Origin of the sequence: Lysinibacillus sp. SGAir0095, assembly GCF_005491425.1 — a bacterium.
In the GTDB taxonomy this organism is placed as follows: Bacteria; Bacillota; Bacilli; order Bacillales_A; family Planococcaceae; genus Ureibacillus.
On sequence record NZ_CP028083.1, the window covers coordinates 2,888,778 to 2,946,448 of the forward strand.

The 57,671-nt window shown below is 36.4% G+C and carries 50 protein-coding genes, 1 riboswitch and 1 other annotated feature (2 of these 52 cut by a window edge); of the genes, 12 read left to right on the forward strand and 38 right to left on the reverse strand.

The features are described from left to right. The 5 genes from C1N55_RS14245 to acsA form a co-directional block, all read right to left on the reverse strand. Window positions 1-611, reverse strand: the 5' portion of a protein-coding gene (locus C1N55_RS14245) for an acetylornithine transaminase (protein ID WP_137729460.1). Its footprint begins 541 nt before the window's first position; only the first 611 of its 1,152 coding nucleotides appear in the window; its start codon is at window positions 609-611; the stop codon falls past the left edge of the window. Window positions 612-650: 39 nt separating this feature from the next. After that, entirely contained in the window at window positions 651-1,442 is a 792-nt protein-coding gene (argB, locus tag C1N55_RS14250) for an acetylglutamate kinase (RefSeq protein ID WP_137729461.1), read from the reverse strand. After that, window positions 1,405-2,631, reverse strand: a complete 1,227-nt coding sequence (argJ, locus tag C1N55_RS14255; protein WP_137729462.1) for a bifunctional glutamate N-acetyltransferase/amino-acid acetyltransferase ArgJ — start codon at window positions 2,629-2,631, stop codon at window positions 1,405-1,407. The genes argB and argJ overlap by 38 nt, the downstream gene beginning before the upstream one ends. Window positions 2,632-2,641: 10 nt before the next feature. Then, on the reverse strand, window positions 2,642-3,676 hold the full coding sequence (argC, locus tag C1N55_RS14260; protein ID WP_168193868.1) for an N-acetyl-gamma-glutamyl-phosphate reductase: 1,035 nt from the start codon (window positions 3,674-3,676) through the stop codon (window positions 2,642-2,644). Window positions 3,677-4,034: 358 nt separating this feature from the next. Next, window positions 4,035-5,762 carry an acetate--CoA ligase gene (acsA, locus tag C1N55_RS14265; RefSeq protein WP_205758477.1) on the reverse strand — a complete coding sequence of 576 codons (1,728 nt, stop codon included), beginning with the start codon at window positions 5,760-5,762 and terminating at the stop codon, window positions 4,035-4,037. A gap of 297 nt (window positions 5,763-6,059) precedes the next feature. Here acsA and C1N55_RS14270 point away from each other — a divergent pair, with 297 nt between their 5' ends. The 3 genes from C1N55_RS14270 to C1N55_RS14280 are packed head-to-tail and all read left to right on the forward strand — an operon-like array spanning window position 6,060 to window position 8,524. Further along, on the forward strand, window positions 6,060-6,692 hold the full coding sequence (locus tag C1N55_RS14270; protein WP_137729464.1) for a GNAT family N-acetyltransferase: 633 nt from the start codon (window positions 6,060-6,062) through the stop codon (window positions 6,690-6,692). Window positions 6,693-6,719: 27 nt separating this feature from the next. After that, window positions 6,720-7,370: an acetoin utilization AcuB family protein gene (locus C1N55_RS14275; RefSeq protein ID WP_137730655.1), complete on the forward strand. Its 651-nt coding sequence runs from the start codon at window positions 6,720-6,722 to the stop codon at window positions 7,368-7,370. After that, complete coding sequence (locus C1N55_RS14280) at window positions 7,367-8,524, forward strand: acetoin utilization protein AcuC (RefSeq protein ID WP_137729465.1); 1,158 nt, start codon at window positions 7,367-7,369, stop codon at window positions 8,522-8,524. Before C1N55_RS14275 ends, C1N55_RS14280 begins: the two co-directional genes overlap by 4 nt. A gap of 119 nt (window positions 8,525-8,643) precedes the next feature. Here the strand turns inward: C1N55_RS14280 and ccpA are convergent, their stop codons facing one another. Both ccpA and C1N55_RS14290 read right to left on the reverse strand, forming a co-directional pair. Beyond that, entirely contained in the window at window positions 8,644-9,642 is a 999-nt protein-coding gene (gene ccpA, locus C1N55_RS14285) for a catabolite control protein A (RefSeq protein WP_137729466.1), read from the reverse strand. A 250-nt stretch (window positions 9,643-9,892) separates the two neighbouring features. Beyond that, window positions 9,893-10,978 carry a bifunctional 3-deoxy-7-phosphoheptulonate synthase/chorismate mutase gene (locus tag C1N55_RS14290; RefSeq protein ID WP_137729467.1) on the reverse strand — a complete coding sequence of 362 codons (1,086 nt, stop codon included), beginning with the start codon at window positions 10,976-10,978 and terminating at the stop codon, window positions 9,893-9,895. Between the two features lie 175 nt (window positions 10,979-11,153). On the opposite strand from C1N55_RS14290, the gene C1N55_RS14295 reads away from it, so the two are divergent. Next, complete coding sequence (locus C1N55_RS14295) at window positions 11,154-13,304, forward strand: cell division protein FtsA (protein ID WP_137729468.1); 2,151 nt, start codon at window positions 11,154-11,156, stop codon at window positions 13,302-13,304. An 82-nt stretch (window positions 13,305-13,386) separates the two neighbouring features. Here C1N55_RS14295 and C1N55_RS14300 read toward each other — a convergent pair whose 3' ends face one another. The 9 genes from C1N55_RS14300 to C1N55_RS14340 form a co-directional block, all read right to left on the reverse strand. Further along, the gene (locus C1N55_RS14300; RefSeq protein WP_137729469.1) at window positions 13,387-13,845 is read right to left on the reverse strand and encodes a YtxH domain-containing protein; all 459 of its coding nucleotides are present in this window, start codon (window positions 13,843-13,845) and stop codon (window positions 13,387-13,389) included. A gap of 20 nt (window positions 13,846-13,865) precedes the next feature. Then, window positions 13,866-14,351 carry a DUF948 domain-containing protein gene (locus tag C1N55_RS14305; protein ID WP_137729470.1) on the reverse strand — a complete coding sequence of 162 codons (486 nt, stop codon included), beginning with the start codon at window positions 14,349-14,351 and terminating at the stop codon, window positions 13,866-13,868. Window positions 14,352-14,441: 90 nt separating this feature from the next. Then, complete coding sequence (murC, locus tag C1N55_RS14310) at window positions 14,442-15,758, reverse strand: UDP-N-acetylmuramate--L-alanine ligase (protein ID WP_137729471.1); 1,317 nt, start codon at window positions 15,756-15,758, stop codon at window positions 14,442-14,444. 278 nt (window positions 15,759-16,036) lie between these two features. After that, on the reverse strand, window positions 16,037-19,363 hold the full coding sequence (locus tag C1N55_RS14315; protein ID WP_137729472.1) for a DNA translocase FtsK: 3,327 nt from the start codon (window positions 19,361-19,363) through the stop codon (window positions 16,037-16,039). 298 nt (window positions 19,364-19,661) lie between these two features. Beyond that, window positions 19,662-20,279, reverse strand: coding sequence for a YtpR family tRNA-binding protein (gene ytpR, locus C1N55_RS14320; RefSeq protein WP_137729473.1), 618 nt, complete (start codon window positions 20,277-20,279; stop codon window positions 19,662-19,664). After that, window positions 20,276-21,091, reverse strand: a complete 816-nt coding sequence (locus C1N55_RS14325) for a DUF1444 domain-containing protein (protein WP_137729474.1) — start codon at window positions 21,089-21,091, stop codon at window positions 20,276-20,278. The genes ytpR and C1N55_RS14325 overlap by 4 nt, the downstream gene beginning before the upstream one ends. A gap of 158 nt (window positions 21,092-21,249) precedes the next feature. Then, a complete protein-coding gene (locus C1N55_RS14330; protein WP_137729475.1) occupies window positions 21,250-21,777 on the reverse strand; it encodes a hypothetical protein in 528 nt (175 codons plus the stop codon). Between the two features lie 175 nt (window positions 21,778-21,952). Beyond that, complete coding sequence (locus C1N55_RS14335; protein WP_205758478.1) at window positions 21,953-22,474, reverse strand: DUF84 family protein; 522 nt, start codon at window positions 22,472-22,474, stop codon at window positions 21,953-21,955. Between the two features lie 73 nt (window positions 22,475-22,547). Next, the gene (locus C1N55_RS14340; protein ID WP_137729476.1) at window positions 22,548-23,624 is read right to left on the reverse strand and encodes a M42 family metallopeptidase; all 1,077 of its coding nucleotides are present in this window, start codon (window positions 23,622-23,624) and stop codon (window positions 22,548-22,550) included. A gap of 242 nt (window positions 23,625-23,866) precedes the next feature. On the opposite strand from C1N55_RS14340, the gene C1N55_RS14345 reads away from it, so the two are divergent. Continuing rightward, window positions 23,867-24,181 (forward strand): hypothetical protein, encoded by a 315-nt coding sequence (locus tag C1N55_RS14345; protein ID WP_137729477.1) that lies wholly within the window; start codon window positions 23,867-23,869, stop codon window positions 24,179-24,181. A 64-nt stretch (window positions 24,182-24,245) separates the two neighbouring features. Here C1N55_RS14345 and C1N55_RS14350 read toward each other — a convergent pair whose 3' ends face one another. The 6 genes from C1N55_RS14350 to pepV all read right to left on the reverse strand — a co-directional run bounded on the left by C1N55_RS14350 (window position 24,246) and on the right by pepV (window position 30,455). Further along, the gene (locus C1N55_RS14350) at window positions 24,246-25,109 is read right to left on the reverse strand and encodes a YtnP family quorum-quenching lactonase (RefSeq protein WP_137729478.1); all 864 of its coding nucleotides are present in this window, start codon (window positions 25,107-25,109) and stop codon (window positions 24,246-24,248) included. Between the two features lie 187 nt (window positions 25,110-25,296). After that, window positions 25,297-25,947: a tRNA (guanosine(46)-N7)-methyltransferase TrmB gene (trmB, locus tag C1N55_RS14355; protein WP_137729479.1), complete on the reverse strand. Its 651-nt coding sequence runs from the start codon at window positions 25,945-25,947 to the stop codon at window positions 25,297-25,299. A 98-nt stretch (window positions 25,948-26,045) separates the two neighbouring features. Then, window positions 26,046-26,981, reverse strand: coding sequence for a diacylglycerol/lipid kinase family protein (locus C1N55_RS14360; RefSeq protein WP_137729480.1), 936 nt, complete (start codon window positions 26,979-26,981; stop codon window positions 26,046-26,048). A gap of 8 nt (window positions 26,982-26,989) precedes the next feature. After that, window positions 26,990-27,982, reverse strand: a complete 993-nt coding sequence (locus C1N55_RS14365; protein ID WP_137729481.1) for a nuclease-related domain-containing protein — start codon at window positions 27,980-27,982, stop codon at window positions 26,990-26,992. Between the two features lie 203 nt (window positions 27,983-28,185). Further along, on the reverse strand, window positions 28,186-29,040 hold the full coding sequence (gene dat / locus C1N55_RS14370; RefSeq protein ID WP_137729482.1) for a D-amino-acid transaminase: 855 nt from the start codon (window positions 29,038-29,040) through the stop codon (window positions 28,186-28,188). Window positions 29,041-29,060: 20 nt separating this feature from the next. Continuing rightward, the gene (pepV, locus tag C1N55_RS14375) at window positions 29,061-30,455 is read right to left on the reverse strand and encodes a dipeptidase PepV (protein ID WP_137729483.1); all 1,395 of its coding nucleotides are present in this window, start codon (window positions 30,453-30,455) and stop codon (window positions 29,061-29,063) included. A gap of 316 nt (window positions 30,456-30,771) precedes the next feature. On the opposite strand from pepV, the gene C1N55_RS14380 reads away from it, so the two are divergent. Beyond that, the gene (locus C1N55_RS14380) at window positions 30,772-30,993 is read left to right on the forward strand and encodes a DeoR family transcriptional regulator (protein ID WP_036197405.1); all 222 of its coding nucleotides are present in this window, start codon (window positions 30,772-30,774) and stop codon (window positions 30,991-30,993) included. A gap of 263 nt (window positions 30,994-31,256) precedes the next feature. On the opposite strand, the gene C1N55_RS14385 is transcribed toward C1N55_RS14380, so the two are convergent. Then, window positions 31,257-31,964 carry a pseudouridine synthase gene (locus tag C1N55_RS14385; RefSeq protein WP_137729484.1) on the reverse strand — a complete coding sequence of 236 codons (708 nt, stop codon included), beginning with the start codon at window positions 31,962-31,964 and terminating at the stop codon, window positions 31,257-31,259. Window positions 31,965-31,979: 15 nt separating this feature from the next. Further along, window positions 31,980-33,590, reverse strand: a complete 1,611-nt coding sequence (locus C1N55_RS14390) for a putative polysaccharide biosynthesis protein (RefSeq protein ID WP_137729485.1) — start codon at window positions 33,588-33,590, stop codon at window positions 31,980-31,982. 295 nt (window positions 33,591-33,885) lie between these two features. Between C1N55_RS14390 and C1N55_RS14395 the strand changes: the two genes are divergently transcribed. Then, window positions 33,886-35,142 (forward strand): BaiN/RdsA family NAD(P)/FAD-dependent oxidoreductase, encoded by a 1,257-nt coding sequence (locus tag C1N55_RS14395; protein ID WP_137729486.1) that lies wholly within the window; start codon window positions 33,886-33,888, stop codon window positions 35,140-35,142. Window positions 35,143-35,263: 121 nt separating this feature from the next. Here the strand turns inward: C1N55_RS14395 and C1N55_RS14400 are convergent, their stop codons facing one another. The 11 genes from C1N55_RS14400 to C1N55_RS14450 form a co-directional block, all read right to left on the reverse strand. Then, window positions 35,264-35,863 (reverse strand): NAD(P)-binding protein, encoded by a 600-nt coding sequence (locus C1N55_RS14400; protein ID WP_168193869.1) that lies wholly within the window; start codon window positions 35,861-35,863, stop codon window positions 35,264-35,266. A 61-nt stretch (window positions 35,864-35,924) separates the two neighbouring features. Continuing rightward, window positions 35,925-37,646, reverse strand: coding sequence for an assimilatory sulfite reductase (NADPH) hemoprotein subunit (gene cysI / locus C1N55_RS14405; RefSeq protein WP_137729488.1), 1,722 nt, complete (start codon window positions 37,644-37,646; stop codon window positions 35,925-35,927). Between the two features lie 13 nt (window positions 37,647-37,659). Further along, window positions 37,660-39,489, reverse strand: a complete 1,830-nt coding sequence (locus tag C1N55_RS14410; RefSeq protein WP_137730657.1) for an assimilatory sulfite reductase (NADPH) flavoprotein subunit — start codon at window positions 39,487-39,489, stop codon at window positions 37,660-37,662. Between the two features lie 24 nt (window positions 39,490-39,513). Then, complete coding sequence (locus C1N55_RS14415; RefSeq protein ID WP_107935490.1) at window positions 39,514-39,660, reverse strand: YezD family protein; 147 nt, start codon at window positions 39,658-39,660, stop codon at window positions 39,514-39,516. After that, complete coding sequence (locus C1N55_RS14420) at window positions 39,653-40,411, reverse strand: sirohydrochlorin chelatase (protein WP_137729489.1); 759 nt, start codon at window positions 40,409-40,411, stop codon at window positions 39,653-39,655. The genes C1N55_RS14415 and C1N55_RS14420 overlap by 8 nt, the downstream gene beginning before the upstream one ends. Window positions 40,412-40,428: 17 nt before the next feature. Then, window positions 40,429-41,199, reverse strand: a complete 771-nt coding sequence (cobA, locus tag C1N55_RS14425) for a uroporphyrinogen-III C-methyltransferase (protein WP_137729490.1) — start codon at window positions 41,197-41,199, stop codon at window positions 40,429-40,431. Between the two features lie 410 nt (window positions 41,200-41,609). Beyond that, on the reverse strand, window positions 41,610-41,792 hold the full coding sequence (locus C1N55_RS14430; RefSeq protein ID WP_137729491.1) for a hypothetical protein: 183 nt from the start codon (window positions 41,790-41,792) through the stop codon (window positions 41,610-41,612). Window positions 41,793-41,805: 13 nt separating this feature from the next. After that, window positions 41,806-43,002, reverse strand: a complete 1,197-nt coding sequence (locus C1N55_RS14435; protein ID WP_168193870.1) for a class I SAM-dependent rRNA methyltransferase — start codon at window positions 43,000-43,002, stop codon at window positions 41,806-41,808. A gap of 271 nt (window positions 43,003-43,273) precedes the next feature. Then, window positions 43,274-44,473 (reverse strand): MFS transporter, encoded by a 1,200-nt coding sequence (locus C1N55_RS14440; RefSeq protein ID WP_137729493.1) that lies wholly within the window; start codon window positions 44,471-44,473, stop codon window positions 43,274-43,276. A gap of 173 nt (window positions 44,474-44,646) precedes the next feature. Continuing rightward, complete coding sequence (gene leuS, locus C1N55_RS14445; protein WP_137729494.1) at window positions 44,647-47,061, reverse strand: leucine--tRNA ligase; 2,415 nt, start codon at window positions 47,059-47,061, stop codon at window positions 44,647-44,649. 337 nt (window positions 47,062-47,398) lie between these two features. Next, window positions 47,399-47,612: a binding site (T-box leader), on the reverse strand. Window positions 47,613-47,724: 112 nt separating this feature from the next. Beyond that, window positions 47,725-48,891: an MDR family MFS transporter gene (locus C1N55_RS14450; protein ID WP_137729495.1), complete on the reverse strand. Its 1,167-nt coding sequence runs from the start codon at window positions 48,889-48,891 to the stop codon at window positions 47,725-47,727. A 308-nt stretch (window positions 48,892-49,199) separates the two neighbouring features. Here C1N55_RS14450 and C1N55_RS14455 point away from each other — a divergent pair, with 308 nt between their 5' ends. Together C1N55_RS14455 and C1N55_RS14460 are read left to right on the forward strand one after the other, a co-directional pair. Continuing rightward, window positions 49,200-50,162 carry a tRNA modification radical SAM protein MnmL/YtqA gene (locus tag C1N55_RS14455; protein WP_137729496.1) on the forward strand — a complete coding sequence of 321 codons (963 nt, stop codon included), beginning with the start codon at window positions 49,200-49,202 and terminating at the stop codon, window positions 50,160-50,162. A gap of 43 nt (window positions 50,163-50,205) precedes the next feature. Then, complete coding sequence (locus C1N55_RS14460) at window positions 50,206-50,778, forward strand: tRNA 5-(aminomethyl)-2-thiouridylate-methyltransferase MnmM (RefSeq protein ID WP_137729497.1); 573 nt, start codon at window positions 50,206-50,208, stop codon at window positions 50,776-50,778. A 45-nt stretch (window positions 50,779-50,823) separates the two neighbouring features. Here C1N55_RS14460 and C1N55_RS14465 read toward each other — a convergent pair whose 3' ends face one another. Then, window positions 50,824-52,323 carry an alanine/glycine:cation symporter family protein gene (locus tag C1N55_RS14465; protein WP_137729498.1) on the reverse strand — a complete coding sequence of 500 codons (1,500 nt, stop codon included), beginning with the start codon at window positions 52,321-52,323 and terminating at the stop codon, window positions 50,824-50,826. 166 nt (window positions 52,324-52,489) lie between these two features. Next, window positions 52,490-53,293, reverse strand: coding sequence for an alpha/beta hydrolase (locus C1N55_RS14470; protein WP_137729499.1), 804 nt, complete (start codon window positions 53,291-53,293; stop codon window positions 52,490-52,492). Window positions 53,294-53,403: 110 nt separating this feature from the next. On the opposite strand from C1N55_RS14470, the gene C1N55_RS14475 reads away from it, so the two are divergent. Both C1N55_RS14475 and C1N55_RS14480 read left to right on the forward strand, forming a co-directional pair. Continuing rightward, window positions 53,404-53,916, forward strand: a complete 513-nt coding sequence (locus C1N55_RS14475; protein ID WP_137729500.1) for a gamma carbonic anhydrase — start codon at window positions 53,404-53,406, stop codon at window positions 53,914-53,916. A 119-nt stretch (window positions 53,917-54,035) separates the two neighbouring features. Beyond that, a complete protein-coding gene (locus C1N55_RS14480; RefSeq protein WP_137729501.1) occupies window positions 54,036-54,605 on the forward strand; it encodes a hypothetical protein in 570 nt (189 codons plus the stop codon). A 52-nt stretch (window positions 54,606-54,657) separates the two neighbouring features. Here the strand turns inward: C1N55_RS14480 and metK are convergent, their stop codons facing one another. Further along, complete coding sequence (metK, locus tag C1N55_RS14485; protein WP_137729502.1) at window positions 54,658-55,854, reverse strand: methionine adenosyltransferase; 1,197 nt, start codon at window positions 55,852-55,854, stop codon at window positions 54,658-54,660. Window positions 55,855-56,297: 443 nt separating this feature from the next. After that, a riboswitch (SAM riboswitch) is annotated at window positions 56,298-56,411 on the reverse strand. Window positions 56,412-56,608: 197 nt separating this feature from the next. On the opposite strand from metK, the gene pckA reads away from it, so the two are divergent. Next, a protein-coding gene (pckA, locus tag C1N55_RS14490; RefSeq protein WP_137729503.1) for a phosphoenolpyruvate carboxykinase (ATP) crosses the window boundary here: on the forward strand, window positions 56,609-57,671 show its 5' portion. It continues 524 nt past the right edge of the window; only the first 1,063 of its 1,587 coding nucleotides appear in the window; it begins with the start codon at window positions 56,609-56,611; its stop codon lies beyond the right edge, outside the window.

A 57,671-nucleotide genomic window follows, 5' to 3' on the forward strand; every position in this document is an offset into this window, starting at 1 on the left:
AGCAAGATATCATTATTTTCACAGATTTCATTGATTGCTTGGGCAAATTCTTCTGTAACCTCATAGATGCCACCTTCACCTTGAATTATCTCAAGCATGATTGCACCGACAGTATGATCGACAGCTTCCTTAAGTGCCTCTACATCATTGAATGGAAGATAAGTAAATTGATCAACTAATGGTCCAAAGCCTTTTTGAATTTTTTCTTGGCCTGTGGCAGACATTGCGCCGAAAGTTCTTCCATGGAAGGAATTTTTAAAAGTGATAATATGATGTCTACCTGTATGTTTTCTAGCTAATTTAATTGCTGCTTCATTTGCTTCTGCTCCACTATTACAGAATAGTGCATGAGCTAAGTGATTATCCTTCACCAAACTTTCCGCTAAAGCAATTTGACCGGGACTTTCATACAAATTGCTTATATGCCATAGCTTTTCACTTTGTTCCTGTACTATTTTTACTAATGCTGGATGAGCATGGCCTAAACAACATACAGCAATACCACTTGTGAAATCGAGATATTGTTTCCCATTTGAGTCTTTTACAATCGTTCCTTTTCCCTCAACAATACTAATTGGTCTTCTAGAATAGTTGTTAAATAATGCATTCATTTGACCAGCTCCTTATCCATTTTTTTGTAAGATTCTCTTCTATCTTGGCGCTAGGTTCTCATTATAAGAAGGAACAATAAGAGTTCCCATTAATTGGTCGTTAACAATTTGTACACTAGGAATACCAGATTTCAGCACCTGAAGAGCCCCTTGAACCTTTGGAATCATACCTCCATAAATATGTCCATCCTCAATCCATTGGTTGATCAAGCTCGGCGTCGCTTCTTCTTGATATTCTCCATCGATACGAATGCCAGAAACATCTGTCACTAGTAATAAACTTTCTGCTCCAATGGCTAATGCTACCTCACTCGCAACAGTATCTCCATTAATATTCAGTGCTTGCCCGTCCCCAGTTGCCCCTACACAAGCAATAACAGGGACTATATGGTTCTCGCATAAAATATTAATTAGTTGGGTATTCACACTTGTTATTTTTCCTACATAGCCATAGGTTTCCTGGTCTAGAAAATCACTTTGTAATAATTGACCATCAAACCCATTTAAACCTATTGCCAAAATTCCGGCTTCATTTAGCTCGCCCACCAAAGAAGGATTTACAGTTCCTATTAAAGTTGATTGTACGATGTTAACCGCATCTCCATTCGTTACACGAATACCATTTAACACGGTCGAGCTCACATGTTGCTTTTCTAGTTCTCTATTAATTGCTGGCCCTCCACCATGTGTAATAATGATGTCATATCCATCTTGTTGCAGATTTTTGAAATTGGAAAAGAAGGCTTTATTTAAGCCTTCCAATGTACTGCCGCCAAGTTTAATGACGATTTTTCTACGAACGGTAGGAAGCGTTGATTTGAACATAGTCATATGTTAAATCGCACCCCCATGCTAATCCGTGTCCTTCTCCTTGACCTAAAGACACGTAAATTTTCACTTCGTTTGCTTTTAGGATTTTGATTAATTCTTCTTCTGAAAATGGTACTGGCTCCCCATCTTGCACCATTAATGCTTCCCCGATTTTAATAGAGATTTTTTCTGGGTCTACCGTAGCACCACTATACCCAACAGCAGCAATGATACGTCCCCAGTTTGCGTCATTTCCGAATACTGCCGTTTTCACAAGAGGTGATCCTACTACAGTTTTGGCGATTTTACGGGCTTCTACATCCGAAATGGCTCCGGTAACCTCTACTTCTATTAATTTAGTTGCCCCTTCTCCATCTCGAGCAATTGCTTTTGCTAAATCTTCTGCAACTAGTTGTAAAGTGCTATAAAAATTATTCCAATCAGGATGTGCTGGTGTTAATGTATCATTTCCTGCTAATCCATTTGCCATAACAATTACTGTATCATTGGTCGACGTATCCCCATCCACCGTAATTGCATTGAAAGTCACATTCGTTATATCAGAAAGTGCATTTTGTAATACATCCGATTCAATATTCGCATCCGTAGTAATGAATCCTAGCATCGTCGCCATATTGGGTTCTATCATTCCTGAGCCCTTAGCTGTACCAGAGATTACCACTTCTTTCCCATCGATAAGTGTACTGTAAGTAGTGTTTTTCATAACAGTATCTGTTGTAAGGATCGCTTGTGCAAAATCGATTCCATCCTCTAAAGAGCTCCCTAACTGTAACTTTTCAACACCTGTACGGATTGGTTCCATTTTCATGATTTCACCAATTACACCTGTTGAAGCAACTCCAACAAGAGAAGGTTCAATACCCAACTTCTCCGCTGCTAGACTTTGCATTTCATATGCATCAGCAAGCCCTTGCTTTCCAGTACAAGCATTCGCATTTCCAGAGTTTACGATTAGTGCCTGCATTTTACCTGTGTGATAAACAACCTCTTTTGTTACTTTTATTGGTGCAGCTTGAATTGCGTTCGTAGTAAATACACCAGCAACGCTTGCTGGAACTTCACTTACCAAGATAGCTAAATCTTTCTTCTTATGCTTAATGCCACAATGCATACCCGCAGCTGAAAATCCTTTTGGTGACAAAATATTCTTACTTGATATCTTTCTAATCTCATAGATTAAATTCAACATTTTCTCCCCCTTAAATAAATAATGGAATAACATCCAGACCTAATGTTTGTGGAAATTCGCACTGGACATTCATATTTTGGATTGCTTGCCCCGCAGCCCCTTTTACCAAATTATCTATCACACCAACTATAGTGGCTCTGTTTGTTCTTTCATCTAGCTGAACAAAAATATCACAATAGTTTGAACCTTTTACTCGATTTGTTCCAATTGTAGATATATCCTGTACTACACGGACAAATGGATGATTTTTATATGTTTCTTTTAAACAATCATTTAGTTGCTTGTTCGTAACACCTGGCAATACTGGTGCATAGGAAGTAGCTAAAATTCCCCGCGTCATTGGAACAATATGTGTATTGAAAGTAATAGCTGTTTCTGCGTCTGCAAACATTGTAATGGCCTGTTCAATCTCAGGTATATGTTGATGTTCATTTACTTTATATATTGAAAAATTTTCATTCATTTCACTATAGTGTGTTAATTGGGAGGGCTTATTACCTGCACCAGATACACCACTTTTGGCATCAATCACTAAGTAGCTCGGATCGATCAGTCGTTCTTTTATTAAAGGTAGCACTGAAAGTAAAACAGCAGTTGGATAACACCCCGGATTAGCTATTAAACTAGCTGATTTTATATTTGCCTCATTCCATTCAGTAAGTCCATATACACTTTCCTTTATAATAGATTCCGGTGCCGGTTCTTTCTTGTACCATTTTTCATAAGCACCTAAATCCTTTAAGCGATAGTCACCAGAAAGGTCTATCAGCTTTGGACCAATACCGACTAACGGAGGAAGTAGTTTACTCGTTACACCAGAAGGAGTACTTGTAAATACAACATCAAAACTAGCTAAAGTTTCTACATCAATTTTTTGTAATGGTGTATCGTGAATCGATAACAAATGACCGAATTTTGAAGAAAAAATTGCTCCTTCTTCCGAAGAAGTAAACAATTCGATTTTTTCAACCTCTGAATGATTGTGTAAGAAACGGATTAATTCTAATCCCCCATATCCTGTTGCCCCTATAATTCCAACTTTCAATTCATTCACCCCTAAATTAGAAAATCACTTCTTGCGTCAAATTCGTGTGAGATGTTCTATTAATTATGCATATAACGAACTTTTCCGCTTCCAAATCTACCAAGATAACGTAAGTATAATTCTGCATAATTATTTAGTCAACTGTATTTTTATATATTTTCAAAATTTTTAAACGGACAACAAAAAGGGTACTCTATCATATTTTATAATAGAGTACCCTCTCAAGATATTGTATAAATATTAATATTTTATTAAGTATTTGTTAATTATTACCAAATAAATTCTTGCCATACCATTGCTAATCCCAAAAGTACTATTCCCCATTTATAACCTTATATCTAGTATTATGTTGTGAAAATTAATCTTCCATTGTAGATAAATCTCCAGTTGGCAGTTTCAATTCCCATGCTTTTAAAACACGACGCATAATTTTTCCGCTTCTCGTTTTTGGAAGCTTTTCTTTGAATTCAATTTCTCTTGGTGCAGCGTGGGCAGCTAAACCCGTTTTAACAAAATTACGTATATTTTCTGCTAATTCATCGCTAGCTTCTATCCCTTCCCTTAGTGCTATAAAGGCTTTTATAATTTCTCCGCGTATCGGATCCGGCTTACCTATTACTCCTGCCTCTACGACATCAGGATGTTCAAGTAATTTACTCTCCACTTCAAATGGACCTACTCGTTCACCAGAAGTCATAATGACATCGTCGACACGGCCCTGGAACCAGAAATATCCATCATCATCAATATATGCTGAATCGCCTGTAATATACCATTCATCTCTAAGAAAATAGGAGTCAAATCGCTCAGGATTGCCCCAAATTTGACGCATCATAGACGGCCATCCTTTTCGAATCGCTAAGTTCCCCATCGTATATGGGGGAACTTCTTTTCCTTCATCATCCACAATGGTTGCATAGATACCCGGTACAGGTTTCCCCATTGAACCTGGCTTAATATCCATTGAGGGATAATTACAAATAATATGGCCACCTGTTTCAGTCATCCACCAAGTGTCATGGATTCTATGGTTAAGTACTTCCATACCCCACTTGATAACTTCTGGATTCAAAGGCTCTCCTACTGACAGTATATGGCGAAGAGTAGAAAGGTCAAACTGCTCTAACACACTTGCACCAGCACCCATTAGCATCCTGAATGCTGTAGGTGCACTATACCAAACTGTTACTCCGTATCGTTCGATTGCACCATACCAATTTTCTGGACTAAACCGTCCACCAACTATTAAGTTTGTTACACCATTTAGCCACGGACCAAACACACCATAAGCTGTCCCTGTAACCCATCCAGGATCTGCTGTACACCAAAAAATATCTTGTTCTTGTAAATCCAGAACCCATTGTGCAGTTTGATAATGCTGAATCATCGCATTATGAACATGTAGCACACCTTTTGGAGCTCCCGTTGAACCGGAAGTATAGTGAAGTAGCATGCCATCTTCACGGTCCACCCACTCTATATCAAATAAACTTGATGCTTTTTCCATTTCGCTTGCAAAGTCCACAATTTTCTCATTCTCTTCGATTTGTTCCCCAACAACGAAGATTTTTTCCAAATGTGGAAGCTTCTCTACTGGAACTCGATTTAATAGGCTAGGAGTAGTAACTAATGCTTTCGCTTCACTGTCCGACAATCGGTCATAAACGGCTCCTTCCATAAATGCCTCAAATAATGGACCTACTATTACGCCCATTTTAATTGCTCCTAATAGAGAAAAATACAATTCAGGTGACCGCGGCATAAAAATAAACAAACGATCACCCTTGTTTAAAGTAGTGTGTTGTTTAAACACATTTGCAGCTTTGTTCGAAAAACGTTTCATATCATAGAACGTATAGCTTTCTTTTCGATTCCCATCTTCGAAAAATAATGCTACTTTGTTTTTTCGAAAGCTTTCCGCATGACGATCAATGGCTTCATAAGCAGCATTGACCTTCCCAGTTGCATGCCAGCTAAAAGATGTTTCTGTCTCTTTCCAATCAAAAGATGCAGCCATTTCATCATATCTTTTCAAATGATAATCTCCACCTGAAACAGCTAGTCTGTCTGTAATTTTTATCCCCATAAAAATTACCCCTTTCAAATCAATTTTGCCTTAAACATGTCCACAATTATAAAATTATGGAATATAATTACAAAATCATTGTAAATCTCTTGCTGTAAAAGAATGTGAAAATATTCCTTCTTTTAATACTAAGAATCAGTATTATAGATTGAATAAATTTATTTTACAATATTCTGAACATTTTGAGTAAAATATTTTCAATAATGGTACAATTAAAGTATTTTTAACAAATAACAGCGATTTTACGCATAAATTATCATATAATGATGGTATCAAACTCAGGTGGAGCGAATTAGAATGGAACATATTAAAAGCTTTTATTCCCTAAGAATGGAAACAAGGCACGGGCTTGTAACAATCGAAGGACCCATTCCTTCAGAACAGCTGGAGAAATACACTTTTCATGAAGATTTAGTATCATTTAGACCAGCTGTGCAGCAGCAAAAGGCATTAGTTGAAATTGCTAAACTAGAAGAAGGACGAATACTTATTATTCGAAATGGAGAGACCGTTGTAGGCTATGTCACTTTTTTATATCCCGACCCATTAGAGAGATGGTCTGAGGATCAGATAGAAAATATGATAGAGCTTGGCGCGATTGAAGTAATCCCCTCCTATCGTGGTGGAGGTGTAGCCAAAAATTTATTACAAGTGTCTTTCATGGATGATGCAATGGAAGATTATTTAGTGATAACAACAGAATACTATTGGCACTGGGATTTAAAAGGGACAGGTCTAAATGTATGGGATTATCGTAGGATGATGGAACGGCTGATGAAGAGTGTCGATTTCGAATATTTCGCCACAGATGATCCAGAAATCACATCTCATCCTGCCAACTGCTTAATGGCGAGAGTAGGTAAGCGTGTGAATAATGATACAATGGAACGCTTTGACCAACTACGCTTTAAAAATCGTTTTATGTACTAACTGTAATTGAAAGGCGGAAACAACATGATGATTATTGAAGAAATTATGAATAGAGATATCCATTCTTTAGCTCCTTCTCATACCGTTAAAGATGCGATTGAAATGATGAGGGAGAAAAAAATTCGACATTTACCGATTATCGATGACTGTGAAAAATTAGTAGGCATCATAACAGCACATGATCTAAAAAACGTTTTACCATCTACTATAAAAAGTGAGTTAAATTTAACAACCTATGAGACGCCTCTTGAAGAGATTATGGTAAAAAATCCACTAATAGGGCATCCACTAGATTTTATTGAAGAGGTTGCCCTTACACTCTATGATTCTAAAATTAGTTGTCTTCCAATTGTGTCAGGTGGCAAATTAGTTGGTATGGTAACAACAACCGATTTGCTTTATACATATATCGAGCTAACTGGGGCAAACAAACCCTCCTCCAAAATCGATATTCAAGTAATCGATAAGCCTGGTATTCTTTCTGATATTACAGAGATTTTTAAGAAGCATCATGCCAATGTGTTAAGTGTGTTAGTATATCCTAGCAAAAATCATAAAGAAAGCAAGATTATTAGTGTTCGAGTACAGATTATTAATCCATTATCCATCATTGAAGATTTGCGTAAAGAAGGCTTTGATGTGTTATGGCCAAATTTACCTGGAGTTGATCGTTCATGAAAGATGCCGTCTTTATTTATTCGCCAGAACAGCTTGGATATAAGTTTTCAGATTCGCACCCATTTAATCATAAGCGTTTACTTTTAACAATGGATTTACTTAAAGATATAAATGCCCTTTCGGATGCAGATATTGTACCTGCACGAGTTGCAACAGATGAAGAAATCGCTCTTGGTCATGATAAAAAGTATATCGAAATTGTGAAAAAGGCGGGCCATGGTTTATTAACTTCAGAAGCATGCGAAAACTATGGAATTGGAACAGAGGATACACCGATATTCAGCAATATGCATGAAGCAAGTGCTTTGTTAGTTGGAAGTACATTGCAAGCAGTAGACTATGTAATGCAAGGTAAAAGTCGACATGCATTAAATTTAGGTGGTGGCCTACACCATGGCTTTTTTGGCCGGGCTTCAGGTTTTTGTATTTACAATGACAGTACTGTCGCTATCCGTTATATGCAGGAGAAATACAATGCGCGAGTATTATATATAGATACAGATGCACATCATGGAGATGGGGTTCAATGGGCTTTTTATGATGATCCGAATGTTTGTACACTATCCATTCATGAGACAGGTCGCTACCTATTTCCTGGTACAGGTAATGTTACCGAACGCGGCAATGGTCAAGGCTATGGAACATCATTTAATTTTCCCATAGATGCATTTACAGAGGATGAAAGTTTTCTAGAAATTTATGAACAAGCCGTAAGAGAAATATTTGACTATTTTAAACCTGATGTTGTTATTACACAAAATGGTGCTGACGCTCATTATTTTGACCCTCTTACCCATCTATATGGAACGATGAAAATCTATCAAGAGATACCTAGATTAGCACATAAGTTAGCACATGAATACTGTGATGGAAAATGGATTGCTGTAGGTGGCGGTGGGTATGATATATGGCGTGTTGTTCCAAGAGCCTGGTCCTATATCTGGACCGAGATGAACAACTTGGCTTTACCAACTGGCGGACTCCCAAAAACCTGGTTGGAAAAATGGCAGCCTGAATCTCCAGTACCACTGATTCCAACATGGGAGGATCCAACTCCTTTATATGAACCGATTCCACGTAAGCTAGAAATTGAAGAAAAAAATGCACAGATGCTGATGAAAGCACTTCATATGATTCGAGCAGGAAGAAGATAAATAAAAGGCAGCTTCGTCAGAAAAACACAAATCGACCAAATGATCGTATTGATATTTTTCATATGCGGATATCAAAAAAATCATTCTACCGATCCGCATTGAAAACGAGCTGCCTTTTACTATTTTACAGAATCTCTTTTTTCAATTCTGTGAGGAATAATAACCGATTGATCCTCTATATTTTCTTTGTACATTAATTTTGTAAGTAAACGCATCGCTACAGCACCAATATCGTATAACGGTAATACAACACTTGTTAGTTGCGGACGCACCATACGTGCAAGCTTCGAATCCTCAAAGCTAATTACTTCAATTTCATCAGGAACGTTTTTACCATTATCCTGTGCACCATGAATTAGTCCTATTGCTAATTCATCACTCCCTGCAAAAAATGCAGTCGGTGGTTGCTCAAGGTTACTTAATGTATCCCAAGCTTCAAGGCCACTATCATACGTACCATCATCCGAAATAATTAACTGTTCATCCAGTTCAAGGTTTGCATCTGTTAGAGCCTTTTTAAAAGCCTCAAGTTTAAATTTAGAGTTAATCGTATATGCAAGTGGTCCTGAAACAAATGCAATTCGTTTATGACCATTAGCTATTAGCATCTGAACTGCTTCATAAGACGCCTGGAAATAATCAATATTCACCGAAGGGAAATTGTTGGTTTCGTCCACTGACCCAGCAAGCACAATTGGTACAGGTGAATGTTCCATTGATTGATGAAGCTTTGGCGTTACTGCATCACTCATCATTACGATACCATCTACTTGCTTTCCTAACATTGTATCTAATAGATTTAACTCTTTGTCTTCGTTTTGGTCTGAGTTCGCTAAAATAATATTATAGCGATACATCGTTGCTATATCTTCTATTCCACGTGCGGCTTCCGCATAAATATTATTTGAAATATCTGGAATAATAACCCCTACTGTTGTTGTTTTCTTACTTGCTAGACCACGTGCTACTGCATTTGGTCGATATTCTAAGCGTTCAATTACTTCCAACACTTTTTTTCTTGTAGCAGGTTTTACATTTTGGTTTCCGTTAACTACACGTGACACCGTCGCCATTGAAACATTTGCTTCACGTGCAACATCATAAATCGTTACAGTCAAAGGATACGCCTCCTTTTAAGTCAAATTATTATTATAATCATACGACAATTTCCATTTCATTTTCAATATAAACCATATAAACTTCATAAAGATTAAACATTTTCCTTTTTTTAACTCTATTTATAATAAAAAAACTAGACATATCGTAAATCAATTACGATATGCCTTCGTTGAAATTAGATGATAAGAATGTCCTCTTCCAAAAAGAAAATCCAAAAGTATTGTCAAATACTTTTGGACCTAAACACTTTTAAGCTTTTAACTCATATTGTTTCATGAATTTTAGCAGCTCATTGTAGTATGCATCGAATTCAGGAATATCCATTTGCTGTTGAGAATCAGATAGCGCCACAGAAGGATCTGGATGTACTTCAGCCATTACCCCGTCAGCTCCGATAGCGATTGCAGCTTTTGCACACGGTAATAGTAAATCACGACGGCCAGTTGAATGCGTTACATCAACGAATACAGGTAAATGTGTTTCTTGTTTCAAAATTGGTACAGCTGAAATGTCTAGAGTGTTACGTGTTGCTTTTTCGTAAGTACGGATACCGCGCTCACATAGCATAATGTTTTCATTCCCTTGAGACATAATATATTCTGCCGCATGGATGAATTCATCGATTGTCGCTGCTAAACCACGTTTCAATAGAACGGGTTTATTTGTCGAACCTACAGCTTTTAATAGCTCGAAGTTTTGCATATTACGTGCACCAATTTGGATGACATCAACATAATCTAATGCTTCTTCAATGTGTGCTGGTGTTACGATTTCTGTAACAACTCCAAGGCCATACTCTTTAGATATTTGTTTTAAGATTTTAAGGCCCTCTAGCCCTAAACCTTGGAAATCGTATGGAGATGTACGTGGTTTGTAAGCTCCGCCACGAATCAATTTCAACCCTTTTGCTTGAATTGACGCTGCAACAGCTGCAACCTGTTCGTATGATTCTACTGAACATGGGCCAAATACGAATGTTGGGCCTCCTGCTCCTACTGTTTCACCATTAATTTCAACAACCGTATCTTCTGATTTTTTCTTACGAGATACAAGAAGTTCTTTCTTCTTATCAGCTTCAAGTTGTTTAAGAGCTGTTTTGAAGATTTGCTTAAATATAAAGTCAACCGTCATTTGATTTAACGGGCCTTTATTATGCTCTTTTAATAGATTTAACATATGGCGTTCACGAAGAGGATCATATCGGTTGACACCTTGTTTACCTTTGATTTTACCGATTTCATCCACAATCTCTGCTCGCTCATTAATTAAACGTAAGATTTCTATGTTTAATTCGTCTATTTGACTACGTAACGCTTCTAAATTTTGCTCACTCATTTCTATTCTCCTCTCCTTCTTGTATCTTCTCTTTTCAGAACATCAAAATGTATGGTACATTTTAAGTTAATAATCATATTATAGTCAACAAATTTCAAATTGTCACGCTTTTTTCTTTAGCGATTCAACTCGCTAAAGTAATTTATTTTTATATATAGAAAGGAAGCGGTTCCACTTGAGTTCTAAATTATTTGCCCTAGATATTGGTACGCGCTCGGTTGTCGGGATTATTTTAGAAGAGCAAAACGACCATTTTCATGTAATCGACATACTCATAAGAGAACATAAAGAACGAGCTATGGTAGATGGACAAATACATAATGTGTTATATGTTGCAGATTTAATAAAAGAAATTAAAAGTGAACTCGAAGAAAAGCATGGTCCCTTACAAAAAGTAAGTGTTGCTGCTGCCGGTCGAGCCCTAAAAACAGAGCAAGCAAGCATTACGATCAATATTAAAAATCGTCCTATCTTTACTGAAGAAGATATTAGTCGCATAGAGCTCCAGGCTGTACAGCTAGCACAGGCAAAGCTTCTCTCCACTAAAGAAGATGAAAAATTGAATCACTATTATTGTGTAGGCTACTCTGTACTATTTTATAGACTAGATGGAGAAGAAATCGGTAGTTTAGTAGACCAACAAGGTGATGAAGCAACAATTGAAGTCATCGCCACTTTTTTACCTAGAGTGGTTGTTGAATCGTTGCTTGCCGCTTTAAAACGTGCAGATTTAGAAATGGAAGCTCTTACTTTAGAGCCAATAGCAGCCATTAACGTACTTATCCCACCATCCATGAGACGCTTAAATGTCGCCCTGGTAGATATTGGAGCGGGTACTTCTGACATTGCCATTACCGATAAAGGAACGATTGTTGCGTATGGAATGGTGCCAACTGCCGGTGATGAGATAACAGAGGCATTAAGTGACCATTATCTACTCGATTTCCCAATAGCAGAACTAACAAAACGACAATTATCTATTGAAGAACATGTAGTCATTCAGGATATTCTTGGCTTTGAACAATCATATCCAAAAGAAGAAGTAGTCCAAGCGATTCAACCATCAATCGAAGCGCTGGCACAGGCAATTGGCAGAGAACTATTAAGATTAAATCAAGTTCCTCCTAAAGCTGTGATGCTCGTTGGGGGTGGCAGTCTAACCCCAAACTTACCAATTGAATTGAGTAAGGTTTTAAATCTTCCGGTCAATCGTGTAGCAGTGCGAGGAATCGATGCCATTCAGAACTTAACGAAGGAAGAGTCCATCCCAGCAACACCAGAGCTAGTAACTCCAATTGGTATTGCCATTGCTGCAAAGAAAGCACCTATTCAGTATATGTCAGTAACCGTAAACGAGCAGGTTGTAAGACTATTTGAACTAAAAGAAATGACTGTGGCCGATGCCTTTCTGTCTGCGAATATCCGAGCGAAACAGCTTTATGGAAAACCAGGTCAAGGTATTGCCATATCTGTAAACAATCAGGATATTCTAATTCCAGGTGGACATGGACATCCTGCCACAATACTTGTAAATGACGAGCCTGCTTCTACCAAAACAGCTATAAAAAATGGAGACGTAATTATTCTTGTGGAAGGCCGAGACGGTCACGAGGCAAAAGTTACGGTTCGAGAGCTTGTTGATGATGCTCTCTTCAAAAAAGTAACGATCCAGGATACATCGTATATCATTGAACCTATTGTTAAAGTAAACAACAAAATTTGTTCCTCTGCCCATGAATTGCAGGACCGCGATTCACTAAAAATTGAAATAATCGAAACAATTCAAGATTTACTTAAGCATGTTAATGAAATCGAGCTCTTACAAAAATTGAAATCGTTCTACCTTACTATTGATGGAAAACCAGTCCTCTTTCCTGACTTTTCCTCCACGTTAATATTGAATGGTAATCCTAGCAAAATTACCTATCCATTTAAGGATGGTGATTCAATCAGAATTGAAGATGCTCCCAATCCTACAGTAGAAATGGTCGCTAATAAGCTGAACCTCATTCTCGAGGAAAGGATTGTCGTCTCCTTCCAACACGAAACAGTGGAACTAAGAAAAGTTTGTAGAGAAGTGCTGGTTAATGGAAAAATCGTACCAACAACATATACGGTTGTGAATGGCAACTCCCTTTCCATTGTAGAGAAAGATACTAACAATTGGACTTACATGGATATTTTCCGTTTTTCTACATGGCAATTACCAGTAGACTTCAAAGGACAATTTAAAATCTTGCGAAATGGCCAGCCGTCATCATTTGATGAAGAGATTTTTGGCGGCGATCAGCTTGAGATAATTTTAACTGAACAAACTGTACAGTAGTAAGAGCTTGTTTCACCTCATACACAAATTTAAAACCAGATGGAGGAAAACGGTTTGTTTTCTCCATCTGGTTTTTAGTTTGTTAGATTGATGAAGGTCTTGATACCTCAGACATGTCTACACCTTCATAAGTTTCGTTTTCCAATGGTTCTTCCCCTTCGTATGAGACAGTACCGTCATCAAATACTGTTGGAACCTTCGCTGCTTTATATTTTACTTTATCAACTAGTTGAGTTGATTGTTCTTTTAATTGATTGGAAATTTGAACTGTTTTTTCTTTTGCTGTAGATGATAATGTAACACTCTTATCTTTAATCATTTCAGCTTGACTAGCTACATCACTGCGTAAATCTCTACCTGTTTTTGGTGCAAGTAACAAACCTGCTGCTGCTCCAACAATTCCACCCACTAATGCTCCAATAACAAAATCTTTCATGTTCACCGACTCCTCCTCGTAAATAGCATCTGTTCCTGTATAAACTTGAGGTAAATTTGGTAATTCATTTTTTACTTCGTTATAGTTCGGTTTTTCCCCTGCCATTCTCTCCATCCCCTTTTTTGTTATTTTCTGCGCTTGAATTTAGAAGATTTTTTAACTATTTCTTCAGTCGCTTCTTCTACATCGTTTTGATCAATTGTTTTGCGCTGCTTCCATTTGTCTGCGAATTCCATAGCCACATTACCCCACTGCACAACTTGGGCTATCTTTTCTTCATTTTTACTTACTTCGGTTGAAATGGACGAAGTTATTTGGTTGATCGATGTATTTAAGCCATTTACCGAAACTCCAATATTTTTTACTGCATCTACCACACTATTTAACTTTACTGATTTGTCTGCAATGTCTGCAGCAAGTGTATTTGTTTTCTCTAAAAGAGAGGTTGTCTCACGTGTTATTCCTTCCATTTGCCCTTCGATACCTGCAATTGTTCCAGCAATACTATTTAAAGTATTTTTCAAGCCGAATAGGGTCATACCAACACTAATACATAATACTAAAAAGCCTATTCCTGCAAGTAATGCAGCGATGTATAAAATGATTTCCATAAATAACCTCCTACGTCTACTACTTCCTATTATTCGACAAAATTTAGAGCGAATCCTTCCGTTTAGAAAAAACAGCCTAAACTTAGGCGTTTAAGCTGTTTCTTCGTTACTTTTCAATACATCCTCAAATGCATTTTGATACTTGTTAACATCTCCTGCACCCATAAATAGGAAGACAGCATTCGTATGTTCTTTCAACAGTTCAATTTTATCAGTTTGAAGAAGATTACTATTAGTTATTAAAGCCTGTAAATCTTCAATTGATAGCGCCCCTTGCTTTTCACGGGCTGAACCGAAAATATCACATAAATATACTGCATCTGCCTGTGATAAGCTATCAGCAAAGTCCTGTAAAAAGGCTGCTGTACGGCTGAATGTATGTGGTTGGAAAACAGCTATGATTTGTCGATCTGGATATTTTTGACGTGCTGATTGTATTGTTGCCTTTATTTCTGTTGGATGATGCGCGTAATCATCTACAAGTACACTATTCCCAATTTTCGTCTCTGTGAAACGTCTTTTTACACCACCATAAGTACGTAAACGCTCTTGAATTAATTGTGCTGGAATTCCTTCATAATGACAGAGGGAAATAACAGCAAGTGCATTTAATACAGTGTGGTCACCATAAAGAGGAATGAAGAATTTATCATAATATTCATTCCTTACATAAACCTCAAAAGTTGTACCTTCTGTTGTTTTTTCAATATTCCTAGCTGCAAAATCATTATGAGTAGCAAAACCATAATAAACAACAGGTACATTTGCTTGAATTTTTTGCAGATGCTCATCATCCCCACAAGCAATGATTGCTTTATTCACTTGTAATGCCAGCTCCTGGAATGCTGAATAGACATCCTCTATACCATTAAAATAGTCTGGATGATCAAAGTCAATATTTAACATCACCGCATAGTCTGGATGGTATGCTAAGAAATGGCGTCGATATTCACAAGCTTCCATCACAAAGAAGCTAGCATCTTCTTTACCAGAACCCGTGCCATCACCAATCAGATAAGATGTTGGCATGAAGCCTGCGATTACATGACTCATCAGTCCAGTTGTGGACGTCTTGCCATGTGCTCCAGTAATAGCAATCGATGTATAGCGATTGATATAATCCCCTAAAAACTTATGGTAACGAATAACTTCCAGACCTAATTCCTTCGCACGAACAATTTCTGGATGCTCATCTGGAAAGGCATTCCCTGCAATTACAGTCATACCTTCTTTAATATTTTCCTCACTAAACGGTAAAACTGTAATGTTACGCTCTCTTAACGGTTTTTCTGTAAAATAGTAGGTCTCATAATCAGAGCCTTGTACTTGTTCTCCTGAATCAAATAATATCTGAGCCAATGAACTCATACCTGAACCTTTAATTCCTGTAAAATGATAAAATGTCATATTTAAACCTCCCGGGATACACTGCTCCCAATGAATGAACGTTTTTGATATAAGTTAGTTTGTGCCAATACAACAAAACTTACCCCATTATAGCATTATTTTTAATAAAGAATATTGTAAAATATCTTTATTTATCTACCGATTCACTCATTTATTCGTATTTTTATATTTAAGTTAGAAAATTGGCAGAATGCTACACGTTTTAATCTTTTAAAACGCTAGCATTTTGGATTTGTTTTACTTTCAATTTACAAAAAAATGAGAGGGATTCCCCCTCATTATTCAAACATTGACGTTAAATCAGATTCTGTAATATAAACCTCTCTTGGTTTACTTCCTCTTGGCTCTGAAACAAAGCCTTGGCTTTCTAACATATCGATTAAACGTGCTGCACGATTATAACCAATATGATATTTTCTTTGGATCGAAGACGTAGAAGCAGAGCCTTGTTCATGAACAAATCGGCAAACCTCTTCGAATAACTCATCTTGTTCCTCAACAAGTTCCGTTTTCTTTAATAATTCGTCTTGCTGGAAGAAATAATCAGGTTCTCCCTGTCCTCTTACATGATCGATAATTTCCTCTATTTCATCATCTGTTACAAATGTACCTTGCAGACGTATTGGATCGCTCATTCCGTTGCCTAAGTAAAGCATATCTCCTCTTCCAAGTAATCTCTCAGCACCCTGACTATCAATTATTGTACGTGAGTCAATTTGAGAAGAAACTGCAAATGCAATACGAGTAGGAATATTTGATTTAATCAGCCCTGTAATAACATCAACAGATGGTCTCTGAGTTGCGACAATTAGGTGAATCCCACATGCTCTTGCTTTTTGTGCAATACGACAGATGGCTTCCTCTACATCTTGAGGCGACATCATCATTAAATCTGCAAGCTCATCTATCACGATTAAAATGTAAGGTAGTTTATGACCATATTCACCTTTAGATTCTGCTAATTTATTAAATCGTGGTAAGTCACGAACTCCTACATGGGCAAATAATTGATAACGTCTTTCCATTTCTTCAACTGCCCACTTTAATGCTGCAGTAGCTGCCTTCACATCACTGATTACTGGGCTAACTAGATGCGGAATATTATTAAATGGTGCAAGTTCGACCATTTTTGGGTCAATTAACATCAGCTTTAACTCGTTTGGGTTAGCTTTATATAATAAGCTAATTAATATTGAATTTATACAAACAGATTTCCCTGAGCCTGTCGCCCCTGCTATTAAACCATGCGGCATTTTTCGCAAGTCAATTGTTACAGGCTTACCGGTTAAATCCAGTCCTAATGCAGCCTCTAATGGGGATTCAGATTCTTTAAATGAATCACTGCAAGTTACTTCAGATAATTGTACCGCTCTTGAAATACGATTTGGTATTTCAATCCCAATTGTACTTTTCCCTGGGATTGGCGCTTGAATCCTAATATCCTTCGCTGCTAATGCAAGCTTTAAATCATCTGACAGATTGCGAATCTTACTTACTTTGGTACCATGACCCACTGTTATTTCAAACTGTGTAACTGCTGGCCCCTGCGTGATGGCCTCTACCTGTGCAGTTACTTGGAAATAGGATAAAGACTCCACTAAAATATCTGCTTGTGATTCCAACCACTCTCGATCTTCTGTTTTTTCTTCAGGAGGCGTTAAAAAATCTAAAGAAGGTTTTACATATATCTTCGGTGGTGAACTCACCACTTTACTATCTATAGCAATTTCTTCAGGCGTTTCCTCTGTCTCTTCTCGTAAAGAAATAGTTTCTGAAGTCTGAGCTAAAGGCGTTTCGATTTCTTGCTCTTTCTCTTCCTGGAAGACCCCTATTTCACTTTCTTGCTTTCCTCCATACGGCTCAAGCACTGTCAATGGAGATAGGTCCTCAGGATTCACATGAAGCGGTTGTTTTTCATGCGATTCTTCAGTCTTAGTTATCTGCCTATACATTTCTTTATTATCATCATTATGTTGAAGCATTTGTTTTTGTGCTAATTTGGCTGCATATTTTTCTTTGTCTGATTTCAGCATTAACACATTAAAAGGTAATTTACTCCCTTTGGATTGCGGTTGCTCCAGTTTCTGTTCTTCGTTTTCACAAGTCAAATGATCTTTTTCTTCTTCAGATTCAGTTGTTACTGTTTCTTGAAGATTATTCTCATAGGCTTCAGGCTGATAACTTGTGAATGATTCTTGTTCATGCCCTATCTGTTCGTCTGTTTCTTCCGTAAATTGGCTATCATTTAATGCAATGGACACCAACTTTTGCACTTGAGCACTTTGAATAGGATGCAAAATAGGTTCTTGTTCAAATTCTGTCTTTGGATAAATGTCACTTGGTTCTTCATAAGAAAGGTTTGAATTGATCACTTCGTTCTCCTGATTTATTACCGGGAACTCAACTTGTTCTTCAAAGCTTTCTGAAACAGGTTCACTTTCTTCATGAAATTGTTTTGTTTCAAAATATTCTTCAAGTTCTTGATCATTTTGTAGTTCCATAAAATCTAGTTCAGATGATTTTTGACCTTCGTCTTGTACCATACCATGTGATTCCATATCAATTTTTTTACCTTCAAAAGGTTCTGCTTCATATACTGTAACTGCAGCTTCTTGATAGACTTGTAATTGTTGGTTCGCTTGGAATCGTTGAAGTTTTTCTACAACTTGATCTTCCCTGAGATCTCTTTCGTCAGTTTCCTCAGCTAAATTTGGCAACTCTTCTACTTTTTCATATAGCTCTTCTTTTAGGTAGATGGGCTTTTCCTCTACCTCATCCTCTATATCAATGAAACTAGTAACCGGTACTTCATGTAAAGGTTCCCTATACTTTACTTTTGGCTGTGCTGTCCTTAAATTCTCTTCTTTAACAATCAAGCTTTCCGAAAGAACAGCTTCTACCCTATTTTCATGCTCTGAATAATTAATACTCGGAATATTTTTATCCTCAGTAAGGACATTCTCAATCTCTTTTTCATTAGAGTTTGACTCTATTTTCTCCTGCTTTTTAGAAAGCAATTCGTCTATTTTACTCGGTTTCTTAAATCCATGAACTGGAGATGGAACTTGCGTTGGAACAAACCTTCGCTTTGGAACGAGTGGATCTTCTTGTTCAACTAAGTTTTTCTTTATAGTTGCTGTGTTTCGATAATCCTTTTTTATTTGTTCCTGTGCTTTTACTTTTTCAACTCTCCGTAAAATAGTAGATTCTTGTCTATTAATTACGTTTGAGTGGCCTTTAATGCGCTGACGCTTTTCTAGTAAATCGCGGATTCCTGAAACCTCGACATCATATACTTTGGAAATAGCATTTGGTTGGTAAAAATATTTAATATCCCTTCTTGACTCTTCAAATCTATTGGAGAGATGATTTTGAGCTTCTGGATTAAACGAATGAGTAGGCTCGTTAGGCAATTCCATTTCTTCATCAGATATAATTGGAAACTTAAAGCTTTTTCTATTATTTTGAGGATCGTCAAGCTTTCGCTCATCGCTATTATTAAACGTAGTAACTAATTCGTCTTCAAACACATCTTCTTCGTAATATTGATCATCATCTATATCATTATCAAATAGTTTATTAATTTGTTTTTTAAACCAATTCATTATTTATCACTCTTTTCTATCAACATAGCTATTTTATTATAAAGTAATTATATGTAAGTAGGCACCAAAATTTAACTAATGATTCCAATTTCATAGGGAATTTTGTGCCATTTCACATTTGGTTTAACCAAATTATTCAAAAACTAGCTTTGAAGGTAAATAATATAAATCTACCTTAACTAGCAAAATCATATCATAATTACATTTCAATAAGATAACAATGTTAAAACATTTCTATGAAAAGAAAAAGAGGATATCTCAATTTTGCGAGATATCCTCTAAACATACAGTGAACTGATTATAGATTTGAAGGGATTTCGAAAGGAGAACCTACTTCTGCATCTCCATCCAATACTAAAATTCCCTTGGCAGATGGTGCATTTGGAATAGCTAATTCTCTTGCTGAACAAAGCATTCCACTAGAAGCTACACCTCGTAATTCAGAATCTTTAATAACTAATCCTGATGGCATGACTGCACCAATTTTTGCTACAACAACCTTTTGACCTGCCTCAACATTTGGTGCCCCGCAAACGATTTGCAATACGTCTTCTCCAACATTTACTTTACAAATGCTTAACTTATCTGCATTCGGGTGTTTTTCTTTTTCTTCTACATAACCGACTACAAATTTAGGTGAGAAGTCTACATCTAAAGAAATTGTTACTTCGTTAGCCTTTAATGCCGCTTCTATTTTTTCTACAATTTCCGGTGTTACTTCTACATTCCCTTGTACTTCTAAATCGATATATTTACTTGCATTAAAAATATTGAAAGCTTTAACTTCACCAGTTGCTTGCTCTTTTAAAATGGCGATATCGCCAACCTTTTCTACCTCAGTGTTTACAATTTTCTCTGTTGCTAATTGGACTAATAGTACGTCCCCTACAAAAGGTTTGTTATAAGCTACGATCATTTTTCTTCTTGCTCCTTTTCCACTCTGTTTTTTGCCAATATAAAAATTGGTTCTAATTCGCCTTTTTCATAAACAAATGATAATGATGTAATTGGAACTGCACCTATTGAAAAGAAGTGCATAGTCATTTGTGCTAATACATCATACCCTACTTCATTGCGTATATCACCAATAATTAACACATCTTGATGAGGAACCGATAACGTCATATCTCCTTCAATGTTGCTTTCCATTTCCTTCAGGAAGGATTCATTTAAAATACGGCTGGCATCGTATCCATCGTTTTGATTTAAGAAATAAAAGACATTACCTGCAACCTCGTCTTTTTTTGTATTGGTAGGTAGCTTTCTTACAGAAAAACGAGCTGCCTCTCGAACTTGATTCGCGCTTACTTGTAATTTTTCAAGCATCGACTCATCAATTAATCGATAAGTTGTTCCTAAATCTAATGCATAATAAATACGTGTTTCTGCTGTATGATCAGTTGTTAAGAATGGATACCCTTCATTTGATTGTAATGGAAACGAAGTTGAACGAATAACAGGATAAACTGAAGATAAATTATGAAACCCTTCATTTTGTTCTTTTTCCATAGCAGAAAATGTTTGATCAATTGTATAAACCACTTCATCAATGGCTTTTTCTTTCAATGTTTGGAATTTGGCTATGATTTCCGGAAGTGAAATGTCCATCCCCCGGTTTAATGATTTATGATTAAGACGTAAAGTATCTTTTTCTTTATCGAATTTAAAATCAAATTTATCCATGCCTAAACGGTCTTTCAATTTCTCGACAAGTTCTTTTGATTTCATCTGCTCACATCCTTTCTAATTACAAAGAAGTATGTAATTAAGTTCGATCATTATTATATTTAACAAAAATAAACGGCTCACGCAAAGTGAACCGTAAAAATTATCTTATCCTATTGTAACAAAATACTTTAATTCTAGTCGATTAGTTTGTTCGTTACTTATTCTTTTTCTTCTACACTTTTTACAGAACGAACAACCGTCATCATATCCACAAGCTTCTGGTCGATATTCTTATCTTCAGAAAGAGTAGACATTTTTACCCCACCACTACTAACAATCAGTTCAAATTGTTCCTTATCATACTCAAGTACCGCACTGAAGCCGAATGCTCCATCAAATTCTACGGTCTCTTCTTTGATGATTTTTTTTGATGAATCATTTTTTAGCAATTCATAATGTAGGTTGCTATCTTCTTTTTCATAATAATTTACAAAAAGAATGTAGCTTTCATTACCCTTTGTAAGAATTAAATTGTTTAGGTCTTCACTTTCTTCAACAGTAAAACCTGCAGGAACATATAATTCTATCTTACCAATTGTTTTATTTGTTTGTTGAGGGTTTTCTTCAAAAACTGTTTGAGCACTTGCTACACCTGTATCAATTTGCTCTTCAACGGTTTTTCCACAGCCTGCCAATGTCAATAATAGAACAATACTAACAGCAGCCAGAAACCATTTACGTTTCATATGTACGCCTCACTTTCTATTCAACTATTTATTTTAAATGATAAATAGGTAACGATGCAACTCTATTGTAATTAGTAATATTTTCATAGAAAATACTAGCTATTAAAGACTAAGATGAAAAGCCAAGTCATTTAGCAAAAGCACAAAGTCAGACTAATCCAAGTGGAAGTAAGTTTTATATCCTCTTATTCAAGAACAAGTATTGCCCTATGAGAAGTTTTACGATATGTTCAAACATTTCCGTTCGATCTATTAGACCTGCTGTAAATATCCCTACAGCGCCTGAATGAGATCTTGTATCTTGTTGTTTTGTATAATCGTCCATAACTGGTCCCAACTCTTTACCTGCACGTAGCTCATCGGCAACTTCTTTTGGCAATAAAAACTGTGCACCTGCTGCTGAAATAACAGTGCCATCCTTTAAAGCAACTGCTCCCCAATTTGTACAATACATCTCATCACCAATATCATGAACTCCGCCCTCAAGACCAAAATTCAGGTCTGCCTTAGTAACTTCTAGCGTATTTATCGCACGATTAATAGCCCCTTGTCTTGTTTCTTCATTGGAAAAAGGTTGTTCTGATACGTTGGACAGTACATCCACTTGGATATATTGAACATCATCAAAATAACTGTTTATGATATTTTGAATTGCTGCTGTTTTTGCTCTATTTTTCGTTCCGATTGCTACTAACAATTTCTTCATCTCCTTTTTAGACGCACTGCCAGTAAAAAAGATGCCAAAATCGGCATCTTCCTTATTAGCAATTTTAGCCATTATTAATGATTGAATTCACAGTGCTTCTATCAAGCGTTCTTACAAGCTTAACAAGTAATTCTTTTGCTGCTGCATAATCATCAACATGAATAATGGAAGCTGAAGTATGGATATAACGGGAACAGATCCCAATTACTGTACTTGGAATCCCTTCATTTGCAATATGCACTTTACCGGCATCTGTTCCACCTTGAGAAACAAAGTACTGATACGGTATATTATTTGTTTCAGCCGTATCTAAAATGAATTCTCGCAGTCCTCTGTGTGTTACCATTGTCGGATCATAAATGCGAAGAAGAGTTCCTTGTCCAAGCTGGCCAAATTGTGTTTTATCACCAGTTGTATCATTTGCAGCAGAAGCATCTAAAGCAAAGAAAATATCCGGTTTAATCATATTAGCTGACACTTGAGCACCGCGCAGGCCAACCTCTTCCATTACATTTGCTCCTGAATAAAGATGATTGATGACCTTTTCATTCTTTAGCTCTTTTAATAATTCAATGGCCAACCCGCATCCATAACGATTATCCCAGGCTTTTGCCATAATCTTTTTGGGATCTGCCATCGGTGTAAAAGGACAAATTGGAATGATGGATTGACCAGGGCGAATTCCCATATCCAAGGCAGCCTGTTTACTATCAGCACCAACATCAATTAGCATATCTTTTATTTCCATTGCACCTTTGTTATCCGATCCTCTTAATAAATGCGGAGGGATTGAAGCAATTACCCCAGGGATTTCGTTTTCTTTTGCATAGACAGTAACTCTTTGTGCTTGTAAGACTTGGTTTGACCAACCACCTAGCGTTTGAAATTGGAGCATTCCATTTTCAGTAATGTTTTTTACCATAAACGATACTTCATCCATATGGCCAGCAACTAAAATTCTAGGCGCATTTTCATCTGCTGCTTTTCTTACTCCGAAAATCCCACCAAGATTATCTTGAATAATTTCATCAGAGTATTTTTCTAACTCGTCACGCATAAATTTACGCACAGCATGTTCATTACCAGGAGCTCCAGGTAATTCAGTTAAAGTTTTAAATAATTGTAATGTCTCAGTATTCATACAGAACACTCCCTATTTGTTTAGATACCTTTTTATCTTAACATAAATATTTCGCTTTTCGAATTGAAATTGAGGGAAAATTTTCATAATAGTTTCGCATCATTTCTTTTTAAAGCATGTTCTAATAATCAGCATCTATCCATTTAATTATTTTATGAAGATTCGCTTTTTTCCTCATTGTAGGACAAGACTTCTATCCTAAATAATGTTAAAATGAAAAATAGTTCAAAGGAGGATGACAAATGAAATTAAGAGATTTTTTAATAGGCGTAGCGACTGGATTAGCTGCAGCGATTATCATTAAAGAAGCTTCTGAAAGAATTTCACCTTTTGTACCTGCCAATCATATTTTAGACAATGTAAAAGATGAATTTAAAAAGATTAGCCCAATTGATGGTTCTTGGATTTATATGAAAACTGAGGATTTTAACAATGGCGTGATGACTATTCCCGTTTACCGTGGTGGTATTACTCGTATGAATAACGGTGAGTTGGAAACATTCGAATTTGCAGCAGATGCAAGATCTGGTGTAGTAGTCGATTTAGTGAAATCATAAAAAGATAAAAACAAATAGCTGTTCGATTTATTGCTAATCGAACAGCTTATTTTTATGCATTAATTTAAAATTGTATTTTTGCTTCTTTTCCGCGCTTCAATGAATCCATAATCTCTTTGCCATCTTGACCCCATTGAAGCATTCGGAAGTATGCATCATGGTAGAATATAAATTTATATTCATTTGCCAAAGCTTCTTTTAAGATTTTTTCTTTAGCAAATACACTTGTCATCGGATAATCATCATAGGCTAATACCCATAATGGATTTTGATGTGCATGTGTCGGCATAATATCCGCCATATGCAGCATCGTTTCACCTTGTTGAGTCAATTTAACGATTGCATGTCCATCGCTATGCCCGCCAGTGTGAATCATCTCAATTCCAGGTGCTAGCATAATCTGCCCCTCAAACGTCTCTACAAGGTGCTGTACTGGCTCCCAATTTTCCTTCCAATAAGTATTTTTAGAACGAATATTAGGATTTCGCATTTCATCCCATTCGATTTGAGTAGTATAGATTTTTGCATTAGGGAACGTAGGGACTAATTCTTCCCCTTCCCAGCGTGTAAGACCACCTGCATGGTCAAAATGTAAATGTGTCATGAGAATCGCATCAATATCCGAAGCAGTAAGTTCTAATTCTTGTAAACTCTCAAGAATTGTTGACTCTTCTGTTACGCCAAAATTCCGCAACTGTTTTTCAGTCAACTTATTAAAGCCTACACCACTATCAATTAAATAGTTTTTCCCTTCGTATTGAATTAAAATTGGCTCACATGCCAATTCGATTTGATTTTTCTCATTTACGGGATATTTACGTGACCATAGTGGTTTCGGCACTACCCCGAACATTGCTCCGCCATCTAATGAAGTGACGCCCCCATCGAGCCATGTTAATGTCATATTGTGAAATTGAAGCTGATCCATCCATTTCTCCCCCTTAAATTTTCGTTCGAATATTCAGACTCCAGATTGTAGACAGTGATGAATATTGTAATATCCATCACGAATCCAAGCTAATTGTTTTTACCGTTGTAAATAACAGTAAATGTGCGACTGTCGCAAGCTTTCGTCGCAAAGTTACTTCCATAGTAAAACACACTCTATTGTATATTTACTTAGCTGATAAAAATTGTGATTCTAATCTATAAATCGGTTGGCCCTTGGCTGAGAATTTTTCTTCGTACTCTGTCATAATATTGTCTTCTGGCATATTTGCATGTAAGTCGAGCGAAACGTATTTTAATAACAGTCCATATTCAGACATACTGACTAATGAGTATTCAAACAATCCGCGGTTATCGGTTTTAAAGTGAATCTCCCCATTATCAATAAGAATCGACTCATATAGTTTCAAGAAGCCTCCATGTGTTAAACGGCGCTTCGCATGACGTGTCTTTGGCCAAGGATCTGAGAAATTTAAGTAAACTCGACTCACATCTCCTTTTGTAAAGTACTTGTCTAAATCTGCCCCATTTACTTTCAATAATCTTAAATTTGGCGGCGTATTGGCTTCTATCACTTTTTCTAGAGCAACAACGATAACACTTGTATATAATTCAATCCCTATATAGTTAATATTTGGATTCGCTAGTGCCATTCCTGTAACAAATTGCCCTTTCCCTGTCCCCACTTCTATATGGATCGGCTGATCATTTCCAAAAATACGCTGCCAATTCCCTTTGTATTCTTCTGGATTTGGAATAATTACTTCCGGATGACTCGCAATATATTCTTCTGCCCATGGTTTATTTCTTAATCTCAATGCTTAATCCTCATTTCTAGTTGTTCTTGACAAATACCTTTTTATTTTCAAATCTTTTTGTCATTATAGCTTATTTTTATTATATTTACATCGGTATGCTATTTTTTGTTTATCATATTCCAGCATTTTTTCTTTACATTAAAGACTAGCTTTGAGTCCTTTTTCGTTATACCTAATACTTCCCCATCCGCATGGCAGGGCAACTCGTCATTTATGTATATTGCGAATTGTTCTCCTTGTACTTGAACAAACTCTTTTAACTTAGTATGAGTTCCGAAAAAGACCGTGATAAACATCAGTAATAGTTTTAACCTAGAAAGATTGTAAACAATCGATAATTCGAGCAGTCCATCATTAGGAACGGACTTAGGCGAAATCTTCATTCCTCCACCAAAATAAGGTTGGTTTGAAACCGTTACAAACCAGACATTTTCATACGTTCTTTGTAGTCCATCCTGTTCTACTCGTATCTCAAACAATTTAAAGGTAACTAAACCTCTTAAAACATAAAACATATAGCTTAGTTTTCCAAATCCTATTTTGTTCAATCTTTTTTTTAACTTAGAATGATTTACTGAAGCAGCAACAAAGGCATCAAAACCAATTCCAGAATTATTAACAAATCGGATATCTTCCTTGTTCCATGTAACATTCCCACAATCATATGCTTTAAATTCATGGTTCTCTTCGTTGAAGTAATGATCGATCTCTTGTGCAGTTTGAAAAGAGGTAAAGCTCCTCGAAAAATCATTGCCTGAACCTGCACCAACAGCTCCAATAGATACATTGGGATAATCTTGCACACCATTCACTACCTCGTGAATCGTTCCATCTCCGCCAATTGCAATAATTGAGTATGTTTCTTCTGAACTACCCGCTTTTTGTGCAATTTGTTCTGCAATTTCACTACCATGTCCTTTGTATTTTGTTAGGTGGTGAGCATATGGACTCTTTAATTCATTTTCGAGATTTTTCCAGACGCGCTTACCTTTTCCATTTCCCGCTCGCTCATTAATGATAAAGTGCAATTTCACCTTTTTCGTTACTCCTGTTCCTTTTCAACGTTCCATATATCCCGATTAAAAGACGTTGTTTGTACCATCTGTAATAATACTTTTGCTGCACGAATTTGCATATGTTTCATTGGGGAGGAATAATGTCTTAGCTGCTTCATCCAGTTTGAGAACTCCCTTTTATCAATAAATTGCACATTAAATACTGTCCCTGGATAATCAAAATAGCCATTTCGAGATAAAAGTACTTTACGGATTGGTATCTCTACATCATTTTCAGTAAATATTTTGGAAATAAGCGATTCCATACGATTTAACTGAATTAAAGGATTTAGTATTTTTTGACTTGTTTTACCGAACTTCTTCGTCCAAAAACGATCTCCTTCTCCAACAAAGACAGCTTGATTTTCTTGCTCCACTACTGTGATACATATACATTCTGTTGGTGTTAGCAGGACGATATCAAGCTCAACTGGTGCCTTTTTAACTTTTATGATTGGATAATAGAATACTAAAAAACTATCAGGGAAGCTTTGTAATATGCTGCGAAGTAATGAATCACGCAAAAATTTTGGATCAACATAAGACTTCTCCCGAATAGTTGAGCTTGCCCATTTTATTTGAAAATGGAAAAACTGATCTAAAAATACTTTCTTAAGTTCTTCTATCGTATTTGGTTTATATATAATATTGGGCTCGAAAAACAGCGTTGACTCTTCTTCAGGTATCTCATCTTCATGATTTATAAGTTCATTTGTTATCTCTACCTCTTCTAATTCATCCATTTGTTTTGCATTTTTTTTTATTTTAAATTTATCAAAAAAGGAAATTGTTTTTTTACTTTCCTTTACATCTTCTTGTTCTTGCATTTGTTCCCACGGTGGAAGTTCTTCTCCAGATACCCATTGCTGTTTAACTCGATCCCATTGTATTTTCTTTAAACGGACAAACTGGGTTGGATATCTCGATAAATCTATTTGATATCTCGAAATATAATCTTGAAGTTTTACTAATTGAGCCAAACAAAACACTCCTTTTTGTCAATCATGCTCTTGCTACGTCACCTACGTGTCGATTGCGGACTCATTTTTAAAACATAATTTAACCGTTGTACTAATTACTCAAATTTTGTTGCTGCATCATAACAATTTTACATGACGATGTATAAAAAAAATAGTGGATAGATGTTATCCTACCCACTAATTATAAGACTATTTATGTCCAATTAAATTGTAGTACTAGCAACAGGGAGTTTCGTTTCAAATTGTTTTTGAAGCTTGCGCGTCCACTCACCGATTACTCCACCATTAATGGCACATCCATCAACTTCAATAACAGGAGTAATTTCTGAAGTTGTTGAAGAAACGAATATTTCATCCATTTGCAGAGCTTCCTTCTTTGTAAATGATTCCTCTTCTACAGGAAGTCCAATTTCATTTGCACATGTTAAAACAACACCGCGTGTAATTCCGCTCAGTATATAATTGTCGGCAGGATGTGTATATAATACACCATCTTTAATACCGAATACATTTGTTGAAGAACCTTCTGTAATTGTATCTCCACGATGTAAGATTGCTTCATAACTGCCTTTTTCATGTGCTTCTTGCTTCGCTAATACCGCTCCTAGTAAATTAAGAGATTTAATATCACAGCGCAACCAACGGATATCTTCTGCAAATGTTGCTTTTACTCCATTTTTCCCATTTTCGATAGAGCGTGGTGCTTCTTTTACATTTCCAGTTAATACTGGAACCGCATCGCTACCTGGGAATAGGTGATTACGAGGAGATGTACCACGTGTTATTTGAAAATATAGATTCCCAGTTTTTAATTCATTTGCTTCAACTAATTCATGCAATAATTGATGTAGCTTATGTTTTGTATAAGGTATCGTCAATTTAATTTTTTCTGCACTGACATAGAACCGGTCGATATGCTCTGTAGCAGTAAACATTTCACCATCATATACTTTAATAACTTCATAAACGCCATCACCAAATTGATAGCCTCTATCTTCTTTGTTAATTGAAACTTGTTGATCATCCACAATCTTGTCATTCCATAAAGTGTAGCTCATACAAATCAATCCTTTTATCTTTATTTTTTCCCTGCTAATCGGGTAATAGCTTCTGCATAGATGGCTGCTGCTTTCACCAAATTCTCAACAACTACAAATTCATCCGCCTGGTGAGCAACATCTGGTTCTCCTGGGAACAGCATACCGAATGCCACACCTTTTTTCATCGTCCTTGCATAAGTTCCTCCACCAGTAGATAACGGTTTAGAGTTATCCCCAGTATATTTTCTGTACACCTCTAATAAAGTTTGGACAAATTCATCTTCTTCAGGAACATAATGTGGTGATGAATTAGACGCAACATCAAGTGCAAAACCTAAAGCAGCTACATGCCCAGTAGCTTCTGTTATTTTCTCTTCAAATGGGTAACTAACTGAATATCGCATACTCACTTGAACATGGCCACCACGTTTTTGATGGAATAATACAACACCTGGATTTAATGTTGTATGTCCAGACATATCATCGTAGTAATCCAGCTTAATATTATTTCCATAATGATCCTCATCAAATGTATTGACCATAAATGAAACAAATTCAAGACTCGCTTTCGTCGTCACTTCAGTTTGAAGGAATTTTGATAACAATACAGCTGCATTTCTTCCCTTTTCAGGTTCCATTGCATGGGCAGCTTTCCCTTTCATAGTTATTATATATCGACCGTCTTCTTTCGTTAATGTACCATCTGTGCTATTTTTTTCTAAAAAAATATTAAAGTTCTCTTCAATTAATGGAGATACATTTTGTATGATTGCGTTTGCTGCATCAGGGACCATATTAGATCGTTGTCCCGCTTTGAAAGCAATTATCTGTTCATCATCTTCCACTTTTTCCTTTTGAGAAAAATCTAAGATAGAAATACCCTTCTCTGCATTGATAAGAGGGAAATCTGCATCTGGAGCAAAACCGATTGTTGGCATTTCTTCTTTCGAGAAATAATGATCAACACATCTGAATCCACTCTCTTCATCCGTTCCTATAATCATACGAACACGTTTATCTAATTCAATGCCGCTATCCTTTATCATCTTCATTGCAAGGTAGGCTGCCATCGTTGGACCTTTATCATCAATCGCTCCACGACCATACAATTTCCCATCAACCACTTCTCCTTTAAAAGGAGGATAAGTCCAAGAGTCACCAACCGGTACAACATCAACATGACATAAAATACCTAGTAATTCTTCTCCTGAACCCATTTCAAGATGTCCCGCATAATTATCAAAATTTTTTGCAGTAAATCCTTGCTTTTCTCCTAAAGAAAGCAGGAATTGTAATGCTTTTAACGGACCTTCACCAAATGGAGCTTGATCATTTGAAGCTTCTTGATCAAGCACACTTTCAATTTGGATCAACTGTTGTAATTCTGAAACTAGCTCTTCTCTTCTAGATTCCGCTAATTTTATCCAATCCATTTTTACCACCTCTTTACTTAATACCGACCATTTTACTCTTTCTAAAAGAAAGTACAAGCACAATTGTCATATTAAAGCTTTCTTTTTCGTATTATCGAAGTATAGACATATTGTAAAAATTGTATTAATTAACTGAGAATTATGGAAAAATTAATAGATTGCTGTTATAATGTCTTTGTCACAGAAAAACACTTGACAAATAAAATATATAAAGGGGATGTCTAAGGCAGAAATTTAATTAGCCTGGTGCCTCTGCACTGATGTCGTCCGCTAGTCTTTGCCATGAGAATTAAGATCGAAGGAGTGGTTCATTTTTATGAAACCAACTACTGACAGAATGCTTAATCGTATTAAAGACGTGTACATGTTTATCCTTGATAGAGGAACAGTATCTACACAGGATTTAGTCGAAGAGTTCAATATCACTCCTCGCACCATTCAAAGAGATTTGAATGTGTTAGCCTTTAATGACTTGGTAACGAGCCCAAGTCGAGGCAAATGGACAACGACGAAGAAAAAAGTTAAATTATCATCTTAGATAGAATGCAACAAATTCCGCTGATTCAATCATGAGGAAGGTTTGCTGTACAACACTTCTTTAGTAATTTCCACCTCTAGCTTATGCGAACTGTTGCTGACTCACGATTAGTAACATAATATATTTGAAAAACACAACTCGACCAAATTAAGCCGAGTTGATGCCTTAACTTATGCGGATATCCTTAAAATCTTTTAAACTCCTATCCGCAAAAAAAGAATGACCTTTCGTCGGGGTCATTCTTTTTTGAATTCAATATTTGCTTATTTTACTAAACTTTTCAGCTCTTCATCAGTTAACTCCCGGTAGTCTCCAAGATTAAGTGACTCATCAAGCTTTAAGCTTCCCATTGATAACCGTTTCAAGTAAGTTACTTTCTTCCCAACCGATTCAAACATCCTTTTTACTTGATGGAACTTCCCTTCCTGAATTGTCAGCTCAATTTCCGACCTTGGACCAGAGCTTAAAATAACAAGTTCTCCCGGCTTTGTTACATACCCATCATCTAATTCCACACCTTGTTTAAATGCTTCAATATCTGATTCAGTAACTTCCCCCTCTATTTTTGCATAATAGGTTTTTGGCACATGTTTTTTCGGCGATAAAAGATTATGTGCTAATTGACCATCATTAGTTATCAACAACAAGCCTTCTGTATCTTTATCTAACCTACCTACTGGAAAAGGCTTAAAATGCTGTGCTAACGGATCTAATAGGTCAATAACCGTTTTGTCTATGTGATCTTCTGTTGCAGATATAACTCCAGGTGGTTTATTCATCATAAGGTAGATAAATTCCGTATACTCTACTCTTTCACCAAAAACACTCACTTCTTGTATATCTGGATTCACGTGCAAGGAAGAATCTTTTACAATCTCTCCATCCACAGTTACACCCTTTTGCTTTAACAATTGTTTAACTTCTTTACGGGTCCCATAACCCATATTTGCTAATAATTTATCTAACCGCACTCGACTAGACTCCTCCTACTTAAATCCTAGTTTGTTTGCTATTTTTGTAATACGTCCACCCAAAAGTTTTTGTGCAAGCTTTAATCGGAATGCAAGATAACCATAAACGATAGCTCCTACACCTACTGAAACAAGCAAATAAAGTGCTTCAAGTAATTTGTTTGTAGGTACTGCGAATGAATATAGTAATTTATTTATAATTAAAACTGAAACTGACATCAGTAAAGTTAGAATACAGATTAAGATAATTCGTCTAATTACTAATTTCGAATTATAGTGCAATACTTTATGAATAACCCCTATATTGATGGCAATTGTCACTCCATAACCGATCGCGGTAGCCAGAAGTGCTCCATCGACTTCCATTAATTTAATAAGAGGCGTATTCAACATTAGTTTCACTAATATCCCAGTTAATAAACTGAAAATAATCCATTTTTGATAATCGATTCCTTGAAGAATCGCTGCTGTAACCGAGAATAGTGCAAAAAGAATGGCTAATGGTGCATAATGTGCCAGTACTTCTGCGCCCATTTCACTTTGTTCATATAAAACGTGGTAGATACCCGGCGCTAATAAAGTAATCCCGATACTTGCTGGGATAGTTATAAATAACAGTATTTGATAGGTCTTATCTAACTCGCCTCGAAGTGTGTCAAAGGCTCCTAATGTGTAATGCTTCGTGATTGTTGGTATTAGAGCCATAGAAAATCCTGTTGCAAGCATTACAGGAATAATGACAATTTTTTGTGTCGTAAAATTCAACATTGTTAAATAATCATCCGTTACATTAGCTAATCCAATTGAAACCATGGCACTATTAAAAGTTAACATATCTACCAACTGGAATAACGAGCTTGCCATTCCAACAAAAACAAACGGAATAGAGTACTTAATTATTTCTTTATAAATAGCTTTATACGATAGTTCCCCAGAAGATACACTATTTTCACGCAGTAGATTAAATTCTGGGCTTAATTTTTTCCAATAGAAGTATAAAACCACTAATCCACCAATAGCACCTACGAAAGCTGCAAATACTGCAAATTTAACCGCAGTTTCTGGTTTACCATGCAATAGTATAACCACCACAAAGGAACCACCAAGCAAAACAACGATACGCACGATTTGCTCTATTAATTGTGAAACGGAAGTCGGCATATAGTGACTGTATCCTTGGAAGAATCCTCTAATTAAACTCATAATCGGAACGGCCAATAATGCATAACTTACCCATCGGATTGCTGAAGCAATTTGATCGACTGTATAAATTTGCTCTTCATCTTTGATAACAACACTCGCTATAGGCGTAGCCAGTAAATTTAATATAATAAATGAAATGATACCTGTAATAATCATTACAAGGATTCCAGATTTAAAAAGTTTCCTTCCAGCCTCATAGTCATTTATAGAATTATATTTAGAAACAAATTTTGAAACACCAAGAGGTAACCCTGAAATCGCAACGGATAGCATAATGTTGTACGGAATATATGCATATTGGTATAATCCAACATTATCTTTCCCTACAATTGAATAAAAAGGGAAAACATAAACCAACCCAAGAACTTTTGATAAAAACAATCCAACTGTTAATATCGCCGTTCCTTTCATTAATGATGACATAAAAACATCCCAATCCTTATGAAATTGTAAAATATATGTATTAATATATAGTCTTTTTAGAATTACTGTACTAACTAAACTATAACTTTAATGAGCGATCATTAGAAAAATAAAAGCCGACTGAAATAGTCGACGATTTCAAACAATTATTGTTTCGAAAACGAATCTACATGTTAGTTTACATGTGAAAGTCGATTAACTCAAATAGTTTCTTCATAATTATGTATAATGTGAAGAGTAGTGATAATTACCATTATGAAATTTAAGTGAAACTTCCAGAAAGTGAGATATAAAAATGATCGATGTTATTGTAATTGGTGGAGGTCCATCCGGATTAATGGCAGCAATCGCAGCTGCTGAACAAAAGAAAAAAGTTGTATTAATCGAAAAAGGAAATAAGCTTGGAAAAAAGTTAGCCATTTCTGGTGGGGGGAGATGTAATGTCACAAATCGATTATCAGTCGATGAAATCATAAAGCATATCCCTGGAAATGGTCGTTTCTTATATAGCCCCTTTACCGTTTATAACAATGAAAATATAATCGAATTTTTCGAGGGTCTAGGCGTATCTTTAAAAGAAGAAGATCACGGTCGCATGTTCCCTGTTTCTAACCGTGCTACTGACGTTGTAGAAGCATTAGTAAAAGAATTAAATCGTCTTCATGTTGATATTCGACTTCAAACAGCTGTAGCAAAGTTATTAATGGATGACGAAAAGATACTAGGCGTACGCTTAACAGATGGAACAGAGCTTTTAGCCAAAGCAGTCGTTGTTGCTGTTGGAGGAAAAGCTGTACCACAAACCGGTTCAACAGGTGATGGCTATCCATGGGCAGAACGTGCTGGTCATACTGTTACCGAGCTGTATCCGACAGAAGTGCCTGTTACTTCAAAAGAGACGTTCATTCAATCTCGAGAACTTCAAGGCCTAGCATTACGTGATGTTGCCGTGTCCGTTCTCAATAAAAAAGGAAAAGCGATTATCACACATCAAATGGACATGCTTTTTACCCATTTTGGTGTAAGTGGTCCTGCTGTTTTAAGATGTAGTCAATTTATTGTAAAGGAACGCAAAAAAAATGGCGGTGCTCCTGTCCAGCTTCGCATTCAAACATTAACTGAATTCAACGAAGAAACATGCTTGCAATATTTAAACAAAATGTTAAAAGAAGATCCGAAAAAGGCAGTAAAAAATGTATGGAAATCAGTTGCTTCCGAAAGATGGCTACTATTCTTAATGGAGCGTGCCGGCATTGATCCTTCGATTACTGCAGCTGAAGCTTCTCAAGAAAAAATTCGCCAATTAGCGCGCGAGCTCGTGAGCTTCACCATGGATATCCACGGAACATTATCACTTGAAAAAGCCTTCGTCACAGGCGGTGGGGTGTCTGTTAAGGAAATTGAACCTAAAACTATGGCTTCAAAAATGAAAACAGGCTTATTCTTTTGTGGCGAAATCTTAGACATTCATGGATACACGGGTGGCTACAATATCACTAGCGCCCTTGTAACCGGACGTATTGCAGGCATGAGTGCTGGATTATTGGAATAATAAGCTAGTATACATGAGGTGACGGATACCTCGATCTAATCAGTCCCTAGTCTATCCTAAAGAATTAAGAATCGACCCTACATAAGAGGCTAATCCAAGTAACAAATGGGTTAGCCTCTTATTATTGAATGTTCAAAAGAAACAGCTCGCGTTGTAGTTCCTCTTTACGGAATTTCTCCTCTAGTAATTCCTGTAACAATTGATGTTTTCTTTCTTCATCACTTACAAGTAACTTAATTTTCTCGCGGGCAGTTAGTAAAAATTTTAGATACTCTTCATAACTTTCGTCAAAAAATTCATTTAAATCGTTCTTAATTTGTTTTGCTAACAAGGGACTTGCCCCTTCTGTTGAAATGGCGATTTTCAGCTTTCCTCTTTCTAAATAAGCCATATTGTAAAAATTACTATCATCAGGTGAGTCAACAATATTCACAAGTTGGTTTTCTGAACAGTTTTTTCTAACAGCTGCATTTACCTCGCGATTATTTGTGGCAGCAATAACAAGAAAGGCATCCTTTGTATCCGTTATTTCAAAATCTCGCTCCAACCATTGAATCTCTCCTTGTAAAAAATATGTATGTAATGTATTCGTAAGCGAAGGACTTACAATTACAATTCGTGCATTTTGTCCTAAGAGCAGCTTGGTTTTTTTTGTTGCAATTTCCCCGCCACCAACAATGAGTACTCGTTTATTTTTTAAATTCAACATTACCGGATACATCGATTTTCCTCCTAACATAGAAATAAAGGCTGTATCGAAATACAACCTTTATCATAGACTATTAAGCTTGATTATGGAACTCGCGACCATCTGTTACTGCATCGACATAACCGGCACGGATTACGAAGTCACCCAAGTATTCGTTATCTAAGCGTTCTTTAGCATAGTGTTCAATAATCGGACGAAGTGTTGATAAAATCTCCTCTTCTCCTATATTTTCCTTATAGATTTTATTTAATCGATTACCAGTATGACTAGCCCCTAGATAGAAATTATATTTCCCTGGTCCTTTACCGATAAATCCAATCTCGCCCATTGCAGCACGAGAGCACCCGTTTGGACAGCCTGACATACGGATTGTTATATCTTGATCACGCAAACCGTTTTCATCCAGAATAACTTCTATTTTTTCGATTAATGAAGGTAAATAACGTTCTGCCTCAGCCATTGCTAAACCACAAGTTGGTAATGCTACACAAGCAATTGCGTTGCGACGTAATGCTGAGTAATTATCACTGTCGGTTAGTTGATATTTTTCAATAATCTCATTGATTGCTTTTTTTGCTCGCGCACCAACGTTTGCAATCACCACATTTTGATTTCCAGTAAAACGGAATTCCCCTTTATGGATTTCTGCAATTTCACGTAATGCCGTTTTCAATGGGTAATTATCAAAATCACGTACACGACCATTTTGAATAAATAATGTGAAATGATATTTACCATCATCCCCTTTTATCCAACCGTAACGATCACCAGTATGCTCAAAATGAAATGCTTTCGCTTCTTCAAATGTATATCCTAAACGCGACTCAATTTCTTCTTTTACACTATCTAAGCCTAAACGATCGACTGTATATTTGAAACGAGCATACTTACGTACAGAACGATCACCATAATCACGTTGTACCGTCATAATTTTCTCACACACGTCAACAATTCTATCCTTTGAAACATATCCGATTAGACGGCTAAGTTGCGGATACGTTGCTGTATCACCATGAGTCATACCCATACCACCGCCAATTGCTACGTTAAAGCCTATTAACTCGTTATTCTCTAACACTGCTATTAAGCCGATATCTTGAGAGAATACGTCAACATCATTAGCAGGTGGGATAGCGATACCGATTTTAAATTTACGTGGCAAGTAAAGTGAACCATAAATCGGTTCTTGTTCTTCTTGTGTATCAACAATTTTTTCTTTATCTAACCAAATTTCATAATACGCATTTGTTCGAGGTAATAAGTGATCACTAATTTTAGATGACCATTCAAATATTTCCTGATGCAACTGGGATTGATATGGATTTGCATTACACATAACATTTCGGTTTACGTCACCACAAGCTGCAATCGTATCAAATAAAACACTATTCAGTTCTTGCATATGTTTTTTCATATTCCATTTTAAAATCCCATGGAATTGAATTGTTTGACGTGTAGTAATTTTAAAAGACTGATTTCCATACTTCTCTGCTAGCTCATCCATTTTAAGCCATTGCTCTGGTGTAGCGACACCACCGGGCATACGCACACGAACCATGAATTGATAAGCTGGCTCTAATTTCTTATGTTCACGTTCTAAACGAACATCACGGTCATCCTGTAAATAGCTTCCGTGGAACTTCATTAATCGATTATCCCAATCGGAAATACCTGAGCTGAGTTCATCCTCCATTGATTCTACTAGAGACCCACGCAAGTAATTACTTTCTGCTTTTATCTCCTCAACATCACTTGGTTTACCTTCTTGAGGTGGTAATACAACTTTTTGTACCATTCGTACTTCCCCCTTAATATACATCTCGTTGATAGCGTTTTTGTTTACGAAGTTCTTCAAGATATTCTTTTGCTTGTTCTTCTGTTTTGTTTCCTTGTTCTGCGATGATATGTAGCAATGTATTATGAACGTCAGCAGCCATATGATCCTTATCACCACATACGTAAAGACTTGCGCCTTTCTCTACCCATTCGAATAGTTCAGCCGCATGCTTTTGCATTTTGTGTTGAACATAAACTTTTTCTTCTTTGTCGCGAGAAAAGGCTACATCCAGTTTTGTTAATACTCCAGATTTCAGCCAGCTTTGCCACTCTGTTTGATACAAGAAGTCTGTTACAAAATGCTGGTCTCCAAAGAATAACCAGTTCTTGCCTTCTGCACCACGCTCTTCACGCTCTTGAATAAAGGAACGGAATGGCGCAACACCAGTACCAGGGCCAACCATAATAATTGGCGTATCATCTGCTGGTAATTTAAAATTCGGATTCTTTTGTACATAAACTCTAACACTATCACCAATTTCTAAATTGTCTGCAACATGGGTTGAACATACCCCTAAACGTTCACGACCCTCTACTTCATAACGAACTGCTCCAATTGTGACATGCACTTCCTCTGGATATGCTGCTAGACTACTGGAAATTGAATATTGACGTGCAGGTAGTTTTCTTAAGACATCGACAAAGCTTTGTTCGTTCCAGCTAAAAGGAGCAAATTTTTCGACAACATCAACTAGATCACGGCCATGAGTATAGCTCTTAAATGCTTCACGATCTGTAAGTAATGCATGGAATTCTTCGTTTAACGTGAATTCACCAATTTTTTGCATGACTGGCTTAGAAAGCACTGTAATTTCTAGTAAATTTGTCAAAGCATATTTCAGTGTTACTTCTTCGCCTTCCACACTTACTAAGTGTTCATCTTTGAAACCTAAGGCAGAAATTAATGAATTAACTAGGCCTTTATTATTTGTTGGGTAAATTGCTAGACTATCACCTGGCTCAAATGTAATTCCTGAATTCTCCAGAGATAATTCCAAGTGAATTGTTTCCTTATTTGAGCCTACACCATTTAGGTTAATCTTTTCTAGAATCTCAGCGTTGAATGGATTTTTGCGAGTGTACAGGACAGTAGACTCCAAGACAGTAGGAGCAGCTTCTTGAATCGTTTGCCCACTTACTTCGCCTTCCTGTAATTTCACTTTTACAGAATCAAACCATTTAGCTGCTGGGTCATCATAATCCAGATCGCAGTCAACACGTTCAACTAATCTTGAAGCACCGAGCTTTTCTAACTGTTCATCGAAATCTATTCCTGTTTTGCAGAAAAATTCGTAGGAACTGTCTCCTAAAGAAAGAACCGCAAATTTAACATGATCTAATTTTGGTGCTCGCTTTCCATAAAGATAGCTATGGAAAGAAATGGCGTTATCTGGTGGTTCACCCTCACCATGCGTACTTGCAATCACAAGTAAGTGGTCCAATTTTTTTAAAGCATTTGTTTTAAAGTCGCTCATTGAAGAAACATTCACTTCAAACCCAGCTTTTTCTAATTGAGCACCATATTTTTTAGCTAGCCCACCAGCATTACCTGTTTGAGAAGCATACAAGATTGTAATGTGCTTTGATGGAGCTTTTTCAACAGGAGTTGGTAAAACTACAACATTACTCGATGGTTGCTCACTTACAATTGGTGCATTTGTAGCTTGTGTACCTACTAGGGCAGTTGCACTTAAGTAACCCGTTAACCAGATTTTTTGGTTTTGTGTTAATGTTGCAAAAATTTCATTTAGTTGCTGGACTTGTTGTTCGTTAAAAGGGCTATTTGTTACTTCTAACTTCACTTCCGACACACCTCTTCGCCTAAATTATTTTAATCTAATCTTTTCATTTTTTTCGATTTGTACAATAATGTTATCCTGGACAATTAAAGTAATTGAGCCATATTTCATCGTACTCATCATTTTTTTTAGGTTTTCTACTGCCTGTTCAAAGTTCTCTTGTTTTTTATCCATTTGGAACACTCTCCCTATACGAATATAACGTTTCTTGAACTCGCTCAATTAACACCTGACGCACGTTATCGTCATACCCTAAACACTCGCAAAGGACTACCTCACTATCCGAAAAACCAAGGCTGGCCATTTTCTTTTGAATGCCAATTTTCAAAAGACCCGTAAACAAAATATATGGAACAACATATACTGGATTTTCACGATTGTTTTGTAATTGCTTTAGTGTATTTTCAAATGAGGGGCCTTTCCCGTATAAGAAACAAATATCAACCTTCGCATAGTTATATTTTCGTTTTAGGTGATCTGCAATTTGTTGAAAGTCTATTTGAACGCTTTCATCACTACTTCCACGTCCAATCAGTAAAACATCCATCTCCTCATTATGCTTTGTGCTCTTTTGTCGCACTCGTTCTTGTAAACTATCAATCAGTTTTTCTTGGATGCCAAAAGTTTTACCGAACGTAAATGAAACATTTGGATAAAGTTCTTTTGCTTTGTCAATCTCAAGGGGAATATCTTGTTTAGCATGGTTTGCAGTCAAAAGAAGAATAGGAATGATGGCAATTTCGGTTGCACCTTTTGCAATACAGGCAGAAACACCTTCCACAATCGAAGGTTCAGCTAGCTCAAGGAAGCAAATTTCTTGGATTTCTACATCAATTTGAGGTTTAACTGTTTCAATAAATTGTCTCGCTTCTTCTACACCAGCTTTTACACGGCTACCATGGGCAACATACAATACTGCTTGCAAACTTTTCCCCTTCTTTCTTAAACTGAAATTTTTTGTAAACTGTCGGTTGTTTTTTCATACCAAGCAATTTTCTCACGCATTTTTACTACTTCACCAACAAGAATCATACTTGGGTTTTGAATTTCCTCATTTTTGGCTATTTCTACAATTGTTTCTAACGTACCCGTAATCGTTTTTTGGTGTTCTGTTGTTCCCCAGTGAATAAGTGCGACTGGCGTTTTTGGATTACGATTATATTTCATTAGCTGCTCTGTAATATATGGCAGATTCCCTACCCCCATATAAATGGCAAGTGTATCGACCGATTCAGCTAAGCCTTTCCAGTTTATTGCATCATCTTTTCCTTCCCTCATATGACCAGTCACAAGGGCAAAGCTAGATCCCAAATCACGATGTGTAACCGGAATGCCTGCATAAGCTGGCGCTGCCACACCAGAAGTAACACCTGGAACAATTTCAAATGGAATACCGGCTTCCACTAGTACTTCCGCTTCTTCTGCCCCACGGCCAAAAACAAATGGATCGCCACCTTTTAGACGGGTAACCACTTTACCTTGGCTTGCATGCTCGACTAGCAATCTATGGATTCTATCTTGAATCACACCATGTAATTTGGGTAGTTTACCAACAAAAATAAGCTCCGCATTAGGTTTCGCAAATTCTAATAGTTCACTATTTACCAGGCGGTCGTAAAGAATCACATCAGCTTTTTGGATACACTTTAAACCTTTAACTGTTATTAAATCTACACTTCCTGGTCCAGCTCCAACTATGTATACTTTCCCCATTATGAACCCCCTACGTAGCACAAAATAATACTTTAATATAAACACAACAATTCTTATTGGTCAACTATGTTTTTAAAAAATATGATTTTTCTGTCTTTTTATATTATTTTTTAAAAACCCCAATAACTCATGTAGTAAAACAATCCTACACCACGAGTTGATTGGGGCCTCTAGTTATCTAGTCAGCTATTCAAATTCATAGTAAACTTATATACATAATAATTTTTAGGGTTTTATATGTCAATAATCACTTTCTAAAAATTTAAACTAATTAATTCATTTCTCGTTTAGTAAAACAATACTTACCAAATTAGATTAAATTGACATGCCTCCCATTGCCGACTTTCCTTCAATACGGGTTCTTTCTTACTTAAAAAAATGCTTGAAGGTTAGACCTCCCAGCATTTCAATTATCGATCTAATTCTTGGTAACGCAACTGATAACGTCCACCATCAGCTACTGCTGAGTGATACAACGCCTTTAGAGCTAAATTCTTTTCTAGCCCCATTTCACTTTTAATTCGCTTCAATTCATCATGAAGCTCCCGTTCTTCATTTACTAATTTCAGCATTGTAGTTTTTGTATATTTCATGGCAACTCATTCCTTATTTAAGTAATTGAATAATACATACTTTTAAATAATTAAATTCTGGATAATCCTCTAATGTAACAAAATCCTCTGGAAGCGAATATTGTTCTACGATTTTATATCTTTTATTTTTTTCTTTAAAAGCTTTATCGATAAAAGTTTTAAACTTCTTCATATTAAAACTCGCATTGTTTGTTGAAGCGATGATAACCCCATTGGAAGCTGTTATATCAATCGCCTCACCAATTAGCTTTGGGTAATCCTTTGCAGTACTAAATGTCATTTTTTTCGTACGGGCAAAGCTTGGCGGATCAAGTACAACCACATCAAATTTCAATTGGTGTCTTGCTGCATATGAGAAGTAATCAAATACATTCATCACCTTAATTTGTTGTTGTTCATAATCAATTCCATTTACACTGAATTGTTCAATGGTCAAAGGTAAACTTCTTTTGGCAAGGTCAACACTGGTTGTTTCATAAGCGCCTCCAAGAGCTGCTGCAACAGAGAAAGCCCCGGTATAAGAAAATGTATTTAATACAGTTTTTCCTTCAGAAAAACGTTCACGAAGAGCAAGTCGTACATTTTTTTGGTCAAGGAATATTCCTGTCATTGCTCCATCATTCAAGTTAACGGCAAAGTTCATGCCATTTTCTCTTATGATAATAGGGAATTCTCCTACTTCACCTTCCACATAATCATCCTGCTCTACATACTGACCATTTGTATCAAATCGCTTTTTTTCGTATATACCACGAAAATTAACAATTTCTTTTAATGCTGAGAAAATGGTTTTGCGAAATGCATAAATACCTTCGCTATAAAAGCTAGCAAGATAAAAACCATCATAATAGTCAATTGTTAAGCCACCGATTCCATCTCCTTCACCGTTAAATACACGGAAGGCGGTCGTATCTGTGCTTTCATAAAATCTTTCTCGCTTCTTAAAAGCATTTTTAAACTTTTCTGCAAAAAACACTTCCTCAATTTCTTCTTTTGGATTGTTTGTCAAGATCCAACCGATGCCTTTATTTTGTTTTCCATAATAGCCTGTAGCGATATATTTTCGATTTGGCCGAACAATTTTTAGAATTGTTCCTTCTTCTAATGTTCCATCTATTGGTTCTGCCGCCTCTTTTAAAATTAGGGGATACCCATTTGCTATATCTGCAACAAAATTCGGTTTTAGTATTAATTCAACGATTTGCTTCACCCAAGTCATCCTTACTATATTTAGTTACTCTTTCTTTGTGTCCATAGGATCCGAAATTTATTCGAGACACTAGCCAAGTCTGTATATTATGACATGCTTCACTAAAAAAAGCGATGATACGCTTATTTTAAACTTTTCATGCATTATCTCATTCCCGTTAAGATGCCATTTTGAAACCATAATGCGTAAGCTATAGAAGAGATATCAGCATTCTACTTTCTGCAAAAAAAATAAAACAGAGTGCGAAATTTACAGAATCCCGCACCCTGTTTCAATGGTAATTGGTTGTTAATTTATTATATCGAATGTAAGTAAAGATGGCAGCCAATATTCCAATGACAGCTACAAATCCGTCAAAAATGAAAATGTAATTGATTGCTCCACTTTTCGCAATCATCCCTGTAACAATTGGCATCACTACAGAAGCTACACTAGATGCAGTGGCAACTAAACCTGTTACTGCCCCTTTTTTCATCCAGAACATTTCTGTCATTAAAGTGATGGCTAGTTGCAGAATACCCGCGGTCGAAAATCCTAAAAAGAAGGATGCGATTATTACAACGATTGGTACTTTAAAAGCTAAAATAATGGCAACTATTACTAACGTTATGATGGGATAGACAATTAAAATTGTAGTAGGTTTGACACGTTTTTTTAATATAAAAGCTAAAAATAATACAGATATAACAGAACCAATACTATAGTAGCTTAACAACTTGACAGACTGGCCATTTGTCATTGATACAGCATCTTGCCCATAACTCGGCAGCCAAATTTGTGCAACCGTAAATAGGGCTGTTGATGTAAAGCCAATTATTATGAGTGCCAATCCTTCTCTTAATATTTTGGGTTCCGTTTTATACTTAGGCATTAAATCTAGTTGCTCCCCACTTTCTGAAATAACTACCTGGTTAACTTTTGGAAAAGTAGCAATGAGAAGAAGCATCATATTCAATAGATAAAACGCTGCTAGTAAAAAGAAGGCATAGCCAAAGAACAGCTCATTTTCTGATAAAAATAAAATTATAAATGGTAGAATTGTTGCACCTGTTGCAATAAACGCTTTTACCAATACGTTTGCTGAACCCGATGATTTTGTAAAAATCTCCACTAATGCTGGGTACGAGCCTGCGTCCATGGCAGCATTGGCTACACCTGCTAAAATCGCAAAAATAAATGCCAACATATAGTTTGGTAATAAAGGAATACTAATCAAAAAAACTGCCATAAATAAACTAGAAAAAATTAATAATGGTTTTCTTCCTATCTTATCAGATAAAACCCCTAAACCACTGTAGGTTAGCAGCTTCCCAAAACCGATTGCTGCAATGATATAGCTAATCATCGTGCTTGATGTATCCCATTTTTCTGTTAAACTTGCCATGTTGGAGGACAGGATAATATTGACCATTCCTAATAGGAAGTAATTGCTGTACAAACCAATCGTAGCTTTCATATATGTATTCTTCATTTGAAACTCCTCGGCCTCTTTCACTTTATCGCTTTAAAGCGTTGAAAACAGTTTAACATAGTTTAGGGAACATTCGAAATATTTTCGTACTAAAATAATGATAGATTTGAACTTTTTTCAACAAAGTGAAAATAAAAACTACCTCAAAAATAAATTTGAGGCAGTTTTAAATGTTATTTTACTACGATATTTACTAATTTACCCGGCACCGCAATGACTTTCACAATTTGCTTGCCTTCAGTAAATTCTAGTACTTTTTCGTCTACTTTTGCTATTTCTTCTAGTTGTTCTCTTGATACATCTTTTGCTACTTTTACTTTAGCACGCAATTTACCATTCACTTGAACGACTACTTCTACTTCATCGTCTACAAGTTTTGACTCATCGAATGTTGGCCACTCTTCATAAGTAAGGGTTCCTGTGTGACCAAGGATTTCCCAAAGCTCTTCCGCAACATGTGGTGCAATTGGAGCTAATAGCTTAACAAAACCTTCTGCATAATCAGTTGGGAAACTTTGCGCTTTATAGCAATCATTGATAAATACCATCATTTGAGAAATGGCTGTATTAAAGCGAAGATGCTCGTAATCATCTGTTACTTTCTTCACTGTTTGGTGATACGATTTTTCAAGTGTTGTGTCTGAGCTCGTTTGTACTTTTTCAGATAAAGCACCTTCTTCAGTCGTATACAGACGCCAAATGCGGTCTAAGAAACGACGTGCACCATCCAGCCCGTTTGTTGACCATGCAACCGATGCATCCAATGGCCCCATGAACATTTCATATAAACGAAGAGTATCTGCACCATGCGTTTCAACGATATCATCAGGATTTACAACATTTCCTTTTGATTTAGACATTTTTTCATTACCTTCACCTAAAATCATTCCTTGGTTGAATAATTTTTGGAATGGTTCTTTCGTTGGTACAACACCTAAATCATAAAGTACTTTATGCCAGAAACGAGCGTACAACAAGTGAAGAACTGCATGCTCTGCACCACCAATATAAATATCAACCGGCAACCAGCGTTTTAATAATTCTTCGTCTGCAATCGCTTCATTATTATTTGGATCGATATATCTTAGGAAGTACCAACTCGAGCCTGCCCATTGTGGCATTGTGTTTGTTTCACGGCGGCCTTTTTTCCCTGTTACAGGATCAACTACATTAACCCATTCGTCAATATTTGCCAATGGGGATTCACCAGTCCCCGAAGGTCGAATATTTGTAGTTTTCGGTAATTCCAATGGTAATTCATTTACTGGAATTGTCGTCATTGTGCCATCTTCCCAATGAATTACTGGAATCGGTTCACCCCAATAACGTTGACGCGAGAATAGCCAGTCTCGTAAACGATACGTAACTTTCTTTTCACCCACACCATTTGTTTCAAGCCATTTAATGGCATTCGTAATTCCATCTACTTTATTTAAACCATCTAAAAAGTCAGAGTTAATATGTTCTCCGTCACCCGTGAAGGCTTCTTTTTCAATATCTCCACCTTCAAGAACCGGAATGATTTCTAGACCGAATTCTTTTGCGAACTCATAGTCACGCTCATCATGAGCAGGTACCGCCATAATTGCACCAGTACCATAAGATGCTAATACATAGTCTGCAATCCAGATTGGAATTTCTTTTCCGTTAATTGGATTTATAGCAAATGCACCTGTAAATACACCCGTTTTTTCTTTTGCTAAATCTGTACGTTCCAAGTCAGATTTCATTTTCACTTTTTCTAGATAGGCTTCTACTGCTTCACGTTGATCTGCAGTTGTGATTTCACTTACCAATTTATGCTCTGGTGCAAGTACGCAATACGTTGCACCAAATAAAGTATCTGGTCGCGTTGTAAAGACTTCGAACTGGTCTTTCGTACCAGCAACAGTAAATTTCACTTGTGCCCCTTCAGAACGGCCAATCCAGTTACGTTGCATATCTTTGATGGACTCTGGCCAATCTACTTCTTCTAAATCATCTAATAGGCGATCTGCATATTTTGTAATACGCAGCACCCACTGACGCATTGGTCGACGCTCAACTGGGTGGCCACCACGTTCTGATTTCCCATCGATTACTTCTTCATTCGCAAGTACAGTTCCTAATGCTGGACACCAGTTTACAGGAATTTCATCTACATAAGCTAAATCCATTTCAACAAGCTTCGTAAAAATCCATTGTGTCCACTTATAATAGCCAGGATCTGTTGTATTGATTTCACGATCCCAATCATAAGAGAAACCTAATTCCTGAATTTGACGCTTGAATGTAGCAATATTTTTTTCTGTAAATTCAGCTGGATCATTTCCCGTATCTAGTGCATATTGCTCAGCTGGCAATCCAAATGCATCCCACCCCATTGGATGTAGCACATCGTACCCTTGCATACGTTTAAAACGCGATAAAATATCAGTTGCTGTATAACCTTCTGGGTGACCAACGTGTAAACCTGCTCCTGATGGATATGGGAACATATCCAATGCATAGAATTTTGGCTTTGATGTATCGTCTAAAGTTTTGAACGATTTATTTTCCAACCAATATTGTTGCCATTTTTTTTCGATTTGTTGATGATTAAAACTCATGTACTATCTCCTCCTTATTATTGAATAGGCACGATGTGTCGACATGAAGGAATGTATTATAAAATACACCTTGACGTATTTTTTGCCCAGATTTTATCAAGCTAGCTTGATATTTACCCGTAAAAATCTGTGGCATCCGCCGGAGGCTTAAACTTCATTCGGTTGAGGTTTGAACCTTTACTGAATGAAATAAATAAAAGCTGTAACAAAAGTAGATTATCCTAATAATGGTAAAACTAATCATTGTGCAATAGCACATTTGTATTAGAAACAAATAGTTACTTTGGATGAATTGACAAAATATTTAAAAAATAAAAAAAACCCGTCCCTTTCCTTAGAAAGGGACGAGAGATATTTACAACTCCCGCGGTACCACCCAAATTAGTGACACTACACTCAGCTTTAATTCCATAACGCGGAAAAACGGTTTTAGCTACTAGTTCACTAAAACAGACTCCAAGGCGAGTTCAATTTCTCTGCTTACTAGCTCACACCACCCGCTAGCTCTCTTCAAAGCTTCAAAATTTACTATTCCTTCTCATTGTCGTACTTTTCATATTTTATTCATTTTAATGTATATAGGTAAAATAAACAAGTCTTTCCTATATTGGCAGGTTAAAATTCCAATATTTAATTTTGATCGGCTGGAATATGATTAGTATATTAGCTATTTTTCTTTTTAAGTGGGCTATCATAAACAATACAAGGAATAATGGCGATTATTAATAATCCACATAACACAGCAATTAGGACATTCATATTATAAGCATCTACAATGATTCCACCGATAAATGGGCCAATCATTCTTCCAATGGAACCAATGCTATTAACAACCCCTTGGTAAGTACCGCCCTTCCCCTTAGGTGCAAGCGTGTTGGCAATGGTAGGTACTGCCGGCCACACAAAGATTTCTCCTAAAGTTAAAACCATCATCGCTACAGCGAACATTTTAAAGCTGTCTGCAAATAGAATGATACTAAAAGAAACCATCATGATCAGCATTCCCACTACTAATTGACTTTTTATTTGTTTTTCATACTTTTGAATAAGCGGACTAATTAACGGTTGAAGCGTGATGATTAATAAGCCGTTAATTGACCACAGCAAACTGTATTCTTTTAAGCCTATCCCTTGTTGTTGAATATGTGTCGATAATGTTGAAGCCCATTGTGAGTAGGCTACCCAAGCCAATAAGAACGCACTACAAAGAATAAGCAAAGAATAAAAATTAGCTCTTGATGAGTGACTTTCAATGGTTTTCTCACTAGTTTCTTTTTCGATTTTCGGAACCATATGACGATAAGTAATGAGAGCAATTAGTAAAAAGATAATATATAAAGCTAAATTAGAAATAAATAAATAGTCGAAACTGATTTCAGCAATAGGTCCTGCCAAGGCTGGGCCAACTGCAACCCCTAGATTTTGCGCTAAGTAAATCGCATTAAATCCTTTTCTGCCACCTTCTGGCCAAACAGAACCTACTAAAGCAAACATTGCCGGGATTACGATACCACTACCAAATCCCATAATAATTAAAAAGTAAATATAATGTGGCCAACCGTGCCAAAAGGTAATTCCTATTAATGAAATTATCGTAATAGAAATTCCAAGCATGATTGATTTATATCCACCCAATTTATCAAACAAATAACCACCTACTAAATTCCCTAAAACAGTAGCACCTGCATTCATCATTAAAACAAATCCAGCAACTGACAAAGATTGTCCTAGATGATCATGCATGTAGATAGTATTTAAGGGCCATATAAGTGAGCTTCCTGTAATGTTTATAAATGCACCGATCACTAGTAACCATACATTTTTGGGCATTCCCTTACTCCTCCATTAACATAGTACAAACACCTTTTATAAAAATATGATGTTCTTCACTTGTTGTTTTTTGTTTTGTACCAAAAAATAATAGTAGTCTCCTTTTTTCAAAAGTACAAGAAAAAGATTTTGAAATTGATATGAAGTAAGGGAAAGCTCTCAGAAAGCTATTAAACTTAAAATAAAAATTCATTTGTCCATAGATAATTATTTACCATGCTTCTACACAGTCGAGGAAATGGCAGATTTGTTCAAGTGCCACGAGACTTTTTTCATGGTAGAATATTTTGTTAGAGGAGTGAAAACAAATGTCAGAACAACAATTTCCTTTCCCGTCTGATGGGAAACGTTACTATACATGGAATCGCTATTTAAGAGATGAATTTGGTAAAAAGGTTTATAAAGTGGCTTTGGATGCAGGTTTCGATTGCCCAAATCGTGATGGCACTGTCGCTTTTGGCGGGTGTACTTTTTGTAGTGCAGCAGGGAGTGGCGACTTTGCCGGGGACCGCGTAGACCCTATTTCGGTTCAATTTGAAAAAATAAAGGAAAAGATGCAGCATAAATGGAAGGACGGCATGACAATGGCCTATTTCCAAGCATATACAAATACACACGCCCCACTCCATGTCCTAAAAGAAAAATTTGAAGCTGCCCTTGCCTGTGAAGGGGTAATGGGTTTAAGTATTGCCACTCGTCCGGATTGCTTACCCGATGATGTAGTTGAATATCTAGCAGAGTTAAATGAAAGAACATATTTATGGGTTGAGTTAGGCTTGCAAACTGTCCATGAAAAAACAGCAAATCTAATTAACCGTGCCCATGACTATGCGACTTATGTAGAAGGTGTGGAAAAACTGCGCAAGCATAATATTCGCGTTTGTACACATATCATAAACGGATTACCATTAGAAGATTACGATATGATGATGGAGACTGCCAGAGAAGTGGCAAAGCTTGATGTTCAAGGAATTAAAATTCACCTTCTTCACTTATTGAAAGGGACTCCTTTAGTAAAGCAATATGAAAAAGGAATGCTGGAATTTCTTGAGAAGGATCAGTACATCCAATTAGTAGCAGACCAATTAGAAATTATTCCACCGGAAATGATAGTCCACCGTATTACAGGAGACGGACCAATTGATTTAATGATTGGCCCAATGTGGAGCGTCAACAAATGGGAGGTTCTAAACGGAATTGATGCGGAACTAGAACGTCGCGGTAGCTGGCAAGGAAAATTATATGTTCCTTCTACTAATCAAATCGTGTAATATACAACTCAAATTGTGTAATAGTAAGAGGAAGTGACAATTGATGAAGCTACAACGAGTATTACAATATGCTCAACACCTCCTTATGCAGTCAATTGAAGAAGGCGAAATTGCCGTGGATGGTACTGCCGGTAACGGGCATGATACATTATTCTTATCACAGCTTGTTGGAGAAAATGGACATGTCTATGCATTTGACGTTCAGCAGCAAGCAGTAGATGCTACCTTAAATCGATTAACCGAACATCGTGTGACAAATACAACTGTTATTTTGGATGGTCACGAAAAGGTTGCAAATTATATTCAGCAAGAGATTGCCGGCGCCGTTTTTAACCTCGGTTATTTACCAGGTGCTGACCATACGATTATTACTCAAGGAAATACTACAGTTGTTGCCATCGAACAATTGCTTCAGCTTCTAAAGGTTGGCGGCATTATTGTTCTGGTGATTTATCACGGGCATGAGGGCGGAAAAAAAGAACGCGATGATGTATTGCAATTCGTCAGCTCTCTCTCTCAAAAACATGTACATGTTTTGCGATATGAATTTATTAATCAAAAAAATGACCCGCCTTTTATTGTAGCACTTGAAAAAGTTAAACTTTTTCAAAAATAAAAGAAGCGTGAAGCAAAACGATTTTCGTTTGCTTCACGCTTTTTATTATTTATCTTGATTATTCTTTTCCCAGAATGTTGCATTCTTGATCCCTAACTTAACAGGATTGAACACCGGGTCTTTTCCTTCTTTTTTCTGCTGTTCGTAGTCTTTTAATGCTACAATTGCAGGCTTCATAATGATCAAGATAGCGATTACGTTAATCCACACCATTAAGCCTAATCCAACATCGCCCATTGCCCAAGCTAGTGATGATGTTTTGACTGTTCCATAAAATGCAGCGACTAAGATAGCTATCTTCGCTATCCATATACCAATTTTTTCATATGTTCCTGAGAAAAGATATGAAACATTTGTTTCTGCAATATAGTAATAGGCCATAATTGTTGTAAATGCAAAGAAGAATAGGGCTATCGCAACAAACGGTGCACCAAAGCCTGGTAATGAAGACTCAACTGCATGCTGTGTATAAGCAGCTCCTGCTTCAATACTTTTTGCGAATGTTATTTGTTCTTCACCTGTTAACTCACCTGAATTGAACTCTCCAACATGAACAAATGTCGTTACAGGTTCAGCGGCTTTTTCATCATGTACATTATACATCCCTGTAAATAGAATCATAAATGCTGTAGCCGAACAAACTAGTAACGTATCAATATATACTGATGCAGCTTGCACTAGCCCTTGTTTTGCAGGATGAGAAACTTCAGCTGCTGCTGCGGGATGGGCACCAGTTCCTTGACCAGCTTCGTTCGAATAAATCCCACGTTTAACTCCCCAAGCAATAGCCGAACCAATTAGTCCACCAAATAATTCTTGAGCTCCGAAAGCACTTGAGAAAATTAGTCCGAGTACATTTGGCACTTCAGAGATATTCATGACGATAATGATAATTGCCATTAAAATATAAGCAATCGCCATAAATGGAACAATAATCTGTGCAGCATTCGCAATCCATCTAACTCCACCAATAATAATAATACCTAATAAAATAGCAATAATTAATCCAGTAATCCATGTTTCAATACCAAAAGCATTTTCAACTGCACCTGCAATAGCATTTGATTGTACACCAGGCATTAACACTAGCATTGCGATTAAAGCGGCAACTGCAAAAATAACAGCAAACCATTTTTGTCCCATTCCTTTTTCAATGTAAAAGGCAGGACCACCACGATACTCAGTTTCTTTTTCTTCTTTGTAGATCTGGGCTAAAGTTGATTCTACATACGCTGTAGCCGCTCCAATGAAGGCAATTGCCCACATCCAAAACACTGCCCCCGGACCTCCAAATCCAATTGCTGTAGCAGTACCAGCAATATTACCAGTCCCAACTCGACCAGATAGTGCGATAGACATCGCTTGGAAAGAAGAAATACCTTTCTCTGATTTTTCACCTTTAAACATTAATACAAACATTTCTTTAATATGACGCACTTGCAGGAATCGTGTGAGTATTGAGAAGAAAATCCCCACGATCAAGATTCCATAGATAAACCATGGACCCCAAAAAAAGTCGTTTAGTGAACTTACTAAACTTTCCATCTGAACACCTCTCTTTTTTGTTTAATTTATTGTTATAAAATTCAATATATTACAAGAATTGAATAAATTCAATATCTTTCGATAGTTAAAGATTGATAGATTACAGAAATAGTTTTCTAATATAAAAAAAATACTCAGTTTCGAATAACTGAGTATGAAAAAAACTTTATTTAATTATATAGCCGAGTGCTCTTAGCACGTTATTCATAAAATCTCTTGCATAAATAAAGACCTCTTCTCTTTCATTATCGTGAAATAGATTATGATAACTATATGGCCACTCTTTATATTGAATTTCTGTCGATTTTTGATTAAATAACCATTTGCGACTTACAGATGGATCAGTAATTTTATCTTGTTTTGCTGTTATTAATAAAATCGGCTGTGTTAAATTATTTTCTTGTTCAGAAATAATGTTTTTCATAAGGCTCTGAACATCCTTATACCATCCAACAGTTACATGGGAATGGTAAGGAATATGATCCACCAGCTCCTGATAGCCATCATTATTTCGGGTTAACATGTTCTTATCAAATTTTAAAGAAATTTTTTTATTTGATGCAAGTGACCCTAAACTTGTCATCGCATTTGTAATTAAGTTCGTTGTCTTTCTTAAACTTAGCCATGGCGATGTAAGGATTAAACCCGCACATTCTACTTCATTTTTTTTCAGGAAGTTAACCGCCAAAGTTGCTCCAAAACCATGCCCCATAATAAAAACAGGCAACTGATATAATAACGCATTCTGCATTAATTTCTTAATAAACTCCGAGTATTCATTGAGATCTTCATCATGAATTTTGGCATATTTTGAATTCTTGCCATGACCGGGTAAATCACCCATAACGATGGTAAATCCTTCTGTACGAAGTTTTTCAATTAACCATGCATACCATTGATGATGTTCAAATGCACTATGTAAAAGAACAACAACTGCTTTAGCTTGTCCTTCTGCTTCCCATTTCCACATACTTGACCCTCCTACCCATAATAAAATGGGCAAACTTGCATTCTAATTTTCATTCTCTTCCTAATTTGATACGCTATACTATATCATACTGAGAAATGAGGAGATTTTCGATGATTTACCCTTTTAAAGACAAAATTCCTAAAATAGACCCATCTGTGTATATTGCGGATAATGCTGTGGTTACAGGTGATGTGAGGATAGAGGAAGAATCTACTATCTGGTTTAATACTGTCATTCGTGGAGATGTTGCACAAACAATTATAGGTAAACGATGTAGTATACAAGACTTGAGCTGTATTCATCAAAGTCCGAATAATCCGGTAATTATTGAAGATGAAGTAACTGTAGGACACCAAGTTACTTTACATGGATGCGTTATTCGAAAAAGAGCTTTAATTGGAATGGGTTCAATCATTTTGGATGGAGCAGAAATTGGAGAAGGTGCATTTATTGGAGCAGGCAGCCTTGTCCCACCAGGTAAAAAAATACCTCCGTATAGCTTGGCAATGGGCAGACCAGCCAAGGTAGTACGTGAAGTAACAGCTGAAGATCGAGAGGATATGGATCGAATCATTCGCGAATATGTAGAAAAAGGACAAATTTACAAATCACTTCAACTATAGCAACATATAGTGGTAGAAAGTCTTACTATTATTATTACAGGTATAACGCATTAAGCTTATACCTTTTTATCATTACTCTAAAAGCTTTACATAAGCTACCTATATAAAGGAGACGTATGATGAACCAATTTGAAACTAAAAGTGTTTACTGGGTTTTAGCGATACTTGTCATTGTCATCGCCCCGATTTTTGTGTTATTGACCCCTGCCATTCTATCAGTCGTTTTTTTTGAAGACCCAAATAAAATTGCCTTTATATCATTTGGCAAAAATTTAATCGTCTACACGTTAGCGTTTTTCTTTGCTTCTATTGCGTTAATATTGTTATATTTCATTAAAAAGCTTATTACAAAAATTGTTGTTATAATTCTAACTATTTTAGGATTTTGCAGCATCTTTTTATTAGGTGTCAATCATTATGTTTATTTAGATGAAAATTATATTGAGTACAACCCGTTAATTGGTAGTAAAGTAGTTTATGATTGGTCTGATTTATCAAGAGTAGGCCATGTGTATCCCAATGATGAATCTGGCAAAGAAATCTACAATTTCACCTTTAATGATGGGTATTATTTTGAATTTGAAGCTACGGGAGCAGTAGATTCCTCTATAAAAAGTAAAATCGACTCCAAAATTCGTTTACATAACGTCCCACTAGAACAAGAATTTCCCTCAAATGAAAACAGGTAGCACTCCTATGAATGCTACCTGTTTTATCTATATTCCCCTGCAAGAACAACTATTAAAGACTAGCTTTTTCTTTTAAAAGAGGAGCAATGTCTGTATTTTCCCAAGGAACATCTAAATCTGTACGACCAAAATGTCCATAGGCAGCTGTTTGCTTGTAAATTGGTCTACGAAGATCAAGCATTTTAATAATGCCAGCAGGACGTAAATCGAATAATTCACTTACCCATTCTACTAATTGCTCTTCCTTCACAATTCCAGTTCCGAAAGTATCTATTGCAATCGATACTGGACGAGCTACACCGATCGCATATGCTAACTGTACTTCAGCACGTTCAGCAAGTCCTGCGGCAACAATATTTTTTGCCACGTATCTTGCTGCATATGCTGCAGAACGGTCAACCTTTGTTGCATCCTTACCAGAAAAGGCGCCTCCACCATGACGAGCATAGCCACCGTAAGTATCAACAATAATTTTACGACCTGTTAAACCGGCATCTCCTTTAGGTCCACCGATAACAAAACGGCCAGTTGGGTTAATAAAGTATTTAGTGTTTGCATCAATTAATTCTTCTGGAACCACTACGTTAATAACCTTTTCTTTAATATCTTCTTGAATTTGGTCTAATGATACTTCTTCATCATGCTGAGTTGAAATAACAATTGTATCCACACGTACAGGCTTGTTTTCTTCATCATACTCAATTGTTACTTGAGTTTTGCCATCTGGACGTAAGTAGCCAAGCTCTTCAGATTTTCGCACTTCTGTTAAGCGTCGAGCTAATCTATGTGCAAGACTGATTGGCAATGGCATCAATTCTGGAGTTTCATTACATGCAAACCCGAACATTAATCCTTGGTCACCTGCTCCAATAGCTTCGATATCAGCATCAGTCAATGATCCTTCACGTGCTTCTAAAGCTTGGTCAACTCCTTGAGCAATATCTGGTGATTGTTCGCCAATAGCTACTAGCACAGCTAGGTTTTCTGCATCGAAACCATATTTTCCACGTGTATAGCCAATCTCAGCCACAGTATCACGAACAATTCCTTTAATATCTACATATGTAGAAGTAGTGATTTCACCTGCAACAAGTACTAAACCAGTTGTAACAGTTGTCTCACAAGCTACACGAGCATTTGGATCTTCTCTTAAAATTGCATCTAAAATTGCATCAGAAATTTGGTCACAGATTTTGTCTGGGTGTCCTTCTGTTACACTTTCTGATGTAAACAGTCTACGGTTTGTCATTTCGTTTCCTCCTAAGTTTATGTCGAGATATTTTCTCGATGTTGATACGGTACTCATTATCCATGTTAAACCCGCTCTACTAGTCCGTTATTTCAGCTGTTACCTTTTATTATTTGTTCTTCCTCTCCCATTTTTTAAAATTTAGTTAGGAAGTTTGGAATTATTGTTTTATTATTATGTATAAAACAGTAAATGAACAATACTTACCCATACAGCAATCACAGTAATTTATCAAAATTTTATTTCTGTATACTGTGGATATAAAAACACATTCTAAAATGGATATACGGTCTCTTCACAAATACATGGATTTAGAAAGGCACTGATAAAAATAGAAAGAAATGCTATACTTATCATTGTGTTCTAATTCGAAAAAAAAAATTCCTTATACTCTTGTTAAGTACATGAGTAAAAGGAATTGTGATTACATACATTACCTTTCACTCTTATCGTTCAAGGGTATTCCCTTGCATCAGGTTGGCACCATCGCGTTAAATGAATAACGCAGGTTGCCGGGCTTCATAGGGCCATGACCCTCCACCAACTCGGGATAAGAGTATCCGTTCAAGAATAAATCTTACGTAATGTATATTCACTTGTCAATCGTTTTTGAATATTTCTATTAAAGTTTCAAAATTAAAAAATAATTTTTGTATTAGTATAGACTATTTAATTCAATGTGTTATACTAATTATGAAAATAATCAAACCTCCCACGACTTTGGGAATTCTATAAAAAGGATGGTATTTAATCGATGAATTCAGTAGAAATTGCTAATGAGCTGAAGGAATTATTAAACGGCGAAAATATTAAAGTTCAATTATCCGTACCACAATTAGTGGAGAAAGCTACAGAACGTGGAGAAGCTACATTAACTGCTGATGGTGCATTAAGTGCTGAAACAGGCAAATATACTGGTCGTTCTCCTAAAGATAAATATATTGTAGAAGAAGAAAGCACAAAAGACAAAATCGACTGGGGTAATGTTAACCGCCCGATTTCTGCTGAAGTGTTTGATAAATTATATGTAAAAGTTGTCAACTATTTAAAAGAAAAAGATGAGCTGTATGTATTCAAGGGATATGCTGGTGCAGACAAGGACTCTCAGCTTCAAATCCAAGTAATTAATGAATATGCATGGCACAATCTATTCTGTCATCAATTATTCATCCGTCCAACTGAAACCGAATTAGCTACTCATAATGCAGAATTCACAATCGTATCAGCACCAAACTTTAAAGCAGATCCTACTGTTGATGGTACAGCTTCTGAAACATTTATCATCGTTTCTTTAGAAAAGAAGATTATCTTAATCGGTGGTACTGAATACGCTGGCGAAATGAAAAAATCAATCTTTGGCATTATGAACTACCTATTACCAGAAAATGATATTTTCTCTATGCATTGCTCTGCAAACGTAGGTGAAGCTGGAGATGTTGCATTATTCTTTGGTTTATCCGGTACAGGTAAAACGACTTTATCTGCGGATGCTAATCGTAAATTAATCGGTGATGACGAGCATGGCTGGTCAGATAATGGGGTGTTCAACATCGAAGGTGGTTGCTATGCAAAAACAATCAACCTTTCTGCTGAAAAAGAACCAGAAATTTATAATGCCATTCGTTTTGGAACAGTATTAGAAAACGTTGTAGTAGACCCAGAATCTCGCATTCCAAACTACGATGACAGTTCTTTAACTGAAAATACGCGTGCTGCGTATCCAATTCACTTTATCGATAATATCGTGATGCCTTCTGTTGCAGGTCATCCAAAAACAATCGTATTTTTAACTGCTGATGCTTTTGGTGTGTTGCCTC

What these genes read in the sequence shown, in the direction of transcription:
- argB (WP_137729461.1), bottom strand. Translation starts at nt 1,442, where the DNA reads ATGACTATGTTCAAATCAACGCTTCCTACCGTTCGTAGAAAAATCGTC.
- argJ (WP_137729462.1), bottom strand. Translation starts at nt 2,631, where the DNA reads ATGTTGAATTTAATCTATGAGATTAGAAAGATATCAAGTAAGAATATT.
- acsA (WP_205758477.1), bottom strand. Translation starts at nt 5,762, where the DNA reads ATGGGGATAAAAATTACAGACAGACTAGCTGTTTCAGGTGGAGATTAT.
- C1N55_RS14270 (WP_137729464.1), top strand. Translation starts at nt 6,060, where the DNA reads ATGGAACATATTAAAAGCTTTTATTCCCTAAGAATGGAAACAAGGCAC.
- C1N55_RS14275 (WP_137730655.1), top strand. Translation starts at nt 6,720, where the DNA reads ATGATTATTGAAGAAATTATGAATAGAGATATCCATTCTTTAGCTCCT.
- C1N55_RS14280 (WP_137729465.1), top strand. Translation starts at nt 7,367, where the DNA reads ATGAAAGATGCCGTCTTTATTTATTCGCCAGAACAGCTTGGATATAAG.
- C1N55_RS14290 (WP_137729467.1), bottom strand. Translation starts at nt 10,978, where the DNA reads ATGAGTGAGCAAAATTTAGAAGCGTTACGTAGTCAAATAGACGAATTA.
- C1N55_RS14300 (WP_137729469.1), bottom strand. Translation starts at nt 13,845, where the DNA reads ATGGCAGGGGAAAAACCGAACTATAACGAAGTAAAAAATGAATTACCA.
- C1N55_RS14305 (WP_137729470.1), bottom strand. Translation starts at nt 14,351, where the DNA reads ATGGAAATCATTTTATACATCGCTGCATTACTTGCAGGAATAGGCTTT.
- murC (WP_137729471.1), bottom strand. Translation starts at nt 15,758, where the DNA reads ATGACATTTTATCATTTTACAGGAATTAAAGGTTCAGGTATGAGTTCA.
- C1N55_RS14315 (WP_137729472.1), bottom strand. Translation starts at nt 19,363, where the DNA reads ATGAATTGGTTTAAAAAACAAATTAATAAACTATTTGATAATGATATA.
- ytpR (WP_137729473.1), bottom strand. Translation starts at nt 20,279, where the DNA reads ATGATCGTAGCTTATAACAAACCTTTTGTAGGGGACGTACTATTAGTC.
- C1N55_RS14325 (WP_137729474.1), bottom strand. Translation starts at nt 21,091, where the DNA reads ATGAAATCAAAAGAACTTGTCGAGAAATTGAAAGACCGTTTAGGCATG.
- C1N55_RS14330 (WP_137729475.1), bottom strand. Translation starts at nt 21,777, where the DNA reads ATGAAACGTAAATGGTTTCTGGCTGCTGTTAGTATTGTTCTATTATTG.
- C1N55_RS14340 (WP_137729476.1), bottom strand. Translation starts at nt 23,624, where the DNA reads ATGAATACTGAGACATTACAATTATTTAAAACTTTAACTGAATTACCT.
- C1N55_RS14345 (WP_137729477.1), top strand. Translation starts at nt 23,867, where the DNA reads ATGAAATTAAGAGATTTTTTAATAGGCGTAGCGACTGGATTAGCTGCA.
- C1N55_RS14350 (WP_137729478.1), bottom strand. Translation starts at nt 25,109, where the DNA reads ATGGATCAGCTTCAATTTCACAATATGACATTAACATGGCTCGATGGG.
- dat (WP_137729482.1), bottom strand. Translation starts at nt 29,040, where the DNA reads ATGAGCTACACTTTATGGAATGACAAGATTGTGGATGATCAACAAGTT.
- pepV (WP_137729483.1), bottom strand. Translation starts at nt 30,455, where the DNA reads ATGGATTGGATAAAATTAGCGGAATCTAGAAGAGAAGAGCTAGTTTCA.
- C1N55_RS14380 (WP_036197405.1), top strand. Translation starts at nt 30,772, where the DNA reads ATGAAACCAACTACTGACAGAATGCTTAATCGTATTAAAGACGTGTAC.
- C1N55_RS14390 (WP_137729485.1), bottom strand. Translation starts at nt 33,590, where the DNA reads ATGTCATCATTAATGAAAGGAACGGCGATATTAACAGTTGGATTGTTT.
- C1N55_RS14395 (WP_137729486.1), top strand. Translation starts at nt 33,886, where the DNA reads ATGATCGATGTTATTGTAATTGGTGGAGGTCCATCCGGATTAATGGCA.
- C1N55_RS14400 (WP_168193869.1), bottom strand. Translation starts at nt 35,863, where the DNA reads ATGTATCCGGTAATGTTGAATTTAAAAAATAAACGAGTACTCATTGTT.
- cysI (WP_137729488.1), bottom strand. Translation starts at nt 37,646, where the DNA reads ATGGTACAAAAAGTTGTATTACCACCTCAAGAAGGTAAACCAAGTGAT.
- C1N55_RS14415 (WP_107935490.1), bottom strand. Translation starts at nt 39,660, where the DNA reads ATGGATAAAAAACAAGAGAACTTTGAACAGGCAGTAGAAAACCTAAAA.
- cobA (WP_137729490.1), bottom strand. Translation starts at nt 41,199, where the DNA reads ATGGGGAAAGTATACATAGTTGGAGCTGGACCAGGAAGTGTAGATTTA.
- C1N55_RS14430 (WP_137729491.1), bottom strand. Translation starts at nt 41,792, where the DNA reads ATGAAATATACAAAAACTACAATGCTGAAATTAGTAAATGAAGAACGG.
- C1N55_RS14440 (WP_137729493.1), bottom strand. Translation starts at nt 44,473, where the DNA reads ATGAAGAATACATATATGAAAGCTACGATTGGTTTGTACAGCAATTAC.
- leuS (WP_137729494.1), bottom strand. Translation starts at nt 47,061, where the DNA reads ATGAGTTTTAATCATCAACAAATCGAAAAAAAATGGCAACAATATTGG.
- C1N55_RS14450 (WP_137729495.1), bottom strand. Translation starts at nt 48,891, where the DNA reads ATGCCCAAAAATGTATGGTTACTAGTGATCGGTGCATTTATAAACATT.
- C1N55_RS14455 (WP_137729496.1), top strand. Translation starts at nt 49,200, where the DNA reads ATGTCAGAACAACAATTTCCTTTCCCGTCTGATGGGAAACGTTACTAT.
- C1N55_RS14460 (WP_137729497.1), top strand. Translation starts at nt 50,206, where the DNA reads ATGAAGCTACAACGAGTATTACAATATGCTCAACACCTCCTTATGCAG.
- C1N55_RS14465 (WP_137729498.1), bottom strand. Translation starts at nt 52,323, where the DNA reads ATGGAAAGTTTAGTAAGTTCACTAAACGACTTTTTTTGGGGTCCATGG.
- C1N55_RS14470 (WP_137729499.1), bottom strand. Translation starts at nt 53,293, where the DNA reads ATGTGGAAATGGGAAGCAGAAGGACAAGCTAAAGCAGTTGTTGTTCTT.
- C1N55_RS14475 (WP_137729500.1), top strand. Translation starts at nt 53,404, where the DNA reads ATGATTTACCCTTTTAAAGACAAAATTCCTAAAATAGACCCATCTGTG.
- C1N55_RS14480 (WP_137729501.1), top strand. Translation starts at nt 54,036, where the DNA reads ATGAACCAATTTGAAACTAAAAGTGTTTACTGGGTTTTAGCGATACTT.
- metK (WP_137729502.1), bottom strand. Translation starts at nt 55,854, where the DNA reads ATGACAAACCGTAGACTGTTTACATCAGAAAGTGTAACAGAAGGACAC.